This window comes from Aquaspirillum serpens DSM 68, from assembly GCF_000420525.1.
GTDB lineage: Bacteria > Pseudomonadota > Gammaproteobacteria > Burkholderiales > Aquaspirillaceae > Aquaspirillum > Aquaspirillum serpens.
Genome location: NZ_ATVC01000010.1, coordinates 1 through 48605, shown reverse-complemented (window position 1 = coordinate 48605; position 48605 = coordinate 1). Strand labels below are relative to the sequence as shown.

Annotated in this window: 41 protein-coding genes and 1 tRNA gene; 33 read left to right on the top strand and 9 right to left on the bottom strand. The window is 49.3% G+C overall.

Translation table 11 applies throughout. The annotated features are described in order from the left end of the window. The first annotated feature begins 390 nt into the window (after window positions 1–390). The 17 genes from G465_RS14950 to rnhB all read left to right on the top strand — a co-directional run bounded on the left by G465_RS14950 (window position 391) and on the right by rnhB (window position 19780). Entirely contained in the window at window positions 391–2760 is a 2370-nt protein-coding gene (locus G465_RS14950) for a PAS domain-containing sensor histidine kinase (protein ID WP_022653124.1), read from the top strand. A 52-nt stretch (window positions 2761–2812) separates the two neighbouring features. Beyond that, window positions 2813–5293 carry an EAL domain-containing protein gene (locus G465_RS13305; protein WP_052165371.1) on the top strand — a complete coding sequence of 827 codons (2481 nt, stop codon included), beginning with the start codon at window positions 2813–2815 and terminating at the stop codon, window positions 5291–5293. A gap of 147 nt (window positions 5294–5440) precedes the next feature. Further along, entirely contained in the window at window positions 5441–6178 is a 738-nt protein-coding gene (gene rpsB / locus G465_RS0103600; protein WP_027405142.1) for a 30S ribosomal protein S2, read from the top strand. A gap of 152 nt (window positions 6179–6330) precedes the next feature. Continuing rightward, window positions 6331–7206, top strand: a complete 876-nt coding sequence (gene tsf, locus G465_RS0103595; RefSeq protein WP_022653122.1) for a translation elongation factor Ts — start codon at window positions 6331–6333, stop codon at window positions 7204–7206. Window positions 7207–7370: 164 nt separating this feature from the next. Continuing rightward, on the top strand, window positions 7371–8096 hold the full coding sequence (pyrH, locus tag G465_RS0103590) for a UMP kinase (RefSeq protein ID WP_022653121.1): 726 nt from the start codon (window positions 7371–7373) through the stop codon (window positions 8094–8096). Between the two features lie 41 nt (window positions 8097–8137). After that, window positions 8138–8695 (top strand): ribosome recycling factor, encoded by a 558-nt coding sequence (frr, locus tag G465_RS0103585; RefSeq protein ID WP_022653120.1) that lies wholly within the window; start codon window positions 8138–8140, stop codon window positions 8693–8695. 13 nt (window positions 8696–8708) lie between these two features. After that, window positions 8709–9467 carry a polyprenyl diphosphate synthase gene (gene uppS / locus G465_RS0103580; RefSeq protein ID WP_040399082.1) on the top strand — a complete coding sequence of 253 codons (759 nt, stop codon included), beginning with the start codon at window positions 8709–8711 and terminating at the stop codon, window positions 9465–9467. 4 nt (window positions 9468–9471) lie between these two features. After that, on the top strand, window positions 9472–10293 hold the full coding sequence (locus G465_RS0103575) for a phosphatidate cytidylyltransferase (RefSeq protein ID WP_022653117.1): 822 nt from the start codon (window positions 9472–9474) through the stop codon (window positions 10291–10293). After that, the gene (gene ispC / locus G465_RS0103570; RefSeq protein ID WP_022653116.1) at window positions 10277–11536 is read left to right on the top strand and encodes a 1-deoxy-D-xylulose-5-phosphate reductoisomerase; all 1260 of its coding nucleotides are present in this window, start codon (window positions 10277–10279) and stop codon (window positions 11534–11536) included. Before G465_RS0103575 ends, ispC begins: the two co-directional genes overlap by 17 nt. Further along, window positions 11530–12876: an RIP metalloprotease RseP gene (gene rseP, locus G465_RS0103565; RefSeq protein WP_022653115.1), complete on the top strand. Its 1347-nt coding sequence runs from the start codon at window positions 11530–11532 to the stop codon at window positions 12874–12876. Before ispC ends, rseP begins: the two co-directional genes overlap by 7 nt. A gap of 9 nt (window positions 12877–12885) precedes the next feature. Beyond that, the gene (bamA, locus tag G465_RS0103560; protein ID WP_027405139.1) at window positions 12886–15165 is read left to right on the top strand and encodes an outer membrane protein assembly factor BamA; all 2280 of its coding nucleotides are present in this window, start codon (window positions 12886–12888) and stop codon (window positions 15163–15165) included. A 15-nt stretch (window positions 15166–15180) separates the two neighbouring features. Continuing rightward, window positions 15181–15672 (top strand): OmpH/Skp family outer membrane protein, encoded by a 492-nt coding sequence (locus G465_RS0103555; RefSeq protein WP_022653113.1) that lies wholly within the window; start codon window positions 15181–15183, stop codon window positions 15670–15672. Further along, a complete protein-coding gene (gene lpxD / locus G465_RS0103550) occupies window positions 15669–16715 on the top strand; it encodes a UDP-3-O-(3-hydroxymyristoyl)glucosamine N-acyltransferase (RefSeq protein WP_022653112.1) in 1047 nt (348 codons plus the stop codon). Before G465_RS0103555 ends, lpxD begins: the two co-directional genes overlap by 4 nt. A gap of 9 nt (window positions 16716–16724) precedes the next feature. Further along, on the top strand, window positions 16725–17204 hold the full coding sequence (fabZ, locus tag G465_RS0103545) for a 3-hydroxyacyl-ACP dehydratase FabZ (protein WP_022653111.1): 480 nt from the start codon (window positions 16725–16727) through the stop codon (window positions 17202–17204). Window positions 17205–17208: 4 nt separating this feature from the next. Further along, window positions 17209–17982, top strand: a complete 774-nt coding sequence (gene lpxA, locus G465_RS0103540; RefSeq protein ID WP_022653110.1) for an acyl-ACP--UDP-N-acetylglucosamine O-acyltransferase — start codon at window positions 17209–17211, stop codon at window positions 17980–17982. Between the two features lie 2 nt (window positions 17983–17984). Then, complete coding sequence (gene lpxB / locus G465_RS13300; RefSeq protein ID WP_022653109.1) at window positions 17985–19178, top strand: lipid-A-disaccharide synthase; 1194 nt, start codon at window positions 17985–17987, stop codon at window positions 19176–19178. Further along, window positions 19175–19780, top strand: a complete 606-nt coding sequence (gene rnhB / locus G465_RS0103530) for a ribonuclease HII (RefSeq protein ID WP_022653108.1) — start codon at window positions 19175–19177, stop codon at window positions 19778–19780. The genes lpxB and rnhB overlap by 4 nt, the downstream gene beginning before the upstream one ends. A 3-nt stretch (window positions 19781–19783) precedes the next feature. Here rnhB and pepN read toward each other — a convergent pair whose 3' ends face one another. Then, window positions 19784–22429, bottom strand: coding sequence for an aminopeptidase N (gene pepN / locus G465_RS0103525; RefSeq protein WP_022653107.1), 2646 nt, complete (start codon window positions 22427–22429; stop codon window positions 19784–19786). An 85-nt stretch (window positions 22430–22514) separates the two neighbouring features. Next, window positions 22515–24317 (bottom strand): M61 family metallopeptidase, encoded by a 1803-nt coding sequence (locus tag G465_RS13295; protein ID WP_022653106.1) that lies wholly within the window; start codon window positions 24315–24317, stop codon window positions 22515–22517. 353 nt (window positions 24318–24670) lie between these two features. Here G465_RS13295 and ccoN point away from each other — a divergent pair, with 353 nt between their 5' ends. The 5 genes from ccoN to G465_RS13290 all read left to right on the top strand — a co-directional run bounded on the left by ccoN (window position 24671) and on the right by G465_RS13290 (window position 28854). After that, complete coding sequence (gene ccoN / locus G465_RS0103515; protein ID WP_022653105.1) at window positions 24671–26098, top strand: cytochrome-c oxidase, cbb3-type subunit I; 1428 nt, start codon at window positions 24671–24673, stop codon at window positions 26096–26098. An 18-nt stretch (window positions 26099–26116) separates the two neighbouring features. Beyond that, entirely contained in the window at window positions 26117–26731 is a 615-nt protein-coding gene (gene ccoO, locus G465_RS0103510; protein WP_022653104.1) for a cytochrome-c oxidase, cbb3-type subunit II, read from the top strand. Between the two features lie 14 nt (window positions 26732–26745). Then, window positions 26746–26952 carry a CcoQ/FixQ family Cbb3-type cytochrome c oxidase assembly chaperone gene (locus G465_RS0103505; protein ID WP_022653103.1) on the top strand — a complete coding sequence of 69 codons (207 nt, stop codon included), beginning with the start codon at window positions 26746–26748 and terminating at the stop codon, window positions 26950–26952. Further along, window positions 26949–27863, top strand: a complete 915-nt coding sequence (ccoP, locus tag G465_RS0103500) for a cytochrome-c oxidase, cbb3-type subunit III (RefSeq protein WP_022653102.1) — start codon at window positions 26949–26951, stop codon at window positions 27861–27863. The genes G465_RS0103505 and ccoP overlap by 4 nt, the downstream gene beginning before the upstream one ends. 70 nt (window positions 27864–27933) lie before the next feature. Further along, complete coding sequence (locus tag G465_RS13290) at window positions 27934–28854, top strand: alpha/beta hydrolase (RefSeq protein WP_022653101.1); 921 nt, start codon at window positions 27934–27936, stop codon at window positions 28852–28854. Here G465_RS13290 and mutL read toward each other — a convergent pair. The 6 genes from mutL to tgt form a co-directional block, all read right to left on the bottom strand. Beyond that, the gene (mutL, locus tag G465_RS0103490) at window positions 28813–30738 is read right to left on the bottom strand and encodes a DNA mismatch repair endonuclease MutL (RefSeq protein WP_022653100.1); all 1926 of its coding nucleotides are present in this window, start codon (window positions 30736–30738) and stop codon (window positions 28813–28815) included. The genes G465_RS13290 and mutL overlap by 42 nt on opposite strands. Window positions 30739–30753: 15 nt before the next feature. Next, the gene (locus tag G465_RS0103485; RefSeq protein ID WP_022653099.1) at window positions 30754–31395 is read right to left on the bottom strand and encodes a DedA family protein; all 642 of its coding nucleotides are present in this window, start codon (window positions 31393–31395) and stop codon (window positions 30754–30756) included. An 85-nt stretch (window positions 31396–31480) separates the two neighbouring features. Then, on the bottom strand, window positions 31481–32416 hold the full coding sequence (gene secF, locus G465_RS0103480; RefSeq protein WP_022653098.1) for a protein translocase subunit SecF: 936 nt from the start codon (window positions 32414–32416) through the stop codon (window positions 31481–31483). A 29-nt stretch (window positions 32417–32445) separates the two neighbouring features. Continuing rightward, the gene (gene secD / locus G465_RS0103475) at window positions 32446–34260 is read right to left on the bottom strand and encodes a protein translocase subunit SecD (RefSeq protein ID WP_022653097.1); all 1815 of its coding nucleotides are present in this window, start codon (window positions 34258–34260) and stop codon (window positions 32446–32448) included. A 107-nt stretch (window positions 34261–34367) separates the two neighbouring features. Continuing rightward, window positions 34368–34691, bottom strand: coding sequence for a preprotein translocase subunit YajC (gene yajC, locus G465_RS0103470; RefSeq protein WP_022653096.1), 324 nt, complete (start codon window positions 34689–34691; stop codon window positions 34368–34370). Window positions 34692–34783: 92 nt separating this feature from the next. Continuing rightward, window positions 34784–35902 carry a tRNA guanosine(34) transglycosylase Tgt gene (gene tgt, locus G465_RS0103465; protein ID WP_022653095.1) on the bottom strand — a complete coding sequence of 373 codons (1119 nt, stop codon included), beginning with the start codon at window positions 35900–35902 and terminating at the stop codon, window positions 34784–34786. 127 nt (window positions 35903–36029) lie between these two features. On the opposite strand from tgt, the gene G465_RS0103460 reads away from it, so the two are divergent. From G465_RS0103460 to G465_RS0103415, 10 genes are all read left to right on the top strand, one after another. Beyond that, window positions 36030–36106: transfer RNA gene (locus G465_RS0103460), tRNA-Val, on the top strand. 187 nt (window positions 36107–36293) lie between these two features. Continuing rightward, window positions 36294–38213, top strand: coding sequence for a threonine--tRNA ligase (thrS, locus tag G465_RS0103455; RefSeq protein ID WP_022653094.1), 1920 nt, complete (start codon window positions 36294–36296; stop codon window positions 38211–38213). Next, complete coding sequence (gene infC, locus G465_RS0103450) at window positions 38210–38755, top strand: translation initiation factor IF-3 (RefSeq protein ID WP_444541696.1); 546 nt, start codon at window positions 38210–38212, stop codon at window positions 38753–38755. Before thrS ends, infC begins: the two co-directional genes overlap by 4 nt. Window positions 38756–38923: 168 nt before the next feature. After that, window positions 38924–39121 (top strand): 50S ribosomal protein L35, encoded by a 198-nt coding sequence (rpmI, locus tag G465_RS0103445; RefSeq protein ID WP_022653092.1) that lies wholly within the window; start codon window positions 38924–38926, stop codon window positions 39119–39121. Between the two features lie 11 nt (window positions 39122–39132). Then, window positions 39133–39492 carry a 50S ribosomal protein L20 gene (rplT, locus tag G465_RS0103440; protein ID WP_022653091.1) on the top strand — a complete coding sequence of 120 codons (360 nt, stop codon included), beginning with the start codon at window positions 39133–39135 and terminating at the stop codon, window positions 39490–39492. Between the two features lie 161 nt (window positions 39493–39653). Continuing rightward, entirely contained in the window at window positions 39654–40637 is a 984-nt protein-coding gene (gene pheS / locus G465_RS0103435; RefSeq protein ID WP_022653090.1) for a phenylalanine--tRNA ligase subunit alpha, read from the top strand. Window positions 40638–40661: 24 nt separating this feature from the next. Next, a complete protein-coding gene (gene pheT / locus G465_RS0103430; protein WP_022653089.1) occupies window positions 40662–43025 on the top strand; it encodes a phenylalanine--tRNA ligase subunit beta in 2364 nt (787 codons plus the stop codon). Between the two features lie 87 nt (window positions 43026–43112). Further along, a complete protein-coding gene (locus G465_RS0103425) occupies window positions 43113–43415 on the top strand; it encodes an integration host factor subunit alpha (protein WP_022653088.1) in 303 nt (100 codons plus the stop codon). A 1-nt stretch (window position 43416) separates the two neighbouring features. Beyond that, a complete protein-coding gene (locus tag G465_RS0103420) occupies window positions 43417–43740 on the top strand; it encodes a MerR family transcriptional regulator (RefSeq protein ID WP_052165370.1) in 324 nt (107 codons plus the stop codon). A gap of 25 nt (window positions 43741–43765) precedes the next feature. After that, the gene (locus G465_RS0103415; protein ID WP_022653086.1) at window positions 43766–46084 is read left to right on the top strand and encodes a Tex family protein; all 2319 of its coding nucleotides are present in this window, start codon (window positions 43766–43768) and stop codon (window positions 46082–46084) included. On the opposite strand, the gene uvrB is transcribed toward G465_RS0103415, so the two are convergent. After that, on the bottom strand, window positions 46081–48075 hold the full coding sequence (gene uvrB / locus G465_RS0103410) for an excinuclease ABC subunit UvrB (protein WP_022653085.1): 1995 nt from the start codon (window positions 48073–48075) through the stop codon (window positions 46081–46083). The two genes, G465_RS0103415 and uvrB, sit on opposite strands and share 4 nt — an antisense overlap. Window positions 48076–48348: 273 nt before the next feature. Between uvrB and G465_RS13285 the strand changes: the two genes are divergently transcribed. Next, a partial coding sequence (locus G465_RS13285) for a helix-turn-helix domain-containing protein (RefSeq protein ID WP_155846482.1) occupies window positions 48349–48605 on the top strand: 257 nt, incomplete at its 3' end.

Below are 48605 nucleotides of genomic sequence, written 5' to 3'. Positions count from 1 at the left end.
TGCGCAATTCGGTGACAAAGATTCGTGTGCAATTAGATGAAAATGGCAAGATTCAGCTCGAAGCGGGCGGTCGTCCATGGTTATTAGTGGTCGAGAATTTGTATTAATTGATATAAATGATTTTTTTGTAAAATTTAAACAAAAAATATTCGCTCGTGATATAATTGTTCTTGTCAACCTTTAGACAGGGATAAACATCATGATCTCGTGTCTCGTGTCTCGTGTCTCGTGTCTCGTGTCTCGTGTCTCGTGTCTCGTGTCTCGTGTCTCGTGTCTCGTGTCTCGTGTCTCGTGTCTCGTGTCTGGAGACAGATTTGTCTGTTGTTAACGGGTGCTGTCGCAAGTACTAGTGCGGTGGCAAGTATTCGACCTTATTCAGAGTCTGTCATCATGGCTTCACCTTTGTTTCCATGGTTGATCACTTTCTTGCTGCTCTGCCTTTGCGCTGTGCTTTGGTGGCAATGGCAAACGAGTCAAAAAAAGTATCACTACCTCCGCTCGGTACTACATCATTTCCCCGAACCTGCGCTTGTTATTCGGCAAGGCCGATTTGTCGATTGCAACCCAATTGCGCTGAATATCTTAGGCTATGTCGACAACTCTGCTGTCGTTGGCAAAACACCCGCTGAACTGTCTCCCCCGTATCAGCCAGACGGTGAGTTATCTGAACAAAAAGCCAATGACCTGATGCAGTTATTAAGCGAAGGTCAACAGCAACAACGCTTCGAATGGACTCATGTTCGTGCCGACGGCAGCCTATTTTTTGCTGAAGTCTCACTGTCTTATTTTTCTACCGATGGTCAAGAGTGCATGTTGGTGACATGGCACGACATTGGTTTACGCAAAATTGCCCAACAACACCTAGAAGAAGAACTGAAATTGTTTTCTTCCGGCCCTGTGATGGTGATGAGTTGGTTGCCTTCGCGTGGTTGGCCATTGCGCCATGTTTCAGACAATGTAGCGGCGGTGTTGGGATATCAAAAACATGAAGTGTTCGCAGATACCTTTCATTTCTTCGATTTAATTTATCCCGAAGATCAATCGCGTATTACTGCCGAAGTGGCGAATTATATTGCGTCCAAGACCCCACATTTTGAACAGAGCTATCGGATCCGACATAAAGACGGTGACTATCGCTGGTATTACGATTTCACTCGTTTAGTGTTTGATGATAAGGGTGAGTTGTTGCATATCCGTGGCTATTTGTTTGATCAAACTCATCTCAAAACGCTGGAACAGCATCTTGAACAAGAACGCCAGCGTCTAAGCAATATCTTATGGGGTACCAGTGTTGGGACATGGGAATGGCACATTCCTTCGGGTGAGACCCGTTTTAATGAGCGTTGGGCCGAAATTATTGGTTATCGCCTTGACGAGTTACAACCTATTAGCATCAATACTTGGTTGCATTTTACGCATCCTGAAGATTTTGCTGCCTCAGAATCGTTGCTCCAAGCCCATTTTGCAGGTGAGGTGGACTGTTATGAGGCCGAAGTTCGCATGCGCCATCGTGAGGGGCACTGGGTATGGGTGTTAGACCGAGGTAAAGTGGTCTCGCGTGACGAAAATGGTCAACCGTTATGGATGGCTGGGACACATACGGATATTAGCCGGCGTAAACAGGCTGAATTCGCTTTGCGTAGTAGCGACGTTCGGATGCGCAGTCTGTTTGAGATGTTGCCAGATGGGGTGGTATTGATTGACCCTGAAACCGCTTTACCTGTGCAATTCAATCCTGCTGCCCATCAACAACTCGGTTATAGCGCAGACGATTTCGCGCTTTTGCCGATTCCGGCATACGACGCTTATGAACATCCAGAGCAAACCACCGCTCGTTTCGAGCATCTGTTAACCGAGGGTTATGACGATTTTGAAACGCTACACCGCAAGCAAGATGGCAGTGTGATCACTGTCCATGTCACAGTGCAGCGGGTGGAATTAGAAGATCAACCTCACTTCTTGACGATTTATCGCGACATCACGCAACGTAAAGAAACTGAACGTTTATTGGCGCTGCAACGCGAGGAACTGGCTCGTTCCAATGCCGAATTAGAACAGTTTGCCTATGTTGCTTCGCATGATCTACGCCAACCCCTGCGAATGATCAGCAGCTATGTGCAACTGTTGGAACAAAGTTTGGCACAACATCTCAACACCGATACACAACAGATGATATTCTTTGTTCGTGATGGTGCATTGCGTATGGATCAGATGTTGGTGTCGTTGTTGGAATACTCTCGGGTTGGGCGCAAAGGGTCACCTTTGGCCGTAGTGGACAGTCGTGAACCTCTTGATGAAGCGTTGCATTTTTTGTCGCCAGCGATTCATGAAGCACAAGCGCACATCGACATCCTTGGCGAGTGGCCACAATTACACGTCTCTCGTGATGAACTGACCCGTTTATTTCAAAATTTAATTGGTAACGCAATCAAATATCGCGCACGAGATCGCACCCCCCATATCGTCATCACCGTAGAAGCGAAGGATGAGGAAGGGTGGTTATTTTGTGTCAAAGATAATGGGATTGGTGTTGCGCCAAACCAATTCCACCGTTTGTTCAAAGTCTTTCAGCGTTTGCATACTCGTAATGAATATGAGGGCAGCGGGGTGGGGCTGGCGGTGTGCCGTAAAATCGTTGAGCGACATGGTGGAAAAATTTGGATTGAATCTGCTGGCGAAGGGTGTGGCAGTATGTTTTATTTTTCGTTGCCAAAATGGCAAGCTCAACCAGAAATAGCAATAGATGCTTTGGTTGCTTGATGAAAATTTGATATGCTTTCAGTCTTTCTTGTTCTTCACATAGGAAAAATCCATGTATCCCGATCCTACCAGCACACCCGCCGCTTGTCCTGTTGTGCTTGTGATCGAGGATGATCCTGGTGATGCACAACTGATTCGATGGCAGCTTTTAGAGCGCAGTCCAACCGCATTTGATGTTCATATTGTCGAAAGTCTGGCGGCGGCTGAACGCAAAATCCACCAAGGGATTCACCCCGACGTGGTATTGCTCGACCTTAATTTGCCAGATTCTTTTGGCATCTCAACGGTCGCTAGCTGCCGTAAATTATTACCTGATGCGCCGATTGTGGTGCTAACGGGATTGGACCAGCACGAAACCATTCAAACAGCGATTGCCGCCGGCGCAGAGGATTTTCTCAGTAAAGGCACCGATGGCAGTAACGTCAGAAAAGCCATCCGCTATGCCATCCTACGGCATGATCGTGAAGCGGATGCGCGCCTTGCCGCGACGGTGTTTACCCACGCCTCTGAAGGCATCATGATTACCGCGCCGGATGGTCATATCATCGAATGTAATGCGGCTTTGAGTGATATGACTGGTTATCCCCGCGATGAGCTACTCAATCAACCTTCCTATTTATTGAATGCGCCGCAGCATCAAGCCGCTTTTGATGACAATCTATGGTCATATCTCCAACAGCAGGGGCAATGGCAGGGTGAGGTGTGGAATCAGCGTAAGAATGGTGAATTGTTTATTGCCCAGTTGATGATCAGTGCGGTTTACGATGGTCGTGGGGTGATTTCTCATTATGTCTGTTTCTTTACGGATATCACGCTACAAAAACAGCAACAACAACAACTAGAACGACTGGCCCATTTTGATGCCTTGACGGGTTTGCCAAACCGCGCTTTGTTGGCTGATCGTCTGAGCCAAGAAATGCGTCATACCCATCGCCAAAATAGCAAAATTGCCTTGATTTATATTGATTTGGATGGCTTCAAGGCGGTGAATGACACCTATGGTCATCAAGCAGGTGACGTGCTGTTGACCACTGTGGCGCGGCGAATGCGGCAAGCCTTACGCGAGACCGATACCGTCGCACGGTTAGGTGGTGATGAATTCGTGGCGGTGGTCACCGATCTATCGGAACACGCTGATACGATCATCTTACTTGATCGTCTGTTAGGGGCGGCAGCACAGCCGGTGGCATTTAGTGATGCACAGCTGCAAGTGTCGGCCAGCATTGGGGTTGCCCTCTATCCTGTGCATGGCGCGGTTGATGCCGATTTTCTACTCCGCCAAGCCGATCAAGCGATGTATCGTGCGAAACAAAGCGGTAAGAATCGCTATCGTTTTTTTGATCCCGAAGAAGACAAACGGGCGCGTGAGTTACACCAACGCTTAGAACGTTTGCACCAAGCGTTTACTTTGGGCGAATTTTTCTTGTTATATCAGCCACAAGTCAATATGCGCACGGGTGAACTGATGGCGGTTGAGGCACTGTTGCGCTGGCAGCCCGATTCAGACACGGTTGTTTTACCGCGAGATTTTCTACCTATTTTAGATAATGATAAGTTGTGTTTGCAGCTGGGTGAATGGGTGGTGCATTCCGCGCTACAACAAATGTTGCAATGGCAAACGCAAGGTTTATCGATTTCTGTCAGTGTCAATCTGAGTGCTCGACAATTTCAATCGTCTGCATTTCTGCCATTTTTGGGTGAAGTGCTGGCGCGTTACCCCGAATTACCGCGTTTTAGTCTGTGTTTAGAAATCATAGAAACCAGCGCACTCGATGATATGGCGGCGACATCGGAGGCGATTCGCACCTGCAATGCCTTGGGGGTGGCTGTGGCATTGGATGATTTTGGCACTGGTTATAGTTCGCTTGACTATATCCGCCGTCTGTCCGCCAGTCAGCTTAAAATTGATCATCGTTTTGTTGGCAATATGTTGAACGACCCTGATGATTTGGCGATGCTCGAGGGCGTGTTAGGGCTGGCTCATGCTTTCCGCTGCCGTGTGGTGGCAGAGGGCGTGGAGTCAGAAGAGCAAGGTAATTTTCTATTACGTTTAGGATGTGAGTTGGCGCAGGGGTTTGCTATTGCACATCCCATGCCGGCGGAACAGGTGGCGGCGTGGTTGGCAACTTGGCAGCCGCCCGTGCGCTGGCGCAGTCTTTCGCGGGCCAGCCGTGATCTATTGCCATTATTGTTTGCAGCGGTAGAACATCGGGCGTGGATTCGTACGATTGAATCACACCTCTCATCCGCCCCTTCTGCCATACCTTTACCTGCATTAGATGAAACGCAATGCCGTTTTGGTCAATGGCTGTTGCAAGAAGATTTAACCCGCTATGGTTCGCCGGCATTGTTTGCTGAAATAGACCGCTTACATCGCGAAACTCATCAATTAGCACGCCAATTACTCGGCCAACAACAGCAAGACATGCCTACGGATGGTGCTCAGTTGCAACAGTTACGTGGGCTAAGCGAACAGCTGTTTGCTTTGCTGGTGTATGACGGCAGTGCCATTTTGCCGTTACCACCGCGTTAGTTTTACATTGAAGCGGTTGTGCCTTCTGTGCTATCCTCTCGCGCCGCGCTAATGAGTTAGCGCGTATTACTCACATTCGCGCCAAAGGGTGCCTTTAGGTCAACCGCGCGAATGGCGGAATAACCCTTTGATTTTCAGGAATTACTGATGTCCACTCAAGTTACTATGCGCCAAATGCTCGAAGCTGGCGTGCACTTTGGTCACCAAACTCGCTTCTGGAACCCAAAAATGTCTCAGTACATTTTTGGCAGCCGCAACAAGATTCATATCATCAACCTCGAAAAAACCCTGCCTTTGTTCCTCGAAGCACAAAACTATGTGCGTCGTTTGACTGCAAACAAAGGTACCGTGTTGTTCGTGGGTACAAAGCGTCAAGCTCGTGACATCGTGCGCGAAGAAGCCGCACGCGCTGGTATGCCTTACGTTGACCAACGCTGGTTGGGCGGTATGTTGACTAACTTCAAAACCGTCAAACAATCGATCAAGCGTCTGGAAGACAAACAAGCTTTGTTGACCAATGCTGATGCTGGTTACAACAAGAAAGAAATGTTGGATCTGCAACGCGAAGTCGAAAAACTCGACCGCAGCTTGGGCGGTATCCGCGAAATGAAAGGTTTGCCTGACGCAATCTTCATTATCGACACTGGCTACCAAAAAGGCGCAGTGAGCGAAGCACAAAAACTGGGTATTCCAGTGATTGGCGTGGTGGATACCAACAACACTCCAGACGGCGTGAACTATGTGATCCCTGGTAACGACGACTCTGCTCGCGCAATTCGTCTGTACGCTCGTGGTATCGCTGATGCCGTGTTGGAAGGCAAAGCACAATCGCTGCAAGAAGTGGTTGCCGCTGCTGCTGAAGCACAAGCTGCCGCTGCTGAGTAATTTGCTCGAGACAGTCTAAGCAAAAAGGGGCGTATGCCCCTTTTTTTGAATGTGGCGTCATTGCCGCTTGTCATCAAACGGTAATCGCCAAAATCGTATCTTTGACGGCTGTGGCTTCACAACCGTAATTCTATTTATTCAGGAGTCATTCAATGGCTGAAATTAGCGCAAAAATGGTGGCCGATCTGCGTGCCGCAACCGGTCTGGGCATGATGGAATGCAAAAAAGCCTTGGTTGAAGCAGAAGGCGATATCAAAAAAGCTGAAGAAATCCTGCGTATTAAATCGGGTGCGAAAGCAGGTAAATTGGCTGGCCGTACTGCTGCCGAAGGCGTGATTGCTAACTTGATCGACGGCCAAAATGGCGTGTTGTTAGAAGTCAACTGCGAAACCGACTTCGTGGCAAAAGATGACAGCTTCTTGGCTTTTGCTAACGCTGCCGCTAAAGCCGTGTTGGCGGTAAACCCAGCTGACGTTGAAGCGCTGATGGCCGCCAACGATGGCGCTTTAGAAGCTGAACGTAAAGCCGTGATCGCTAAATTGGGCGAGAACATCTCTGTTCGTCGCTTTGTGCGTTACGAAACCGCCGGCAAATTGGCTGCATACTTGCATGGCTCGAAAATTGGCGTGTTGGTTGACTTCGACGGTGCTGATGAGCAAGTGGGTAAAGATATCGCGATGCATATCGCTGCTTCTAAGCCAATTTGTGTGTCGAAAGACGAAGTACCTGCTGAAACCTTAGAATCCGAACGCCGTATCTACACCGCACAAGCGGCTGAGTCTGGCAAGCCTGCTGATATCGTGGCAAAAATGGTTGAAGGTCGTATCACCAAATACTTGGCTGAAGTGACTTTGTTGGGCCAAGCTTTCGTGAAAAACCCAGACCAAACCGTAGAAAAACTGTTGGCTGAAAAATCCTCGAAAGTGAACCGCTTCACCATGTTTGTTGTAGGCGAAGGCATCGAGAAAAAACAAGAAGACTACGCTGCTGAAGTGGCTGCTGCCGCCGCTGCTGCAAGCAAAGCGTAATTTCTGTTTTCTTACGCGAAAAGGCACCTCGGTTATGAGGTGCCTTTTTTCGAACATACTGATTGGGTATGCCAAATGAGGAAATTTGCGTTGTTCAAGTTTGCTGATTTGGCAATTCCGATTGTCACTGTTTTATCTTTTAAGCATTTATAAAGGTCTAAGTCATGAGCGAAACCCGCACCCCGGCTTATCAGCGCATCCTGCTGAAATTGTCCGGCGAAGCCCTGATGGGGGATGACAGCTACGGTATCAACCGTGAAACCATCGAACAAATTGTGACCCAAATTCAAGAAGTGCTCGCATTCGGCGTGCAAATTGCGATTGTGATCGGTGGTGGCAACATCTTCCGTGGCGTAGCGCCGACTGCGGCTGGGATGGATCGTGCAACAGCAGATTATATGGGGATGTTGGCGACAGTTATGAATGCACTGGCATTGAAAGATGCCATGAGCCGCCGTGGTATGTCTGCTCGAGTGCAATCGGCCTTAACCATGCAACAAATTGCTGAACCCTATATTCGCAGCAAGGCATTGCAGTATTTGGAAGATGGCAAAGTGGTGATTTTTGCTGCTGGTACGGGCAATCCGTTCTTTACCACCGATACCGCTGCTGCGTTGCGTGGGATGGAAATGAACGTCGATGTGATGTTAAAGGCAACCAAAGTCGATGGGGTTTACACTGACGATCCGAAGAAAAACCCCGAAGCCACTCGCTATCAAAAACTGACTTTTGATGAAGCGATTATCAAAAATCTGAAAGTGATGGATGCTACTGCGCTGGCGTTATGCCGTGACCAAAAACTGAATATCAAAGTATTTAGCATTTTCAAAGAAGGCGGTCTGCGTCGTGTGGTGCTTGGCGATGATGAAGGCACACTGGTACACTGCTAAACATTTTTTTCTCCAACCCTTGCTTTGGAGTGTGATTTCCAATGATTAATGATGTTAAAAAATCTGCTGAACAGCGGATGCAAAAAACCCTAGAAACCTTCAAAACCGATTTGACCAAAGTGCGGACTGGTCGCGCTCATACCGGTTTGCTCGACCATATCACCGTCGATTATTACGGTTCGCCCACACCGATTAACCAAGTCGGTAATGTCACGCTGATCGATGCGCGTACCATCGGGGTGCAAGCATGGGAAAAGGGCATGGCGGCAAAAATTGAAAAAGCGATTCGTGACTCTGATTTGGGTCTGAATCCTGCTTCTAATGGCGATTTAATTCGTGTGCCAATGCCGATGTTGACTGAAGAACGTCGTCGCGATTTAACCAAAATCGTGAAAGGTGAAGCAGAAAACGCCCGTGTGGCCGTTCGCAATGTGCGCCGTGATAGCAATAACGATCTGAAAAATTTGTTGAAAGACAAAGCGATTACCGAAGACGAAGAGCGTCGTGCCCAAGAAGACATCCAAAAGCTGACTGACAAGTTTGTCGCCGAAATCGACAAAGCTTTGGCAGAAAAAGAAAAAGAGCTGATGGAAATCTAAGGAGCATTACCCTTTGCCCAGTAGCACGCAAACTCTGCCCACGGTGGATGCCGTTCCCCGCCACATTGCCATCATTATGGATGGCAATGGGCGCTGGGCAAAACGCCGCTTTTTACCTCGCATTGCGGGGCATAAACGCGGGGTGGAAGCGGTGCGCGCCACGGTGCGCGCTTGTTCGGAACTTGGAGTGCAATACCTGACGCTGTTTGCTTTTTCTAGCGAAAATTGGCGGCGGCCTCTCGAAGAAGTCTCGTTTTTAATGGGGCTATTCTTAGATGTGCTCGAACGCGAGGTTGAACGGTTACACCGCAACGATATCCGGTTGCAAGTGATTGGCAATCGTGCGCGTTTTTCTGCTGACTTGGTGGCACGCATCGAGGCGGCTGAGGCACGGACAGCCAATAATCAAGGCTTGGTGTTGACGGTGGCTGCCGATTACGGTGGGCGGTGGGATATTTTGCATGCAGTGAACCAACTGCTGGCCGCAGGTCACGATCCTCAGCAACCGGTACAAGAGGCCGATCTCCAGCCCTATTTGTCCCTAGGTCAAGCGCCTGAACCCGACTTGTTTATCCGCACCGGCGGTGAACAGCGGATAAGTAATTTCCTGCTGTGGCAGCTGGCCTATGCCGAGCTGTATTTCACTGAAACCTTATGGCCCGATTTCGATCGCGCTGCGCTCGAAGCGGCCATGCATTCTTATCGTTGTCGCGAACGTCGCTTTGGCCGCACCAGCGAACAGCTTGACCCCGCGCTGCGTCGCTTGGATTAGTTTTATGCTGAAATTGCGTGTCCTGACTGCTCTGGTGTTATTGCCAGTGATGCTAGCAGCCTTATTTGCGTTTGATTCTTGGCAATGGGCTGCGTTTACTGCGCTGATCACGTTGCTGGGGTTGTGGGAATGGTCACGCCTAGTGCAGTTGTCTCGTCTGCAACAAATTTTCTATCTTGCACTGTCCGCAGCAGGGTTAACCGCTTGGATTGTCTCATCCGATCGTGTTGCTTATCCGTTGCCACTGGCGGTGCATGGTTTGGTGTTGCTGTTTTGGTTTGTGGCTGCGCCGCTATGGCTTAAACAGCGTTGGTCATTATTAAAACAGCCGTTATTGGCCATGGGTGTTGGCTGGTTGTTGTTGTTACCGGCTTGGAGTGCGTTGCAAACATGGCGACCCAGTCCAACGTCTGCCAGCCTATTGTTGGCTTTGATGGCTTTAGTGTGGTTGGCTGACACCGCCGCTTACTTTTCTGGCAAAACCTTTGGCCGCCGCAAATTGGCGCCAGCGATTAGCCCTGGCAAAAGCTGGGAAGGGGTCTATGGTGCTTTGGTTGCTGTGGCGATCTATGCAGTGATCCTCTCTCAAACCGAGCTGTTGCAATCTTGGTCGTTACCGGTATGGATGTGGGTGCTCGTAGCGTGGTCGCTGACTGCGGTGAGCATTGTTGGTGATTTATTGGAATCGTGGTTTAAGCGTCAAGCGGGGATGAAAGACTCTAGCCAACTACTTCCTGGACATGGTGGTGTGTTGGATAGAATTGACAGTTTGATTGCTGTATTGGCCGTGGCTGCTGCCCTGCAAGCCTATGTCTCTGCTTTCTAGTCTGTCTCTCAACGGCAAAAACGAACGGGATAATCGCGTGAAACAGCAAGTGTCTTCTTCCTCGCCACAATTACTGACGGTCTTGGGTGCGACAGGGACGATTGGCGTCAATACTCTCGATGTCGTCGCACGCCACCCCGACCGCTATCAGGTGTTTGCCTTAAGCGGTGGACAACAAATTGATAAATTGGCTCAACAATGCATCCAATTTCAACCCCGTTATGCGGTAACGCTCGAAGCAGCTAGCGCGGCCCAATTACAACAAGGTCTGCGTCAGCAAGGATGCACCACAGAAGTGTTGTATGGTGCCGAGGCATTACAACAGATTGCTGCCCATCCTGATGTTGACGCCGTGATGGCGGCGATTGTCGGCGCGGCTGGCCTGCCGCCAGCGTTGGCCGCAGCACAAGCCGGAAAAAAGGTGTTATTGGCTAATAAAGAAGCGTTAGTGATGGCCGGTCGCTTTTTTATGGAAGCGGTTACCGAATCTGGTGCGCGTTTATTGCCCATCGATAGCGAACACAACGCGATTTTCCAATCGTTACCGGCTGATTGTGTGTCATTGGCACAAGCTGGGGTGGAGAAAATTATCTTAACCGCCTCGGGTGGGCCGTTCCGACAATTCTCCGCTGAGGCGCTGTCTTCGGTGACGCCTGCCCAAGCCTGTGCTCATCCGAATTGGGTGATGGGGCGAAAAATCTCGGTTGACTCGGCCTCGTTGATGAATAAAGGCTTGGAAGTGATCGAGGCACGCTGGTTATTTGATGCCATACCAGAACAAATTGAAGTGGTGGTGCATCCACAAAGCGTGATTCATTCCATGGTGCGCTACCGTGATGGGTCGGTATTGGCGCAGTTGGGAACCCCTGATATGCGGACGCCGATTGCTCATGCCTTAGCGTGGCCGGAGAGAATCACTGCCGGTGTCGCTGCTTTAGATTTTCTGTCCTTGCCTCCGCTGACCTTCGAACAACCAGACCTTGTGCGTTTCCCCGCATTAAGCTTGGCTTTTGCTGCATTAGAACAGGGGGCTGATGCCCCAGCGGTGTTAAATGCCGCCAACGAAATTGCAGTGGCGGCTTTCTTAGCGGAAAAAATCCGCTTTACTGCCATTCCCCAATTGGTAGAAAACGCTTTGACACACTTTGCCCACGCAAACAGTGGGTGTTTGGATGATTTGTTTGCTTTGGATCAGGCTGTACGCAGTTACACCTTGCAACACGTGGAGCGAATCACATGCTAACCACGGTGTTAGCGTTCTTAGTTGCCATTGGTATCTTGGTGACATTTCACGAGCTGGGCCACTATTGGGTGGCGCGGCGTGCTGGGATTCATGTTCTGCGCTTTTCGGTGGGGTTCGGTAAACCGCTGTTTAGCTGGCGTGATCGTCATGGGACTGAGTGGACATTGGCGCCCATCCCCCTCGGTGGTTACGTCAAAATGCTAGACACTTACGAACCGCAGATGCCCGAGGCTTGGCGTGCCCATACCTTTGCGGCACAACCCGTCTTGGCGCGGATGGCTGTGGTAGCGGCAGGGCCAGCGGCTAATTTGCTGTTGGCGGTGGTGTTTTATGCTGCGCTTGCGTGGTCGGGTACCGAAGCCTTGCGCCCTCTCATTGGTACGGTGTTGCCAGATACCCCAGCGGCACAGGCTGGCGTGAAATCGGGTGACAGGGTTGAGCGAGTCAATGAAACCACCATTGAAGATTGGGCAGGGCTACGCTTGGCACTACTGGATGCCTTGTCGCAACCAGAACAAGCGATTCAACTACACACCGAATATGGTACTCGTACCTTGCCGCCGCCGAATGAGCGTGGTCTCTCGGCAGAGCCGGCGGCAGTCGCTGGTTTGGGATTATTACCACAGCGTTTGCTGCCACAAGTAGCGGCGCTTGAACCTGACTCACCGGCTTTTCAAGCTGGTCTGCGTATTGGTGACACCATTGAGGCAGTCGGTTCACATCCGGTGAAAGAATGGGGCGATTTGGTTCGTGCCCTGCGGCAACAAGGGCAACCGCAACAACCGCTGCTGTTAACCATTCAGCGCGGTGAACAGCGTTTTACCGTGTCAGTCATTCCAAACTGGGTTGATGCCCCAAATGGTCAACGCATCCCCCGCATTGGTGTTGCGCCACAGGTCGATGCGGCATGGTTAGCGCAATTGCAGTTTGAACAGCAAGCTGGCCCGATTGATGGGCTGGTGGTGGCGGTGAGTCGGACATGGCGCGATGTGCGTTTATCGTTCTCGATGTTCTATCGCATGGTATTGGGCGACGTCAGTTTACAAAATCTCAGCGGGCCTTTAACCATCGCTGATTTTGCTGGGCAAACGGCTCGGCGTGGCCTGTCGTCTTATATTGAGTTTTTGGCGTTAATCAGCGTCAGCTTAGCGGTATTAAACCTGTTGCCTATTCCTATGCTGGATGGGGGGCACTTGCTGTATCATGTTGCCGAGTTGGTGAAGGGTAAACCTTTATCAGAACAAGCTCAGGCTTTTGGCTATCGCGTCGGTTTGGTGTTGTTACTGACCTTGATGCTCTTCGCGATTTTTAACGATTTCAACCGTCTTTTCGCGGGATGACCGCCACCTATGAAACTTTCCTACCTTGCTGCTGCTGTTAGCGTGGCCATGGCTCCGGCCTGGGCTGCATCCTCCTTTGTGGTGAAGGATATTCGTGTCGAAGGCGTACAACGTACTGAGCCCGGCACGGTGTTCAATTATTTACCGATTAAGGTCGGTGATACGTTCACTGATGCGCGTGCCGAAGCGTCGATTAAAGCGCTGTTTGCAACCGGTTTCTTTAACGATGTGCGGATTGAGCACGAAGGCGATGTGTTGATTGTCTCGGTGGCTGAACGTCCAGTGGTGGCCGAGTTAATCATTAATGGCTCAAAAGAATTTGATAAAGACCAACTGAAAAAAGCCCTCAAAGAAAATGGGCTGGCCGAATCGCGGATTTTCGACCGCGCTTTGCTCGATTTGGCAACACAAGAACTAAAACGGCAATATTACAGCCGAGGTAAATACTCGGTTGAAGTCAACACTAAAGTCACACCACTAGAACGCAATCGGGTGGCGATTACGTTTGATATTAACGAAGGTGCGGCAGCACGAATTAAATCAATTCGAATCGTCGGCAATCGCGATTTTGAAGAAAAAGAGTTATTAAAAGAATTTTCGCTGTCAACCGGTGGTTGGTTATCTTGGTTTACGAAGGACGATCAGTATTCCAAGCCAAAATTATCTGGTGATTTAGAAAAGTTACGCGCTTTTTATCTGAATCAAGGGTATTTTGAGTTTTCGATTGACTCAACTCAGGTCAGTATTAGCCCTGATAAACAAGATATGTTCCTCACGGTAAATATCACCGAGGGCGCAAAATACACAGTTTCTGATGTCAAACTGGCGGGAGATCTCATTGTTCCCGAACCAGAAATGCGCGATTTACTGCAAATCAAAACCGGCGATATTTTTACCCGAGATAAGGTTAATGGCTCAGTCTCGGCATTAAGCGAACGTTTAGGGCAAGAAGGCTACGCCTTTGCCAATATTAACGTTGCCCCCCAGCTTGATCGCGATAAACAACAAGTGGCGTTTACCTTCTTTGTCGATCCCGGTAAGCGGAGCTATGTGCGCCGTATCAACATTGTCGGTAATACCCGTACTCGTGATGAGGTGATTCGGCGTGAAATGCGGCAGGTCGAGGGCGGTTGGTATGACTCGGCAAAAATTAAGCGTTCTAAAGAACGGGTGGATTTGCTGGGTTACTTCACCGATGTGAATGTCGAAACACCGCCGGTGCCAGATACTGCTGACCAAGTCGATGTCAATTTCTCGGTGAAAGAAAAGCCCACCGGTAACGTTACTTTGGGTGCTGGTTATGCCCAAAATGAAGGCTTGATCTTATCCGCAGGGATTTCACAGTCGAACTTCTTTGGTTCGGGTAAAGCGGTGAGTGCTTCGTTTAACACCTCCAAGTTAAATCGTTACCTCAACCTATCATTTACCGACCCTTACTTCACGATTGATGGCGTGTCGCTTGGTTATGACATTTACACCCGCCGTTACACCCCAAACAATATTGACCGTTACAACTATCAAACCGATACCTCGGGTTTTGCTGTCCGTTTTGGCGTACCGATTACCGAATACGATACTGTCAACTTTAGTTTGGGTGCCGAACACAATAAGGTTGAAGTGTTTGAGGACAGTCCAATTCGCTATCGTGATTTTGTGCGCGATTTCGGCAAGAGCAACCTGACATGGTTAGCCCGCGCCGGTTGGGCACGTGATACCCGTGATAGCGCCCTGTGGCCTACACAAGGTCGGGTGATGCGAGTGAACACCGAATTTGGCTTACCCGGTGGCGATATTGAATACGGTAAATTTGTTCACGCACAACAATGGTTCTTCCCCTTATCAAAAACCTTTACTTTGGCGTTGTCGGGTGAGTTGAGCTTTGTTCAACCTTACGGCAGCACAGAAAAAATGCCGTTCTACCAAAACTTCTTCTTGGGTGGGATTGGTTCATTGCGAGGATTTGAAACCGGCACCATTGGTCCAAAAGACGAAAATGGCGATGCTTATGGCGGAACGCGGCGTGCGGTGGCCAGTGCCGAATTGCTGTTCCCCTTCCCCGGGATGAAAGACGATAAGACCATTCGTGCCAGTGCCTTTGTCGATGCTGGGACATTGTGGGGGGGCGAGATTAAGACCGGTGCTTCTGACGAGATTCGCTACTCTGCCGGTGCTGCTCTGACTTGGTTGTCGCCAATCGGCCCGATGAAATTTAGCTTGGCCTATCCCTTACGTAAGAAAGAAGACGACAAGCTACAGCGTTTCCAATTTACATTGGGCACCACGTTCTAAGGACAAAGGTTGACCATGAGAAAACGGATAAGCACGGGCTTAGCAATCTTAGGTTTGCTGTCGGCATGGCCAGCGGCAGCCGCTGAATTTAAGTTTGGTTATGTCAGCACTGAGCGGATTTACAGTGAGGCAAAACCAGCAGTATTGGCACAACAACGTCTAGAACGTGAGTTTGCTCAGCGCGAACAAGAGCTGAAGAAGTTGGCAGCGCGTGCGCGTGATTTGCAAAGTCGCATTGAAAAAATGAAGCCGGACGACAGCGAACGCCGCAACCGTGAGCGCGAGCTGGCACAGCTAGATCGTGAGTTTCAAGCAAAACAGCGTGAGTTCCGTGAGGACTTGGCATTGCGCCGCAATGAAGAATTTGCTGCTGTACGCGACCGTGCAAACCGCGCTATTCGTCAGTTGGCAGCGCAAGATCAGTTTGATTTGATTTTGCAAGATGCTGTGTATGTCAGCCCGCGCTATGACTTAACCGACCGAGTGTTGAAGGAGTTGGATAAATGAGCCAAACCGTGGGGTTTCATTTATCCGAGTTGGTAGCGGCACTCGGTGGAGAGTGGCGTGGTGAGGATGTGCAGATTAAGGCTGTCGCACCACTAGAAACCGCTGGCGATGGTGATATCGCTTTTCTGGCCAATCCCAAATATCGCCAGCAATTGGCCGCTTGTCGCGCTGCAGCGGTGATTGTGCGTCCAGAATTGGCAGAGCAGGTGCCTAATAGTGCGATTCTGGCTGCAGATCCGTATCTCTATTTTGCTAAAGTTGCGCGGTTACTGCATCCACAACCGCGTTATACACCGACAATTCATCCCTCTGCCGTCATCGGTGATCACAGCGACATTGCGCCATCGGCACATATTGCCGCCCAAGTGGTAATCGGTGCTGGGGTCAAAATCGCTGATGATGTTGTAATTCATGCCGGTTGTGTGGTGGGGGATGGGGTAGAAATCGGTGCTGGCACGGTATTACATCCCCGTGTCACGGTTTACCGTGATTGCCGAATTGGTGCGCGCTGTGTGATTCACAGTGGCGCGGTCATTGGTGCCGATGGATTTGGTATGGCATGGGCTGGGGCTGAGGAAGGGTGGTTCGATATTCCACAAATTGGCCGAGTGGTGATTGAAGACAATGTTCATGTTGGCGCCAATACCACCATCGATCGCGGTGCTTTAGCCGATACGGTGATTGAATATGGTGCGCGTTTGGATAATCAAATTCAAATTGCCCATAACGTCCGTGTTGGCAAATATACCGCGATGGCGGCGTGTGTCGGGGTGGCCGGTTCAACGCGTATTGGTGCCTATTGTATGGTGGGTGGCGCCGGCATGATTTCTGGTCATCTGCAAATTGGTGACCGTGTGCATATCTCGGGCGGAACATTGGTGGCGAAGTCCATCCGTGAACCCGGACATTACACCGCTGTTTATCCATTAGCGACCCATCGTGAATGGACCCATAACGCTGCGCAATTGCGTCAGCTTGATCGATTATACCAACGCGTTAAGACGTTGGAGGCGCAGCAGGCTGCGTCAGAGACTCATTCTTAGGACTTGATTATGAGCGATACTTCGCTACAAACAACCGACATCGAAACCCAGATCGACATTCGCGACATTATGAAATTGTTGCCTCACCGCTATCCTTTTTTGCTGGTTGATCGTGTACTAGAACTGGAAAAAGGCAAGCGCGTTAAAGCATTAAAAAATGTGACCGTGAATGAACAATTTTTTGTGGGACATTTTGAACAATATCCGGTGATGCCGGGGGTATTGATTATTGAAGCCTTGGCACAAGCGGCAGGTATTTTAGCCATCAAAACCCATGATGGTGATGTACGGCAAGAAAACGCACTGTATTTCTTTGTCGGTATCGATAATGCGCGTTTTAAACGTCAAGTGGTGCCGGGCGATCAACTGATTTTTGAAGTGGAAATGTTGCGGGTATCACGCGGCATTGGCAAATTTTCCGCCCGTGCCTTAGTTGATGGTGAATTAGCCTGTGAGGCTGATTTAATGTGTGCGCGGCGGGAGATTTAACACCATGGCCATTCATCCTTCTGCTGTTGTCGATCCACAAGCACAGCTCGACTCTTCTGTTGAAGTTGGCCCCTTCGCGGTGATTGGGCCTGAGGTCACCATTGGCGCTGGCAGCCGTATCGGTGCGCATGTGGTAATCAGCGGCCGCACGCATCTGGGTGAAAACAATGTAATCCATTCCCATGCGGCAGTGGGTTGTGCGCCTCAGGATAAAAAATATCGTGGCGAGCCAACCGAATTGTGGATTGGTCATGGCAATACTATCCACGAATTTTGCACCATCAGTGTAGGTACGGTGCAGGATAAAGGGATTACCCGTATTGGCGACGACAATTGGATTATGGCTTATGTCCACATTGCCCATGACTGTGTTGTCGGTAGCCACACGATTTTGGCGAATAACGCCACTCTTGCCGGTCATGTTGAAGTCGATGATTGGGTGATTCTCGGTGGTCTGACGGCGGTACATCAATTTTGCAAAATTGGCGCCCATGCAATGAGTGCTGGCGGTTCGATTATCGTGCAAGATGTGCCGCCCTATGTGACTGTGGCGGGTAACCATGCCCGCCCCGCGACCATCAATAGCGAAGGCTTAAAACGTCGCGGTTTTAGCAGTGAGCAAATTCGTATTATTCGGCGTGCTTATAAAACCCTCTATCGAGAGGGGTTACCGCTTGAAGAAGCTAAACAACGTATTGCACAAGCAGCAGAGAACGAGCCCGTGTTACAGCTTTTCCCTGACTTCTTTGCGCGTAGCCAACGTGGTGTGATTCGATAATCATGCCTTTGTTTTCTCGTCCTCAGGCCTTAAAGGTGGCCTTGGTTGCTGGAGAAGCGTCAGGCGATACACTCGGCGCACATCTGATCGAAGCCCTGCGGCAACAACGGCCAGACATTGAATGTGTCGGTATTGGTGGCCCCAAAATGGAGGCGCAGGGATTACATAGTTTGTACCCACAAGAAGCGCTGGCGGTGCGCGGTTATGCCGAAGTGTTACGCAGTTTGCCCCGCCTATTGGGTATTCGCCGTGGTTTAAAAAAAGCGTTGTTGGCTGAACCGCCTGATGTATTTATTGGAATTGATGCGCCGGACTTTAATCTTGGCTTAGAAGAAAGCCTCAAAGAAGCGGGTATTTCTACGGTGCATTATGTCAGTCCTTCGATTTGGGCATGGCGGCCAGAACGGATTGAACGCATCAAACGTTCGGTACATCACATCTTAGCCTTGTTTCCAATGGAACCGCCGCTGTACGAAAAAGCAGGGGTGGCGGTTACTTTCGTCGGCCATCCACTAGCACAGCGTTTTCCTGATGTACCCGACCGCGACGCTATGCGCCATCGCCTGCAACTGGCAACTGACAGTCCGGTGTTTGCTATCCTTCCTGGTAGCCGCATCAGCGAAATTGAATACATGGGGCAGCTCTTTTTAGAGGCGGCCTCGCTGATTCACCAAGCCTTACCCGACGCACAGTTTTTATTACCGGTGGCAACACGCCCTACCTTAGATCGGGTGCAAGCGTTGTTAAAAGAGTGGAAGATGGAATCACTGCCATTGCGAGTGCTGTATGGTCATGCCGGTGATGCAATGATCGCGGCGGATGGGGTATTGGTGGCGAGTGGTACGGCAACTTTAGAAGTGGCTTTGGCAAAACGGCCGATGGTAATTAGCTATCGCATTTCCACGATGACTTACCATTTGGTTAAGCATAAGTTGAAACTACCATATGTGGGTTTACCTAACATTCTTTGTGGTCGTTTTGTGGTACCAGAGTTGTTGCAACATGAGGCAACACCAGAAAATCTTGCCAATATGATGTTGCAACACTATGCCGATCCACTGTATCGCGCTTGGTTGGAACAAGAATTTACAGTGTTACATCGTACTTTGCGGGCGGATAGTGCTTTGTTAGCTGCCCAAGCCGTGTTGCAAACCATCGCCTTGCATGGTGGAAAAGAGAAAAAGGGAAACCGGTGAGCGAATGCTTAACTGAGTGGATTGCCGGTGTCGATGAAGCAGGCCGTGGGCCGTTAGCCGGCAGCGTGGTAGCGGCGGCGGTGATTCTCCCTGATGTCTGCCCGATTGTTGGTTTGGCAGATTCGAAAACGCTGTCAGAGAAAAAACGCGATCAACTGGCAGCTGAAATCAAACAACATGCCGTAGCGTGGTGTATTGCCTCGGCATCAGTGGCAGAAATTGATCAGCTCAATATCTTACAGGCCAGCTTGTTAGCGATGCGGCGGGCAGTAGAAGGCTTGGCCTTACAACCGCAACGTGTGTTGGTGGATGGTAATCGTATTCCCAGCGGCTTGACGATGGCGGCAGAGGCGATTGTCAAAGGTGATAGCAAAGTCAAAGCCATTTCTGCCGCTTCGATTTTGGCAAAAACGGCGCGTGATGCCGAATTGGTGTTGTTGGACCAGACCTATCCACAATATGGTTTTGCTGCACATAAGGGCTATCCCACTGCGGCCCATTTAGCCGCCTTAGAACAATTTGGCCCCATTGCAGCTGTTCACCGCCTGAGTTTTGCGCCGGTTAAACGCGCTGTTGCCCAGCAACAGCGCGCCTTGTTCTAATCCTCAGTGTGCTGCTTCGAGCGATTTAGAGACAATTTCGAACACATCGCGGGATAAACCGGCTTGTTGCACAATCGTGGTCAGCTCCTGTTTCATTAACTGCCGTCGTTGGGGTTCTAGCCGTGTCCAGCGGTTAAACAAGCTCACCAAACGTGATGCAACCTGTGGATTAAACTGGTCGATCTCCAACACTTTTTGTGCCAAGAAGCGGTAACCACTGCCATCAGCCGCATGAAAATGCAGCAAATTACGGCCAAAAGAGCCCAAAACTGCACGCGCTTTATTCGGGTTTTTCAAGGAAAAACACGGGTGTTGTAACAAGGCCTCAGTACGATTGAGCGTATCTGGCCGCAGGCTAGCCGCATGAAGCGCAAACCATTTATCCATTACCAACGCTTCTTTTTGCCAACGCTGGGCAAAATCTTCATATAAATGATCGCGTATTGCGCCTTGCCGATCACGCAAAGCACTTAATGCTCCCGCTTGATCGGTCATATTGTCTGCTTTTTGGTATTGCACTTGTGCCAGTTCAACCGCAATGGGGTCGTCCACCGCATTCAAATACGCCAAGCACAGATTCTTTAAACTGCGCCATCCGCTGTCTTCATGGTGGAACGCCGGACGCTGACAACGCTGATACATCGCTTGCCATTCATGGCGCAGACTGCGCGCAAGTGCTGCACGCACAGCTTCCCGAGCTTGCACCAACGCTACTGGATCAACCTCTCCCGGCACGGCTTCAAATAACTCCACCTCACTTGGTAGGGTTAAGGCTAAGGCTTTAAAAGCAGGGTCTAAGCTGTCGCTATGTAAAATTCGTTGCACACCCTCGATAATCACCGCCGGTAGAGCAGCATTGGACGATGGGTGTTCTAACTGTTGCAAAATGGTCTGTCTGAATAAAATCTGACCGGCTTCCCAACGATTAAAAGCATCGGTGTCATGGGCGAATAAAAATGCCAGTTCCTCCGCGCTGTAGTGGTAATGCAGTTTGACCGGTGCCGAGAAATCACGCAGCAGCGATGGAATCGGTAGGTGATCGATATTGATAAACGTAAAACTGTGTTCGCGTTCACGCAAAATTAACACCCGTTCATCGCCCTGCGCCTCAGTTTCCTCTGACATCTGTAACGGATAGGCCTTGCCGTTCGGATCAAACAACGCCACCGTGAGAGGGATCAGAAACGGCGCTTTGTCTGTTTGGCCAGGGGTCGCTGGACAATGTTGTCTGATATGCAAAGTGACACTGTGTGCCGAGGGGCTATAGAACATCTCCACTGCCACTTCGGGTGTGCCTGCTTGGTCATACCATCGTTCAAATTGTGTTAAGTCATATTGATTGGCGTCAGCCATCGCTTGGCGGAAATCATCGCAGGTAACCGCCTGACCATCATGGCGGCGGAAATACAATTCTAGTCCCTTACGGAAACCTTCACGCCCAAATAGCGTTTGGTACATCCGCACCACTTCGGCCCCTTTTTCATACACGGTCATGGTGTAGAAATTATTCATTTCAATATAAGAATCGGGACGAATCGGGTGGGCGGTTGGGCCGGCGTCTTCTGGAAATTGTGCTGTGCGCAGCTGTCGCACATCTTCGATCCGTTTTACAGCACGACTGTATAAATCGGCAGTAAATTCCTGATCGCGAAAAACCGTTAGACCTTCTTTTAGCGATAACTGAAACCAATCGCGGCAAGTCACACGATTACCGGTCCAATTATGGAAATATTCATGACCAATTACCGATTCCACCCCTTCAAAATCAAAATCGGTGGCAGTGTCTTGTCGCGCAAGAACGAATTTTGTATTGAAGATATTGAGCCCCTTATTTTCCATCGCCCCCATATTAAAGTCGCCGACAGCAACAATCATATAAGTGTCGAGGTCGTACTCAAGGCCAAAGCGGTCTTCATCCCATTTCATGGCACGTTTCAATGAACGCAAAGCATGTTGGGTTTTATCCACATCATGGGTTTCGACATAAATTTCGAGGGCAACTTTGCGCCCAGAACGGGTGATATATTCATCGCGTACCACAGCCAACTTGCCCGCTACCACCGCGAACAGATAGCTGGGTTTACGATAAGGATCAACCCATTTTACCCAATGCCGTTTTTTATCAGAAATTCCCTGCCCGACTTTATTGCCATTGGACAATAACACTGGATAGCGTGTTTTATCGGCAATTAATGTGGTAGAAAATTTCGCCATGACATCAGGGCGATCGAGGTAATAGGTGATTTTGCGAAAACCTTCTGGTTCGCATTGGGTAAATAAATTGCCATTAGAAGCATAAAGCCCCATTAAACTGGTATTTTTTTCTGGGAATACTTCGGTTTCGATTTCTAAAATAAAACTTTCTGGTACATCAAATAACGTTAATGTTTCTTCTGTTGAATTGATTTGGTAGCGTTCAGTTGGCCAAACCTCTCCATCTAGCTGAATCAAATTCAGTGATGCCGCACCATGTAATACCAGATCGTTTTGTGCAATAGCGTGATGATTACGTTTAATTAACAACCGTGAATGAACGCGGGTAGATTGGTCACGGATATCAAAAGTCAGATCGATACGATCTACCAAAAATGGCGAGGCCTGATAATCGCGGCGAAGATGAATGGTCGGAGACGAACTGGTTGCAGTCATAATGTTCAGCTAGAGATAAAAAACAATGCCGCCTATTATAAGGCGGCATCTTTAAAAAAGACATAAATTGTTGTTTGTACTGATTTTACACAATCGCGGCTGGCCAGATATTTTGTTGCAATGCAAAATCTGAATGTTGTAAATAACAGGTATCTAAAGGTTTATTTGATAAAATAATTTCAAACTGCAACAAATATTCCCGACGGAGGATGTGGACTGCAATTTTATCACCTGCTTGATAGCCGCTTAATGCACTGTCTAAATCTTTAATCCGTAATCCATTGATTGCTAAAATAATATCGCCACCGGCAAGCCCCGCTTCTGCCGCCGCGCCCCCTTGATAAACTGTGTGTAATTTACACCCTAAGACATCTGTTTGTGTCCGAACGCCCAAGCTAACACCGCATTGTGCTGGGGTGGGTAAAGCGGAGGAAAGGGTGATGGCTTTGCCCTTATCTTGGTCATGCGCTGCAACATGCCAGCTGACATCAATCCCTGCATCGGCTAAGTATTCTGCTAGGGGAAGCGGTTGTGTGCTTCTCAACAGCACATCACATAGCGGCGAAATGTCCCAACCAAGATAAGCACTGGCTAATTGCTCCCATTCCGTTTCGGCCAAGCCTTGTTGGGTTGTCGTAACATGTCGCCACAGGTGACGCATGACATCATCTAACGACTGTGTTTGTTGACTATGGCGTCTAATCGCTAAGTCCAATATCAGTGCTGCTAATGCGCCTTTTTGATAGTAACTGACCACCTCATTGGCAGTATTTTCATCTGGCCGGTAAAATTTAATCCATGCGTCAAAGCTTGATTCTTCCAAGGTTTGTCGCTGTTGTCCTGGTTGGCGTTGAACGTGGCTTATGCTATGAGCAAGTTTGTTGCAGTAGGTCTCGAACGACATCAGCCCTGCGCGCAAAACGAACAATTCATCGTAATACGAGGTAATACCTTCAAAGGCCCACAATAAACGTGTATAGCTTTCTGCTTGTAGCTGATAGGGCGTAAAGGCTTGCGGCTTGATGGTTTTGACATTCCAAGCATGGAAATATTCGTGGCTAATCAAGCTCAGTAAATCTAAATAGTCATCGTTGGTTTGTGTGGTATTGTGCAGGGGCAAAGCCTTGCGATCAGCCAGTAGAGCAGTGCTTGATGTATGCTCTAAACCGCCATACAAGCCATCTCCAACATGTAACAGAAAGACATAGCGTGTAAACGGTGTTTCTCCACCAAAAAAACGAATCTGCTCGCGGCAAATCGCTGCGGTGTCGTTGACTAAACGAGCGATATCCACCCGTTCATCCGCTCCCGATAAAACAAATTCATGGGGAAGCCCCTCAACATCAAAGCAAACTCGCTGAAACGAACCGATTTCTATGGGACAATCGATCAAATGTTGATAATCGGTGGCGGTATAGCGTCCCCAACCCAGTGAATTGACGTTCTGTGCAGGTAGGGCAGTGGCAACTGCCCAGTTTGGGTTGCCAAAAGCAGAAAGACCGAGAGAAAAAGTCGCTTCTGTGACGTTTTCTAGCTCGAGGCAAACACATGCTGGATTGATAAATACCCGCTGTTGGTCTCGGTAGGCACCGCGAACTGATAAATCGTAAGCATAAACTGTGTAGCGTACGGTAAAATGGGTTTCCGTTGCTGCAACGCACCAACGGTGTTTATCGATTTTTTGACATAACAAAGGTTGACCTTGTGCTGTCGTTGCTGTGATGGCGTGCAGATGACGTGAGAATTCGCGGATAAGATAGCTACCAGGTATCCATGTTGGTAGCATGAGTTGTACGTTTTGCGGTGCTGGAAGCGTAATCTCGATAGCAACATCTAATGCTTGTGCGTGGGTGGGGTGTGCTGAGATCTGATAATGAACAGTAAACATGTGATTTGCTCGTCGTTAGGCCGAATACGCTTGATGTAGGTCAATAAGATGTCAAGACATGACAATACAATCCAGCTACCACAGCCCATGTAGCGTTGGTACAAAGCCCGTCTGGATGTAGAATAGCGCGGTGCAATATGTCGGTCCGATACAAAAGCATCTGTTTCGGGCAGGGTGATCCACCGGTAATAATGTCAAGTTTCAAAAGTTGGGATGTTGAAACGACAGGAAAGTCATCTCTAGATAAGGTGTTGGGATGAGATTTCAAGCTGGTGGCGGAGGGACGTGCCGTCAATAGCCTAAGTGCGGCGACCTCGCAAGATTTTACGTTTGTAACCTTGGAGAAACCTTAAATGGAAACGCAATCCACTTATAATTATAAGGTGGTGCGCCAATTTGCCATCATGACCGTGGTCTGGGGGATTGTTGGCATGCTGGTTGGCGTGATTATCGCCGCCCAGTTGGTGTGGCCCGAGCTGAATTTTGGCCCGTGGTTTCACTTTGGCCGTCTGCGCCCCCTGCATACCAATGCGGTGATTTTTGCTTTTGGTGGCTGTGCGCTGTTTGCTACGTCTTACTATGTTGTTCAAAGAACTTCTCAAGTTCGTCTATTCGCTGAAAAGCTGGCTTCCTTTACCTTCTGGGGTTGGCAGCTGGTGATTGTATTGGCCGCAGTAACTCTGCCACTCGGCTTTACATCGGGTAAAGAATATGCCGAATTGGAATGGCCAATCGATATCCTGATCGCTGTGATTTGGGTGTCGTACGCAATCGTGTTCTTCGGCACCATCGCTGTGCGTAAAGTGAAACACATTTATGTGGCCAACTGGTTCTACGGCGCGTTTATTCTGGCCGTTGCCTTGTTGCACATTGTGAATAGCATGGCGTTGCCTGTTTCCTTCACCAAGTCTTACTCTGCTTATGCTGGTGCAGTGGATGCCATGGTGCAATGGTGGTATGGCCACAATGCGGTGGGTTTCTTCCTGACCGCTGCCTTCTTGGGCATGATGTACTACTTTGTGCCAAAGCAAGCGGGTCGTCCTGTTTATTCCTACCGTCTGTCGGTGGTGCACTTCTGGGCGTTGATCTTCACCTACATGTGGGCAGGTCCTCACCATCTGCACTACACCGCGCTGCCTGACTGGACTCAGTCGATCGGTATGGTGTTCTCGCTGATTCTGCTGGCTCCAAGCTGGGGTGGTATGATTAACGGTATCATGACCCTGTCTGGCGCATGGCACAAACTGCGTACTGACCCTGTGTTGAAATTCTTGGTTGTGTCGTTGTCCTTCTATGGTATGTCCACCTTCGAAGGCCCAATGATGTCGATCAAAACCGTGAATGCCTTGTCGCACTACACCGACTGGACTATAGGTCACGTTCACTCTGGTGCTTTGGGTTGGGTGGGCTTTATCAGTATCGGTTCTATCTACTACTTGGTGCCACGCTTGTTCGGTCGTGAACAAATGTACTCCAACAAACTGATTGAAGCGCACTTCTGGATGGCAACCGTTGGTGTTGTGTTGTACATCGCGGCACTGTGGATCTCGGGTGTGATGCAAGGTCTGATGTGGCGTGCGCTGAACCCAGATGGCACTTTGACCTACGCCTTTGCTGAAGTGGTGAAAGCAACCTATCCGTACCACTTCATTCGTCTGCTGGGTGGCTTTATGTATCTGGCTGGTATGTTCCTGATGGCCTACAACGTACTGCGTACCGCTGGCCTCGGTCGTGCTGTGGACGCCAAGATTCCGGCTCTCTCCACTCACGCTCACGCTTAAGGTCGAGGTTTAACACTCATGGAAAAAATTCAGAAACTTATTGAGGAACGCGTCGGTTATTTGATCGTGCTGACCTTCCTCGTCATCAGTGTGGCAATGTTGGTGGAAATTTTGCCCTTGATGTTCCAAAAATCAACCACTCAGCCAGCACCAGGGGTCAAGCCTTATACCGCTTTGCAACTGACGGGTCGTGATATCTATGTGCGTGAAGGTTGCTACAACTGTCACTCACAGATGATTCGTCCGTTCCGTTCCGAAACTGAGCGTTATGGTCACTACTCTGTTGCGGGTGAGTCGGTTTACGATCGTCCATTCCAGTGGGGTTCGAAGCGGACTGGTCCAGACTTGGCTCGTGTTGGCGGTCGTTACTCTGATGAGTGGCATCGTGTGCACTTGATCAATCCTCGTGATGTGGTGCCCGAGTCCAATATGCCCGGTTTCCCTTGGTTAGAGAAAAACTTGGCTGACGCTGATGGCGTTGCTGCCAAGATGAAAACGCTGCGTACTCTGGGCGTTCCTTACACCGATGAAGAAATCGCTAACGCTAAGAGCGAAGTGGAAGGTAAATCTGAAATGGATGCAATGATTGCCTATCTGCAAGGTCTTGGTCTGGCTATTAAAAATACCCGCTAATACGGAAAATTATCATGGGTGATACCGCTAATCTGATTCGTACCATCGTCACGGTGATGGGTATTGTGTGTTTCTTGGCGATTGTGTTCTGGGCTTATAGCCGAGCGCCTAAGCAGCGCTTTGATGAGGCTTCTAACCTGCCTTTTGCAGACGAGGCTTCGGATCGTCCACAGCAAGCACCGTCGGGTCAGACAGCGGGCTCCCTTGGAGCAAAACAATGAGTGACTTCGTAAGTGATTTCTGGAGCATCTGGATCTCGGCGATTGTCATCATCGGTATTGTCGGCCTGACATTACTGTTGACGACTCAAGCTAAAGCCAAAACGGTCAAAGCTGGTGAAAAAGTTGAGACGATGGGTCATGTGTGGGACGGTGACCTTGAGGAATATAACAACCCACTGCCGAAATGGTGGATGTGGATGTTCTACCTCACCTTGATCTTCGGCGTAGCCTACTTGGTGTTATATCCAGGTCTGGGGACGTTCAAAGGGATTCGCGGCTGGACTTCGGTGGGTCAGTACAAAGAAGAACGTGCACAAGCTGAAGCAAAATACCAACCTTTATACGATCGCTACTTAAAAGTGAGCGTGGAAGAGTTGGCAAAAGATCCTGAAGCGCGTGCGATGGGTAATCGTTTGTATCAAACCTACTGTATGCAGTGCCACGGTGCTGATGCTCGCGGTGCAAAAGGGTTCCCAAATCTGACTGACAACGACTGGCTGTATGGTGGTTCGGCAGAAAAAATTCACGAAACTTTAGTGAATGGTCGTATTGGTCAAATGCCAGCCTTCGGTGCTGCGTTTGGTGAAGAAAAAGTGCGTGATACCGCTAACTATGTGTTGTCGTTGTCCGGCAAAAAGCATGATGCTGAGCGTGCAACTCGTGGTAAAGAAGCATTTAATGCGGTCTGTGCAGCATGTCACGGTCCTGATGGTAAAGGTAACCAAGCAATTGGTGCGCCTAACCTGACTGACAACGTATGGTTGTATGGCAGCACTGAGAAAGTCATCATGGAAGGTATCACCAACGGTCGTAAGAACCAGATGCCAGCTTGGAATGAGTTCTTAGGCGAAGGCAAAATTCATTTGCTGACCGCTTATGTATGGGGTTTGAGCAACAACGCTGCGAAATAATTTTGCGCTGTTGACCACCTAAGATAACGCCCTCACCTGTTGAGGGCGTTGTTTTTTTAAGGGTATAGCGATGTGGTTAGCGACAATAACTGGGGTAGGGTTGGGTTTAGGGTTGCGAACAGGATTCCATTGGTTAATCCGGCGCGGATTGCGTGCGCCACGGTTGCCACATCATACTCAACCCAGTGAGTTTGGTTTATCCGCAGAAAATCTGTTTATTACCACCAAAAACCAAAAAAAGTTATTTGCTTGGTGGCTGCCTTGCGCAGCGCAACCACGCCCGACGCTATTGGTGATGCATGGCTGGGGTAGCAATGCGGCATTGATGTTGCCGTTGGTTTCTCCATTACTGCAGGCTGGTTTTCATGTCTTGCTATTAGAGGCGCGTTGTCATGGTCGTAGTGACGACGACAGTTTTGCTTCATTACCACGTTTTGCGGAAGACATTGAAGCTGGGATTACGTTCTTAAAACAACATTCCCTGTGTCAACAACAGCCAATTGCTTTACTGGGGCACTCGGTAGGCGCCGGTGCTGCTTTATTGGTTGCCAGTCGGCGCCGTGATCTATTCGCACTGGTTAGTGTGGCTGCTTTTACGCATCCTGAAACGATGATGCGCCGTTGGTTAGCAAGTAAACGTATTCCCATGAAACCGATTGGGGCATATATCTTGCGCTATGTGCAGAAAGTGATTGGCTACTCGTTCGACAATATCGCACCTATCCGTTCGATCGATAAATTGCGTTGTCCAGTGCTGATTTTGCATGGCGAACATGATCAGACCGTGCCGATGTCAGAGGCACAAGCCCTCTATCAAGCCGCCCCATTCGGCCTTGGTCAATTGCGTGTCAGTCAAGGCGATCATGAGGGGTTTGCTGATATGGCGGCTGAAGCGCAGGCCGTGGTGCGTTTCCTGCGCGTGCATCTTGATCAGCAGCAAACAGCAGTCTCATCGTCCCCGCAGGAACAACTGATCGAGCTCTTGGAGTGATAATGTGCGCCAAGTGGGGCGGCCATGATTGCATTGACCACTGCGTTCGGTTTCTTCCATATCGCGCAACAAAGCATTCATTTCCGTCAGACTCAGTTGTCGATTGGCTCTGACTGCACCATGACAGGCCATGGTGGCAAGTAAATGATCAAGTCGTTCTTGTATCACGCGGCTGCTACCAAACTCGTGAAGTTCGGCCAAGGTGGCACTGAGCAAGGGTATCGGGTCGGCTTTTTCCAACGCCGCTGGAATGGCATGTAGCACAATTTGATTCGGTTCATTGAGCGTAAAGGTAAAACCTAATTGGCTTAAGGTGGATTGGCCTTGTTCGGCGGTGACCCATTCGATCGTGCTTGCGGCATAGCTATACGGCAATAATAAGCTTTGACTGGGTAAGCTTTGGTCGCGGTGAAAGGCGTTTTTCAGTCTTTCATACACAATGCGCTCATGGGCTGCATGCATATCGACAATGACCAAACCTGTTTCCGCTTGCGCCAGAATATACACCCCATGTAGTTGGCCTATGGCAAAGCCGAGTGGAGGAAAGCGCGATTCTGGTGCTGATGATTCTAAGACCGTTGGGGTTGGTGCGGTGAGGGGTGTTGTCGCACGGATACTGGGCTCTTGCAATAAAGCATCATCTTGTATCCCCTTAAACAAAGTTTGATAAAACGCCAGTCCTTTTCCCCCATTCTGTTGAACCCGCTCCGATGTAGGGGCACTAGAACGAGATGGACTGTGCAATGAAGCATTTTCCCGTGTTGAATTGGAGGAGGCACTGGCGGGTGGAGTGATTGTTGCGACAGGGCTGCTTGGTGTGGGCTGCTGCTGAGGGGGGGGCGAGGCTGTAACAGAAGCCACCGGTGTTGGTGTGCTAAAAATATGACCGGCTCGGGTTTCTGACAACACTTGATGTGCGGCCTGAAATACAAAACGATGAATGGCCTGACTATCACGAAAGCGAATTTCTGTTTTGGTGGGGTGGACGTTGACATCAACCTCTTCAGGGGGCAATTCAAGAAACAGCACATAGTGCGGCTTAATCTCATGATGTAACACATCGTGATAAGCCTGTCGTAAAGCGTGTTGTAACACCTTATCACGTACAAAACGACCATTTACAAAGCAAAACTGCACTTCACGTTGTCGATGTGGCAGGGTGGGATGTCCTAATATCCCCTGCAGCTTAAGATGCGCCGCTTGTGTTTTTAATTTCAGCCCATGTTGGGCGAATTCTTCCCCTGCAATTGCTGCAATACGCTCATCGGGGGTATGACTGCCAAGACGTAAAATCTGTTTTTGGTTGTGTTTGAGTAAAAAAGCACAGTGTGGCCATGCTAGGGCCAATCGTTCAACCACGGCATGACATTGGGCAAACTCAGCGGAGGCTGTTTTGAGAAACTTACGTCGGGCAGGGGTGTTGAAATATAAATCAGCAATCTCGATACTGCTGCCGACGGTACGAGGACAGGGTTCGGGTTCGGATAGCACCCCATTTTCTGCCTGAATCGACCAGCCTATTTCGCAATCTTCAGTGCGGCTGCTAAGGGTGAGTCGAGAAACTGCCGCAATCGAGGCCAAGCCTTCGCCACGAAACCCCAGCGTATTCACCTGTTGCAAGTCTTCTAGCGCTTGGATCTTTGAAGTGGCGTGTCTTTGTAGGGCTAACGGCAAATCTTCTGCCGGAATCCCCATGCCATCATCTTGCACCCGAATGAGCTTGGTACCGCCCTCTGCAAGATCAATCGCAATGCTATGTGCACCAGCATCAAGGCTGTTTTCTAAAACTTCTTTTAATGCAGAGGCAGGACGCTCAACCACTTCACCTGCGGCAATTTGGCTAATCAAGAGCGAGGATAGGGCTTGGATACGTTTTGGTTGCATAGCGTGTGATTTCAATTAGGCAGCAGATTTACGGTGGCGCACAATTTCAATTACACCCGGTAAAATAGACAGAATAATAATGGCAAAAATCAGTACGCTCAGATTTTGCTTCACCCACGGTAAATTGCCGAATACATAGCCAGCATAAGCAAAACCACATACCCAGAGGACAGCACCGATGACATTATAAGATAGGAATTGGCGATAGCTCATGCTACCCACTCCTGCGACGAATGGCGCGAAGGTTCGAACAATGGGAACAAAACGAGCAATAATAATAGTTTTTCCACCATGTTTCTCATAAAAAGCATGGGTTTTATCTAAATATTCACGCCGAAAAACACGAGAATTGGGTCGATCAAACACAGTCAACCCTAGTTTCTGTCCAATATGGTAATTCACTGTATCGCCTAAAATGGCTGCAATCAGTAGGGTGATGACCATCAAATGAATATCAAATGCTCCTGTTGCAGCAATGGCACCAGTCACAAACAAAAGTGAATCACCAGGTAGGAATGGGGTAACCACTAAACCTGTTTCACAAAAAATAATTAAAAATAAAATTAAAAACAGCCAAGGCCCATATTGACTGGCTAATTCTGCTAAGTGGCGGTCGATATGAAGAATGAAATCAACCAAAAACCAGACGAAATCCATACTCAACCTCAGATGAAAAAATAACCGCCAGCATACTGTAAAAAGCAGCTGGCGGGCTTAAGGCAAAATGAAAGAGGTCTGCGATTTACACGACGGCTTCTTCTTTTGGTTTTGGCTGCTTAATCAGATTCTCACGTGAGACGCCTAAAAACATTAACAGTGGGCTGGCGACTAAAACAGACGAATAAATGCCAAATACAATGCCGATGGTTAAAGCTAATGCAAAATAGTGCAAGCTAGGGCCACCAAACAGTAACATGGCTAATACCATCATTTCGGTTGAGCCGTGGGTGATAATTGTCCGGCTCATGGTGGCTGTGATGGCGTTGTCGATAATTTCTGCCACGCTACGACCGCGCATACTCGGTTTGCGGAAGTTTTCACGAATACGGTCAAACACCACCACCGATTCATTCACTGAGTAGCCCAGCACCGCTAGCACAGCGGCCAACACGGTTAGAGAAAACTCCCATTGAAAAGCAGCAAAGCACCCCAGAATGATAATTACATCATGCAAGTTAGCAATAATTGCTGAGACCGCAAACCGCCATTCGAAGCGCATGGCTAGATAAGCCATGATGCCAACAATCACTAGGCTGAGGGCGGTTAAACCGTGAGTGAGTAATTCTTCTCCCACCTGCGGCCCGACAAATTCCACTTTCCGTAATTCGACTTGGCTACCATTGGCTTTGAGTGCTGCTAAGACCTCATTTGACAGCTGAGCAGAACTTTTATCATTCTGATTTTGCAAACGAATCAGGACATCACGTGTGGTGCCGAGGCTTTGTACCGTTGGTTCGCCTTGCGACACTTTGGCAACCTGCTCGCGAATCGTTTCCAGATTTGCCGCTTGTTGATATTGCACTTCCATCACCGTGCCGCCGGTAAATTCTACCGAAAGGTTTAGCCCTTTCCATAACAGAAAGACCACGGCTAGCACAAAGGTCAGTAAAGAGATTGCCGTTGTGAGCTTGCCATAGCTCATAAACGGAATGTCTTTTTTAAAGCTGAATAATTCCACGTCGACTCCTCAACCTAGGTCGAAAAAACCTAAACCGATAATTTGTTGATACGGCGACCGCCATAGACCAAGTTAACAATGCCGCGTGATACCAAAACAGCAGAGAATACCGAGGTCAAAATACCAAGACAATGCACTACGGCAAAACCACGAACGGGGCCCGAGCCAAAAATCAATAATGCCAGACCTGCAATCAGCGTGGTGATATTCGAATCAAGAATTGTCGCCCATGCATGTTCATAACCAGCTTTAATAGCCGATTGTGGTGGCACACCATTTTGTACTTCTTCTCGTACCCGTTCGTTAATCAACACGTTTGCGTCAATTGCCATCCCCAAAGTCAAAGCAATCGCCGCAATGCCGGGTAGCGTGAGCGTAGCTTGTAGCATCGACAGTAAAGCAACCAGCATTAACACATTACATGCCAGCGCAATGACTGAAATTACCCCGAAAACACGGTAGTAGATCGCCATAAACAAAGCCACAGCGGCAAAACCGTATAAGGTTGAGTTAAAGCCTTTCTCGATATTTTCTTTACCTAAAGAAGGGCCAACTGTGCGTTCCTCGATAATGTTCATCGGCGCAGCAAGTGAGCCAGCACGCAGTAATAAGGCAATATCACTGGCTTCTGCGGCGTTCATGGAGCCCGAAATTTGCACACGGCCACCACCGATTTCACTGCGGATGACTGGGGCAGTGACAACCTCACCTTTACCCTTTTCAATCAGCACCATTGCCATTCGCTTGCCGATATTGTCCGCTGTGACTTGGCGGAAGATACTGGCACCAGTGGAATCGAGGTTGATATGAACTGCTGCCGTACCATTTTCATCAAAACCGGGTTGAGCATCGTTGATATTGTCGCCTGTGAGTTCGACTTCTCGTTTGACCAGAATTTTTTGCGAACCCTGTGCACTCAACTCATCCAATAATTCATAACCTGCAGGAATAACACCGGAGAGGGCTTCGGCCAACTTACTTGGCTCATCTTCCACCATCCTAACTTCCAAGGTGGCTGTGCGGCCTAAAATATCTTTGGCTTTAGCAGTATCTTGTACCCCGGGTAATTGCACGACAATCCGATTGGCACCAGATTGTTGAATCACGGGTTCTGCCACCCCTAACTCATTGACACGATTATGTAATGTTGTGATGTTTTGGCGGATAGCATCCCCTTGGATTTTGATCATTTCCGCTTCGGTCAAGCTCAATCGTAGAATGCGGCTGCTCTCATCTGCTTTAAGTGAAAGATTGGGAAGTTTGTCACGAACGAGTGCTTCAACCTTTTGCAGTTCAGCCTCATCACGCATAGAAATTTCAATATTGTCGCGATGGCGTTTCAAACTGCCATAACGAATTTTTTGTGCTCGCAACTCGCGTCTGACGTCACCAGCATAGCGTTCTAAGGTTTTGTCCACCGCTGCATTCATGTCAACTTCTAGCAAGAAATGAACACCGCCACGCAGATCCAACCCGAGGAACATCGGGTGTGCTTTCAGTTGAGTGAGCCATGTTGGCGACGCTGCTAATAGATTAAGCGCCACAATGTAGTTGTCACCGATTTCTTGTTGTACCAAGTCACGGACTTTGATTTGGGTATCGGTATCGTTCAGCCGAATTTTCAGGCTATTGCCATCAAGAAAAATACCATTAGCCTGAATTTTTTCATTGGCCAGTCGTTTCTCAATCCGTTGCATGAGATTGGTATCAACGGGCAGGGCTTGCCGAGTGCTAGAAACCTGGACGGCAGGCGTTTCACCGTAGAAGTTAGGCAAAGTGTAAACCGCACTGAGCAATAAGGTCACTGCAATGACCAAGTATTTCCAGAGGGGATATCGATTCATGAGACGAGCGCCAGATTAAGAGAAATGAAGCCTGCCACGATGATAAACATGGCAGGCCTGAGGGATAAGCTTGTTGAGCATTGAAGCTGGGACAAGCTGATCAATCCTTATTGAGGCTTGAAGCTGCCTTTTTCCAGTTTCATGCCAATAGCTTCACGGCGTACTTGAATGGTGACATTCGAGGCAATTTCTAAGCTGACATTTTGTTCTTCCAGCTTAACGATACGACCCACAATGCCTGCTTGTGTGACAACCTCATCGTTTTTTTGCAGTGCTTCTAACATCGCTTTATGTTCTTTTACCTTTTTCTGTTGGGGCCGAACCAGTAAGAACCAGAACAAGATAAAAATACCGATCATCGGCAAAAATTGCATGAAATCGATACCAGCAGGGGCGGCAACGTTGGCATAAGCAGGGGTAATAAACAACATGAGACTCAATGCTCCTTGAGGGAAAAATGCAAATTAAACAAGAATTGTAACGGTGATTGTTTTGGAAAATCTATCGGCTTGCGATAGATGGTCTATTCTGTCCCTCGGGCACGGTTGTGATGGAACTCCATCACAAACTGATCAAAACGATCTTCTTCAATCGCGTTCCGCATCTCTTTCATTAGCTGTTGATAGTAATGCAAGTTGTGCACCGTATTTAAGTGTGCACCTAAAATCTCGCCTGCACGATGCAGATGATGTAAGTAGGCGCGGCTGAAATGGCGGCATGTATAACAATCACAACTCTCATCGAGTGGACGTTCATCGTTTTTGTGGCGTGCGTTACGGATTTTGAGGTCACCAAAACGGGTAAACAACCAACCATTACGCGCATTGCGCGTGGGCATCACACAATCAAACATATCAATACCATTTGATACGCCATGCACCAAGTCTTCTGGGGTACCGACGCCCATCAGATAGTGAGGTTTCTCTGCTGGCAGCATATCTTTCATTTCTGCCAACATTCGGTACATTTCGGGTTTGGGTTCACCGACAGATAAACCACCGATGGCATAGCCATCAAAGCCAATCTCCATCAATCCAGCGAGGGATTCACGCCGGAGATCGGTGTAGAGATTGCCCTGAATAATCCCAAACAGCGCATTGGGGTTTTCTTGTTCGTCAAAGGCCGTGCGCGAGCGTTTTGCCCAGCGCAGTGATAAACGCATGGACTCCGCTGCACGTTGATGATCGACTTGGCCTGGGGTGCACTCATCAAAAATCATTACAATGTCTGAGTTAAGGCTTTTTTGAATCGCCATCGATTTTTCTGGTGAGAGGAATAATTTGTCACCATTGATCGGTGATTGAAAAGTCACCCCTTCCTCGGTGATTTTTCGCAATTCACCCAAGCTAAAGACCTGAAAACCACCAGAGTCGGTCAGAATTGGTTTATCCCAGCCAATAAAGCGGTGTAAGCCGCCAAACTGTTCCACCACGTCTAAGCCCGGACGTAGCCATAAATGGAAAGTATTGCCGAGGATGATTTGTGCATCGATAGCGTGTAAATCGGCTGGGCTCATTGCCTTAACCGAGCCATAAGTACCGACTGGCATAAAGACCGGTGTTTCAACCGTGCCGTGGTTTAAGGTTAAGGTGCCACGCCGCGCACCACCTGCGCTGGTTTTTTTGACGGAAAATTTGAGCATGTTATCAAGAGCAAGCTTGCTGAAAAATTAGCCGACAAGTATACCCCACTCCCCTTAAGTGAAAATTTTTTCAAAAAGGGCTTGCGTTCCGCAAAGGGCATCTGTATAGTTCGTGTCTCTCAACGACAGGCGCGTAGCTCAGTTGGTTAGAGCGCCACCTTGACATGGTGGAGGTCGTTGGTTCGATTCCAATCGCGCCTACCAAAATTCCAAAAAGGATAACTCAAATGGCTGTGCGAACTACCACTACCCACCCATAAACTGACATGGTTGGGCCATTTGAGGCAATTCTCGAAAAAGTGCGGCTCCGGCCGCACTTTTTTTTCGTCTGTCGTTTTCTTCTGAATGGTTATTTCCTGAATACACGCGCACTGGGTGCGCTGGAGACATCATGCCTGATATTCGCTTGCCGGACGGTTCGATCCGTTCTTTTGCGCAGCCGGTAACGGTTGCTGAGGTGGCCGCGTCAATTGGTGCGGGCTTGGCTCGTGCTGCCCTTGCTGGTCGTGTGGATGGGGTATTGGTTGATACCTCGTTTTTGATTGAACAGAATGCCGACCTTGCCATTGTCACCGATAAAGACAGTGAAGGCCTCGAAGTTATTCGCCATTCAACCGCACACTTATTAGCTTTTGCCGTAAAAAGTCTGTTTCCTGAAGCACAAGTGACCATTGGGCCTGTGATCGAAAATGGCTTTTACTACGATTTTGCCTATACCCGCCCATTTACCCCCGATGACCTCGAGGCCATCGAAAAGAAAATGGCGGAATTGGCAAAACAAGACATTCCTGTTTCTCACCGTGTGGTCAGCCGCGATGAGGCGATCGCTTTCTTCAAAGAACAAGGCGAACACTACAAATGTGAGCTGATTGCGGCAATTCCTGAAGGCGAAAAAATTAAGTTGTACACCGAAGGGCTGTTCACTGATTTATGTCGTGGCCCGCACGTACCTTCTACTGGTCGCTTGAAAGTGTTCAAGCTGATGAAAGTGGCGGGTGCCTACTGGCGCGGTGATGCAAAAAATGAAATGTTGCAGCGTATCTACGGCACTGCATGGGCGAAAAAGGAAGACTTAGAAGCCTATTTGCACATGCTTGAAGAGGCCGAGAAACGCGACCACCGCAAATTAGGCCAACAGCTCAACTTGTTCCACATGCAAGATGAAGCCCCTGGCGCGGTGTTTTGGCACCCTAAAGGCTGGCGTTTATTCAATAGCCTGATTAACTACATGCGCGATCGTCAGGAAGAAGCTGGCTATGTCGAGGTGAATACCCCCGATATGATGGATCGTAGCCTGTGGGAAATCTCCGGCCACTGGTTTAACTATCACCACCACATGTACACCACGACCACAGAGGATGAGCGGGTCTATGCGCTCAAGCCGATGAACTGTCCTGGTGCGGTGTCGATGTTTGCCCAAGGCTTGAAGAGCTATCGCGATTTACCATTACGCATGGCCGAGTTTGGTAAAGTGCATCGCTACGAGCCTTCTGGTGCGTTGCATGGTCTGTTGCGTGTACGTCACTTCACACAAGATGATGCCCATATTTTCTGTACCGAAGAGCAGATGGAAGGTGAATGTCGCGATGTGGTGAAGCTGATTCTCGACATCTATAAAGACTTTGGTTTTGATAATGTCATCATTAAATTGTCCACTCGGCCAGAAAATCGCATCGGTTCGGACGAAGTATGGGATAAATTAGAAGGTGCATTAGCCGGCGCTTTAGAAAGCATGGGTATGCCTTATCAGCTCTTCCCCGGCGAAGGCGCATTCTATGGTCCGAAACTAGAATTTGTATTGCGTGATGCCATCGGTCGCGATTGGCAATGTGGCACTTTACAGGTCGATATGAACCTGCCAGAACGTTTTGATATTGCCTATGTTGCTGAAGACAATACGAAAAAACGTCCGGTGATGCTGCACCGCGCCTTGTTTGGTTCGTTGGAACGTTTCACTGGGATTTTGATTGAACACTATGCTGGTGCTTTCCCAATGTGGTTGGCACCATTGCAAATGGTGGTCGCTAATATCTCGGAAGCACAGGCCGATTATGCCCGTGACGTTGCACAAAAGCTGCGTCAGGCAGGGTTGCGTGTTGAACTTGACTTGAGAAACGAGAAGATTAACTATAAAATCCGCGAACACAGTTTGCAAAAGTTGCCATACCAGTTAATCGTGGGTGACAAAGAAAAAGCAGACAACTTGGTCGCTGTTCGTTCCCGCTCGGGTGAAAATTTAGGTCAAATGTCTTTAGATGCGTTTATTGAGCGCATGAAAGCAGAAACCGCCCAAAAACGTGCAGCACAATAAGATTTAAGTTTGGAGGAATTGCCATCGCTCAGGAACGCGAACCACGAATCAACGGCGAAATTACCGGCCGTGAAGTTCGTTTGGTAGGAAATGAAGGCGAGCCACTCGGCATCGTGAATTTACGTGAGGCTTTTGCGAAAGCAGAAGAGTTAGAGTTAGACCTGGTTGAAATTGCACCGAATGCCCAGCCACCTGTTGTCAGGATCATGGACTACGGTAAATTCAAATATCAGGAGAGCAAGCGTAAGCACGAAGCCAAGCTCAAGCAAAAACAGATTCAAGTGAAAGAAGTCAAATTCCGTCCCGGTACCGATGACGGCGATTACAACGTTAAAGTGCGTAATCTGACTCGCTTCTTGAACGAAGGTGATAAAGCAAAAATCACGCTCCGCTTTAGAGGGCGTGAAATGGCTCACCAAGAATTAGGCTTGGCTTTGTTAAAACGGGTGGAAGCTGATTTGGCGGAATACGGCGTTGTCGAGCAGTTCCCCAAAATGGAAGGCCGTCAGATGGTCATGGTCATGGCACCAAAGAAAAAGTAATCTGACAGCTTTCCGGTAAGAATTAACTGGTGCGGCAGGGCAACCTGCCGCTCTGGTTTTTGCGAGAAATGGTTATCTCTCGCACAAAAGCGGGGCACAAAGGTGACTAAGTGTCGATTATCGACCACCTTGTGCCGAATCTAAAAAATAGGTTGTAGGATTATTTCCATGCCAAAAATGAAAACCAAATCGGGTGCAAAAAAACGCCTGAAAGTGTTGGGTAACGGTGGTGTGAAGCGCTCGATGGCCTTCAAACGCCACATTCTGACCAAGAAAACCACGAAGAACAAACGCCAGTTGCGCGGTACCACCATGGTACACGCCAGCGATATGGCTTCCGTTCGTGCTATGTTGCCCTACGCTTAAGGAGTTAATCTATGCCTCGCGTTAAACGCGGTGTTACCGCCCGTGCTCGTCACAAGAAAATTCTTGCTTTAGCCAAAGGCTATCGCGGCCGTCGTAAGAACGTCTATCGCATCGCTAAACAGGCGGTGATGAAAGCCGGTCAATATGCTTATCGCGACCGTCGTCAACGTAAGCGTCAGTTCCGTCAATTGTGGATTGCTCGTATCAATGCTGCTGCGCGTGAGTGCGGTTTGCCATACAGCAAATTCATGAACGGCCTGAAAAAAGCCGCGATTGAAATCGACCGTAAAGTGTTGGCCGATTTGGCTGTGTTCGAAAAAGCCGTGTTTGCTCAATTGGTGGAAAAAGCCAAAGCCAGCCTCGCAGCTTAATCGACAGCATAAGAGAAGGGAGGCTTTGCCTCCCTTTTTTTATCCCTGTGCGGTTTCGATTGTGAACAACATTTGACGCCAAAGTGTGGTGGCACCTTGCCGTGAAGTGTTGTTAATTCCTGTTTTTCTCTTATTTCCTTTCTCGACGATAGCGATCTAACATGAGTTCTATTGATACTCTTCTTGCCGCTGCTTTAGCTGCGCTCAATGAGGTGCAAGACGTCGTGACCCTTGAGCAGGTCAAAGCACGTTATCTCGGCAAATCAGGTGAAATTACCGAATTATTGAAACAATTAGGTAAATTACCTCCAGAAGAAAAGAAACAAGCCGGCCAAGCAATCAATGCAGCCAAACAACAAGTTGAGGCAGCCATTGCTGCTCGTCGCGAAGCCCTCGCCGAAGCGCAGCTTGCTGCACAACTGGCAGCAGAAGCGTTAGATGTCACCTTACCCGGGCGTGGTTTGCGTCAGGGTGGCCTGCATCCGGTAACCCTAACCTTAGAACGTATTACCAGCTTATTCCGTTCTCTGGGTTTTGAAGTGGCCGATGGTCCAGAAATCGAAACTGATTTTCACAATTTCCAAGCCTTAAATATTCCTGAAAATCACCCTGCCCGTGCGATGGCGGATACTTTCTATGTTGAAGGCGGTGATGTGTTGCGTACTCACACTTCCCCTATCCAAATTCGCTACATGCTGCAGCATCAGCCCCCAATCAAAATCATTGCCCCTGGTCGTGTATATCGCGTTGACTCGGACGCGACTCACTCGCCGATGTTCCATCAAATGGAAGGTTTGTGGGTGGATGAGGGCGTCAGCTTTGCGGATTTAAAAGCAACCATGACCGATTTCTTGCGTCGTTTCTTCGAGCGCGATGATCTGCAAGTGCGTTTCCGTCCCTCTTTCTTCCCGTTTACCGAACCCTCGGCAGAGATTGATGTCTTGGGTGAGCGTGGCTGGCTCGAAGTGGGTGGCTGTGGCATGGTGCATCCCAATGTATTGCGTAACGTCAATATCGACCCTGAAAAATATACCGGCTTTGCCTTTGGTATTGGCCTAGACCGTTTTGCCATGCTGCGTTATGGCGTGAATGACCTGCGGTTATTCTTTGAAAATGATCTGGCTTTCCTCAAGCAATTCCAATAATCGTGGGTCAGCAAGGACGATAATATGAAATTCTCAGAACAATGGTTGCGTGAGTGGGTCAATCCCAACTTGGCGAGCGAAGCATTGGGTCACTTGTTGACCATGGCAGGGTTAGAAGTCGAATCACAAGCCTCTGCTGCGCCAGCTTTTTCTGGTGTGGTGGTTGCTGAAGTGAAATCTGTGCGTAAGCACGAAAACGCCGACCGTCTGCGCGTGTGTGAAGTCGATATTGGCAGTGGCGAGTTGCAACAAATTGTCTGCGGTGCACCCAATGTCAGCGAAGGGGCGAAAGTCCCTTGTGCAACCTTGGGCGCTGTGTTGCCAGGTGATTTCAAAATCAAAGCCACCAAAATGCGTGGTGTGGCATCGAATGGTATGTTGTGTTCTGGTCAAGAATTGGGTATTCCCGACGGCGTGGATGGCTTGTTGTTATTGCCAGCAGATGCGCCGGTTGGGGTTAATTTGCGCGATTACTTAGCCTTAGACGACACCGTGATTGAGCTGAAAATCACGCCAAACCGCGCTGATTGTTTAAGCATTCGTGGCATTGCGCGTGAAGTCGCTGCCCTGACCACCTCCCCATTACAAGCCCCGACTATCATTCCTGTTCCAGTGACGATCACCAGTCAACGTACGGTTAAATTGGCAGCAGGGGCGGCATGTGGCCGTTACCTTGGGCGCGTGATTGAACAAGTCAATGCGCAAGCTCCAACACCGGCATGGATGAAACAACGCCTTGAGCGGGCTGGTGTGCGTTCGATTTCGGCCGTGGTGGATGTGACTAATTTTGTCCTGCTCGAATTGGGTCAGCCTTTACACGCCTTTGATCACAATAAATTGCAGGGCGATATCGAAGTTCGTTTCCCTCAGGCCGGTGAACGGATGACGTTGCTGAATGGTAAAGAAATTGCCATTGATGCTGACATGCTGTTGATTACCGACCAAACTGGGCCGGTGGCATTAGCGGGTGTGATGGGTGGTGCAAATAGCGAAGTGGATGACAACACCACCGCTGTGTTTCTCGAGTCGGCGTTCTTTGCACCGGAAGCGATCGCTGGTCGCGCTCGTCGATTAGGTTTCAGTTCGGATGCTTCTTTCCGCTATGAACGTGGCGTTGATTTCACGCTGCAGGCCGAGGCGATGGAACGTACCACGGCTTTAATTATTGATATTTGCGGTGGCGTAGCGGGGCCAGTGGTGGAACAAGTGACGGAATTGCCTGCCCGCAAGCCCGTGGCTGTGCGAGTTGACCGTGTGAACCGTGTGTTAGGCATGTCGTTGACTGCAACTGAAATGGCAGCAATTTTTGCTCGCTTAGGTTTGCCGTTTGAACAGCAGGCCGATAGTTTTATCATCACTCCACCAGCAGCACGTTTTGATTTGGTGATTGAGGAAGACTTCATCGAAGAAATCGCCCGTGTGTATGGCTATGATGCCATCCCCGCTGACAATATTCGTGGTCGTCTGGCAATGTTGCCGTTGCCGGAACAGCAGACTCCACGGGCGGAATTGCGCCGAGTATTGGTGCAGCGCGATTATCAAGAAGTGGTGACCTACGCTTTTGTTGATGAGCAGTGGGAAAACGATTTTGCCGCCAATACGACGCCGATTCGTTTGATCAACCCGATTGCCAGCCAGATGAGCGTAATGCGCTCGACCTTGTTAGGTGGCTTGCTCGATACCTTAAGCCACAATCTCAAACGCAAACAAAACCGAGTTCGCGTATTTGAGATGGCGCGTGTTTTTCTCAAAACGGCCACTGGTGAAGTCGAACAACCCGAAAAATTGGCAGGCTTGGCGTATGGCACTCGCTTTGCCGTGCAGTGGTCTTATCAAGCAGAAAAAGTCGATTTCTTTGATGTCAAAGCGGATATCGAAGTCTTGTTCTCACCACGACAGCTGACTTTCCGCCGCGCAGCCCATCCAGCCCTCCATCCGGGTCGTTGTGCTGAGGTGTTGCTGGATGGCAAAGTGGTCGGTATTTTGGGTGAGCTGCATCCGCAATGGGTACAGAAATACGATTTAGTGGCAGCGCCTATCTACTTTGAACTTGATTTACAGCCGCTGTTAGCACGACACACCATCCAAGCCCAAGCCGTGTCGCGCTTCCCTGCAGTACGTCGTGATTTGGCTTTGGTGGTGGCAGATACGCTAGAAGTGGACGCTTTGGCAACCACATTGCGCGCTGCAGCATCCCACTTGGTGACAGAGATTGCTTTGTTCGATGTCTATCGTGGTAAAGGCGTGGAAGAAGGGAAAAAGAGTCTTGCTTTCAAGGTGTTAATGCAGGATACTGCCCGCACGCTCACAGATGCAGAAGTAGATTCTGTGATGCAAGATTTGATCGCGGCTGCAGCAAACAGCCATGCCGCTCAGCTCCGTCTGTAATGTCCCCTGCCTAAATTGATTCAGGCACCGGTATGTCAAATCATACCGGTGGTGGGGTATATTTTTACCATTGTATTGAGGATTGTTATGACGCTGACTAAAGCGGAACTCTCGGATTTGTTATTTGATAAAGTTGGCTTGAATAAGCGTGATGCTAAGGATATGGTAGAGTCGTTTTTCGAAGAAATCCGACTGGCGCTTGAAGAGGGACAATCGGTCAAATTATCAGGTTTTGGTAATTTCCAATTGCGTGATAAACCACAGCGTCCAGGCCGTAATCCAAAAACTGGCGAAGAAATTCCAATCACTGCCCGTCGGGTGGTGACTTTCCATGCCAGCCAAAAACTCAAGGGAATGGTAGAGGATCATCATGGCGCAGCCCGTGGCTAAGATGCCGCCTATTCCTGCCAAGCGCTACTTCACGGTCGGTGAAGTGGCGCAGTTAGCAGGGGTAAGTGTTGAACAATTACGAGAGTGGGAAAGCGTTTTCCTGCCCCTACAACCTCGTCGCAGCATGGCACAACGTCGCTATTATCAACATCATGAAGTGTTGATTGCACGCCGTTTGCGTACCTTGTTAGTCGATGAGGAATACACCCTCAATGGCCTGCGCCGTCGCCTGCGTGAACGCGATGGTCTGAGTCCTGCCCAATTACGAGCCGAACTCCAAGGCTTGTTGTCTTCTGCCCAAGCCCCGTTATTAGCTACGCGCTGAGGCGGCGGCCTTTTTTGAAATGATTATGCTGCCTAGTGTGACTCATCGTTTGGCCTCCGAACTCAATGTTCGTGAGGCCCAAGTCGTTGCTGCCGTTGGTTTATTGGATGAAGGGGCCACGGTTCCCTTTATTGCGCGTTATCGTAAAGAAGCTACTGGGGGACTAGATGATACCCAGTTGCGTGAATTGGCAGAGCGTTTGCAATACTTGCGCGAGCTGGATGACCGCCGCGAGACCATCCTCAACAGCATTCGTGAACAAGAAAAACTGACACCTGCGTTGGAAACTGCTTTATATGCGGCGGAAAACAAAACGACGTTAGAAGACCTATATCTGCCCTATAAGCCCAAACGCCGCACCAAAGCACAGATCGCGCGTGAGGCAGGGTTGGCACCATTGGCAGAGTCTCTGTTAGACGATCCTTCACAATCACCAGAACAAGCGGCACAGCCCTTTATTGCCGTCGATAAAGGCGTGGCTGATGCAAAAGCTGCACTCGATGGTGCGCGTGCAATTTTGATTGAGCGTTTTGCTGAAAATGCCGAGTTACTGGGTGAGTTTCGCCAACATCTATGGCAGCATGCCGTCTTGGTGGCGCGTTGTGTCGAAGGTAAGGCACAAGACGGTGCTAAATTTGCCGACTACTTCCAATATCAAGAAACACTTAAAACCCTTCCTTCGCATCGCGTACTGGCGATGTTGCGTGGACGCAATGAAGGGGTACTCACCCTTGCGGTGCAGTATCAACCAGAAGACATACCGGTGACTGAGCGCAGCTATTACGAACAAAGAATAGCGCAGCACTTTGCCATCAGTGACCAAGGCCGCCCAGCCGACCGTTGGTTACTTGATACGGTTCGCCTATGCTGGCGCGCTAAAGTGTTTTTGTCGTTGGAGTTGGAACTGATTCAAACTTTGCGTGAGCAGGCTGAAACCGAGGCAATTCAAGTGTTTGCACGTAACGTGCAAGACGTGTTGCTGGCAGCACCGGCTGGCCCTCGCGTTACCATGGGGCTAGACCCCGGCATTCGCACCGGTGTGAAAGTGGCGGTGGTTGACCGTACCGGAAAACTGTTGGAAACAGCAACCATCTATCCCCACGAACCGCGTCGAGAATGGGATAAATCGCTGGCAGTGTTAGCGGCCTTGGTGAAAAAACATCGTGTCGAGTTGATTGCTATCGGCAACGGCACCGCCAGTCGTGAAACGGATAAATTGGCTGCCGAACTGGTTGCGCACTGTCAAACTGACTATAAGCTGCATAAATTGATGGTGTCTGAGGCAGGGGCATCGGTGTATTCAGCCAGCGAGTTGGCTGCAAAAGAATTCCCCGATTTAGATGTCAGTCTGCGTGGTGCGGTATCGATTGCCCGTCGCTTACAAGATCCTTTAGCTGAATTGGTCAAAATCGATCCGAAATCGATCGGGGTCGGTCAATATCAACATGATGTCAACCCTTCCCGTTTGGCGCGTTCTTTGGATAGCGTGGTCGAGGACTGTGTGAACTCGGTTGGGGTGGATGTGAACACGGCTTCGGTACCACTGTTGACGCGGGTGTCAGGGCTCAATAGCACCTTGGCGAATAATATTGTGCAATGGCGCAATCAACATGGCGCCTTCCGTAGTCGCAAACAGCTACTCGATGTACCACGTCTAGGCGAAAAAACCTTTGAACAAGCCGCCGGTTTCTTGCGCATTATGCAGGGAGACAATCCCCTTGATGCCTCGGCGGTGCACCCAGAGGCCTATCCCGTTGTCGAAAAAATCTTAGCGACGGTACAGCGCAATATCCAAGCTGTGATTGGTGATGGCCAATTACTCAAAACTTTGCGTCCACAAGATTTCACCGATCAGCGTTTTGGGGTGCCGACGGTTGTCGATATTTTGCGTGAGCTAGAAAAGCCCGGACGTGATCCACGTCCCGAATTTAAGACGGCTACGTTTGCCGAGGGCGTGGAATCGCTAACTGATTTGCAGGTGGGCATGGTATTGGAAGGCGTGGTGACCAACGTGGCCAACTTCGGCGCTTTCGTCGATATTGGTGTGCATCAGGATGGTTTGGTGCATATTTCCGCCCTATCACACCAGTTTGTCAGCGATCCACGCAAAGTGGTCAAAGCGGGACAGCTGGTTAAAGTCAAAGTGCTAGAAGTGGATGTGGCGCGTAAACGGATTGCCTTAACCATGCGCTTAGATGATGAAGCAGGGGCCGCGGCCACTGCCCGTCAAGGAGGCAGCCGCCGTAGCGAGGGGGCACGGCCTGCCACAAAACCGACACCACGAGATAGCGCCCCGCCGCGTAATCAAGCGATGGCAGAGGCGCTAGCGAAACTGAAACGCTAATCACCTTGAAATAGCTGCGCCTTAAGCTGGCGCAGTTGATCTCGTAGCTCGGCGGCCTGCTCAAAACGCAGGTCGCGTGCAGCATCCAACATCGCTTTCTCGGTTTCTTTAATCCGCTTGGCCAAGGCTTTTTCATCTAAAGCTTTGCTATGGGTCTCAAAGCGAGCCGCCGGTTCAGCCGCATAAACCCCATCAATCATATCGGTGATTTTCTTCGCTACCCCGCGTGCCACAATGCCATGTGTGATGTTGAATTGCTGTTGTTTTTCGCGGCGGCGGGCAGTTTCTTCCATCGCTCTTTGCATCGAAGGGGTGATGCGGTCGGCGTATAAAATCGCTGTCCCGTGCAAATGGCGCGCTGCTCGGCCAATGGTTTGAATCAACGAGCGTTCACTGCGTAAAAAGCCTTCTTTATCGGCATCTAAAATCGCTACCAAACTGACTTCTGGAATATCCAAACCTTCGCGCAATAAGTTAATCCCAACTAACACATCAAACACCCCAAGCCGCAGATCTCGAATAATCTCAACCCGTTCTACGGTATCAATATCCGAGTGGAGATAGCGCACTTTAATGCCATGTTCGCTGTAATAGTCGGTGAGTTGCTCTGCCATTCGCTTAGTTAAGGTGGTCACCAACACCCGTTCACCTTGTTGAACACGCAAGGTGATCTCACTCATTAAGTCATCTACTTGGCTTAACACTGGCCGCACAATCACTTCTGGGTCGATAAGACCGGTTGGCCGCACCAACTGTTCGACCACTTGGCCGCTGTGTTCCTTTTCATACACCCCCGGAGTGGCAGAAACAAAGATGGTTTGTGGCATCAAGCCTTCGAATTCTTCAAACTGTAACGGGCGGTTATCCATTGCCGACGGCAAGCGGAAGCCATATTCCACCAAATTTTCTTTCCGTGCGCGGTCTCCGCGATACATGCCGCCGATTTGTGGAATGGTAACGTGTGATTCATCAACAAATAACAAGGCATCGGGGGGGAGATAATCAAACAGCGTCGGTGGTGGTGAGCCAGCCGGTTTGCCGGAGAGATGGCGTGAGTAGTTTTCAATACCCTTACAAAAGCCCATTTCGTACAACATTTCTAAATCAAAACGGGTTCGTTGTTCCAGTCGTTGCGCTTCCACCAGTTTGCCATCTTGTTCAAATTGCCGCCGGCGTTGATTGAGCTCTGTTTTGATCGCTTCACAAGCGCGCAGCACCGTTTCGCGTGGGGTGACATAGTGGCTTGAAGGGAAGACAGTAAAACGGCTTACCCGTTGTTTGATGTGACCAGTGAGGGGGTCGAATAGATGCAGACTTTCGATTTCTTCATCGAATAGTGAAATTCTGACTGCTAACTCGGCATGTTCTGCCGGAAAAATATCAATAATGTCGCCGCGTACACGGAACGAGCCACGGCTGAAATCGCTGTCATTGCGTTCATATTGCATGGTGGTGAGGCGGCTAATAATGCTTTGTCGGCTGTGACTTTCTTGTTCCCGTAAATACAAAATCATCTGGTGGTAGTCGCTGGGATCACCGATGCCATAGATGGCACTGACCGTCGCCACAATGACAACATCACGCCGTTCTAGCAACGATTTCGTCGCCGACAGCCGCATTTGTTCGATGTGTTCGTTAATCTGTGAGTCTTTTTCAATAAACAAATCACGGCTAGGGACGTAAGCTTCTGGTTGGTAGTAATCGTAATAGCTAACGAAATATTCCACCGCATTGTCGGGGAAAAACTCGCGCATTTCTGCGTAGAGCTGGGCGGCCAGCGTTTTATTCGGTGCCATCACCAATGCTGGCCGCCCTGTCCGTGCAATCACATTCGCCATGGTGTAGGTTTTACCCGACCCCGTTACACCAAGCAGGGTTTGATACGCTAAGCCCTGCTGCAAACCAGCATAGAGTTGTGCAATCGCTTGCGGTTGATCACCCGCAGGCGGAAAGGGTTGGTGCAGGTTAAAAACCATAGCAGCGTTGACCATGTGGCAGAAGCTCAAAAAGAAAACAAAAGACCGTCAATTGTATTGGGCTGCTCTGCCAAGATAAAGTTGCATTCGCTGCGGTGTTGTCGATAATCTATTGTTCATAAATAAAATTATTTTTTTGTCAAATGGATTTTATCCCCTGCGCCGTAAAACCTCGCTATTCATGGCGGGGATATCAGGCGCAAACGGCAAAGCCGTTTTAGGGTTTAGTGTTGCGGTTGTAAAGTAAAAACAAATCAATGTTTACTTTGCTGTTTGTATAATGAGCGCATGAAACGACTTCAAGCCTTCAAGTTCCAACTGACACCCAACAGCCAGCAAAAACGACACATGTCGCGCTTTGCGGGTTCGTGTCGGTTCGTCTTTAATAAGGCGTTGGCGTTGCAAAAGGAATGGTATCAGACTGACCCCACGATTCGTTTTTCTTACGTCAAATTGGCCAATCTGTTGCCGACTTGGAAACAAGAGCTTGCTTGGCTGAGTGAGTCGCCTAGTCAAGCCTTGCAACACGCCTTGAAGGATTTAGA

Excerpts from the sequence above, each read along its gene's own strand:
- G465_RS14950 (WP_022653124.1), top strand. The coding sequence starts at position 391 with ATGGCTTCACCTTTGTTTCCATGGTTGATCACTTTCTTGCTGCTCTGC.
- G465_RS13305 (WP_052165371.1), top strand. The coding sequence starts at position 2,813 with ATGTATCCCGATCCTACCAGCACACCCGCCGCTTGTCCTGTTGTGCTT.
- rpsB (WP_027405142.1), top strand. The coding sequence starts at position 5,441 with ATGTCCACTCAAGTTACTATGCGCCAAATGCTCGAAGCTGGCGTGCAC.
- tsf (WP_022653122.1), top strand. The coding sequence starts at position 6,331 with ATGGCTGAAATTAGCGCAAAAATGGTGGCCGATCTGCGTGCCGCAACC.
- pyrH (WP_022653121.1), top strand. The coding sequence starts at position 7,371 with ATGAGCGAAACCCGCACCCCGGCTTATCAGCGCATCCTGCTGAAATTG.
- frr (WP_022653120.1), top strand. The coding sequence starts at position 8,138 with ATGATTAATGATGTTAAAAAATCTGCTGAACAGCGGATGCAAAAAACC.
- G465_RS0103575 (WP_022653117.1), top strand. The coding sequence starts at position 9,472 with ATGCTGAAATTGCGTGTCCTGACTGCTCTGGTGTTATTGCCAGTGATG.
- ispC (WP_022653116.1), top strand. The coding sequence starts at position 10,277 with ATGTCTCTGCTTTCTAGTCTGTCTCTCAACGGCAAAAACGAACGGGAT.
- rseP (WP_022653115.1), top strand. The coding sequence starts at position 11,530 with ATGCTAACCACGGTGTTAGCGTTCTTAGTTGCCATTGGTATCTTGGTG.
- bamA (WP_027405139.1), top strand. The coding sequence starts at position 12,886 with ATGAAACTTTCCTACCTTGCTGCTGCTGTTAGCGTGGCCATGGCTCCG.
- G465_RS0103555 (WP_022653113.1), top strand. The coding sequence starts at position 15,181 with ATGAGAAAACGGATAAGCACGGGCTTAGCAATCTTAGGTTTGCTGTCG.
- lpxD (WP_022653112.1), top strand. The coding sequence starts at position 15,669 with ATGAGCCAAACCGTGGGGTTTCATTTATCCGAGTTGGTAGCGGCACTC.
- fabZ (WP_022653111.1), top strand. The coding sequence starts at position 16,725 with ATGAGCGATACTTCGCTACAAACAACCGACATCGAAACCCAGATCGAC.
- lpxA (WP_022653110.1), top strand. The coding sequence starts at position 17,209 with ATGGCCATTCATCCTTCTGCTGTTGTCGATCCACAAGCACAGCTCGAC.
- lpxB (WP_022653109.1), top strand. The coding sequence starts at position 17,985 with ATGCCTTTGTTTTCTCGTCCTCAGGCCTTAAAGGTGGCCTTGGTTGCT.
- pepN (WP_022653107.1), bottom strand. The coding sequence starts at position 22,429 with ATGACTGCAACCAGTTCGTCTCCGACCATTCATCTTCGCCGCGATTAT.
- G465_RS13295 (WP_022653106.1), bottom strand. The coding sequence starts at position 24,317 with ATGTTTACTGTTCATTATCAGATCTCAGCACACCCCACCCACGCACAA.
- ccoN (WP_022653105.1), top strand. The coding sequence starts at position 24,671 with ATGGAAACGCAATCCACTTATAATTATAAGGTGGTGCGCCAATTTGCC.
- ccoO (WP_022653104.1), top strand. The coding sequence starts at position 26,117 with ATGGAAAAAATTCAGAAACTTATTGAGGAACGCGTCGGTTATTTGATC.
- G465_RS0103505 (WP_022653103.1), top strand. The coding sequence starts at position 26,746 with ATGGGTGATACCGCTAATCTGATTCGTACCATCGTCACGGTGATGGGT.
- ccoP (WP_022653102.1), top strand. The coding sequence starts at position 26,949 with ATGAGTGACTTCGTAAGTGATTTCTGGAGCATCTGGATCTCGGCGATT.
- G465_RS13290 (WP_022653101.1), top strand. The coding sequence starts at position 27,934 with ATGTGGTTAGCGACAATAACTGGGGTAGGGTTGGGTTTAGGGTTGCGA.
- mutL (WP_022653100.1), bottom strand. The coding sequence starts at position 30,738 with ATGCAACCAAAACGTATCCAAGCCCTATCCTCGCTCTTGATTAGCCAA.
- G465_RS0103485 (WP_022653099.1), bottom strand. The coding sequence starts at position 31,395 with ATGGATTTCGTCTGGTTTTTGGTTGATTTCATTCTTCATATCGACCGC.
- secD (WP_022653097.1), bottom strand. The coding sequence starts at position 34,260 with ATGAATCGATATCCCCTCTGGAAATACTTGGTCATTGCAGTGACCTTA.
- yajC (WP_022653096.1), bottom strand. The coding sequence starts at position 34,691 with ATGTTGTTTATTACCCCTGCTTATGCCAACGTTGCCGCCCCTGCTGGT.
- tgt (WP_022653095.1), bottom strand. The coding sequence starts at position 35,902 with ATGCTCAAATTTTCCGTCAAAAAAACCAGCGCAGGTGGTGCGCGGCGT.
- thrS (WP_022653094.1), top strand. The coding sequence starts at position 36,294 with ATGCCTGATATTCGCTTGCCGGACGGTTCGATCCGTTCTTTTGCGCAG.
- rpmI (WP_022653092.1), top strand. The coding sequence starts at position 38,924 with ATGCCAAAAATGAAAACCAAATCGGGTGCAAAAAAACGCCTGAAAGTG.
- rplT (WP_022653091.1), top strand. The coding sequence starts at position 39,133 with ATGCCTCGCGTTAAACGCGGTGTTACCGCCCGTGCTCGTCACAAGAAA.
- pheS (WP_022653090.1), top strand. The coding sequence starts at position 39,654 with ATGAGTTCTATTGATACTCTTCTTGCCGCTGCTTTAGCTGCGCTCAAT.
- pheT (WP_022653089.1), top strand. The coding sequence starts at position 40,662 with ATGAAATTCTCAGAACAATGGTTGCGTGAGTGGGTCAATCCCAACTTG.
- G465_RS0103425 (WP_022653088.1), top strand. The coding sequence starts at position 43,113 with ATGACGCTGACTAAAGCGGAACTCTCGGATTTGTTATTTGATAAAGTT.
- G465_RS0103420 (WP_052165370.1), top strand. The coding sequence starts at position 43,417 with ATGCCGCCTATTCCTGCCAAGCGCTACTTCACGGTCGGTGAAGTGGCG.
- G465_RS0103415 (WP_022653086.1), top strand. The coding sequence starts at position 43,766 with ATGCTGCCTAGTGTGACTCATCGTTTGGCCTCCGAACTCAATGTTCGT.
- uvrB (WP_022653085.1), bottom strand. The coding sequence starts at position 48,075 with ATGGTCAACGCTGCTATGGTTTTTAACCTGCACCAACCCTTTCCGCCT.